The 55938-nt window shown below is 74.5% G+C and carries 30 protein-coding genes and 1 pseudogene; 6 read left to right on the plus strand and 25 right to left on the minus strand.

What is annotated here, in order from left to right; genetic code table 11:
• The coding region (locus ACZ6KF_RS23710) for a shikimate kinase (protein ID WP_469239934.1) at positions 1-408 on the plus strand (408 nt) is incomplete at its 5' end.
• A gap of 49 nt (positions 409-457) precedes the next feature.
• On the opposite strand, the gene ACZ6KF_RS23715 is transcribed toward ACZ6KF_RS23710, so the two are convergent.
• The 6 genes from ACZ6KF_RS23715 to ACZ6KF_RS23740 form a co-directional block, all read right to left on the minus strand.
• Positions 458-700, minus strand: a complete 243-nt coding sequence (locus tag ACZ6KF_RS23715; protein WP_356631217.1) for a DUF5302 domain-containing protein — start codon at positions 698-700, stop codon at positions 458-460.
• 125 nt (positions 701-825) lie between these two features.
• Positions 826-2280, minus strand: coding sequence for a DEAD/DEAH box helicase (locus ACZ6KF_RS23720; RefSeq protein ID WP_469179502.1), 1455 nt, complete (start codon positions 2278-2280; stop codon positions 826-828).
• A 468-nt stretch (positions 2281-2748) separates the two neighbouring features.
• Positions 2749-3480: an isocitrate lyase/PEP mutase family protein gene (locus ACZ6KF_RS23725; RefSeq protein WP_356631214.1), complete on the minus strand. Its 732-nt coding sequence runs from the start codon at positions 3478-3480 to the stop codon at positions 2749-2751.
• 3 nt (positions 3481-3483) lie between these two features.
• A complete protein-coding gene (locus ACZ6KF_RS23730) occupies positions 3484-4659 on the minus strand; it encodes a 3-deoxy-7-phosphoheptulonate synthase class II (protein ID WP_356631230.1) in 1176 nt (391 codons plus the stop codon).
• Between the two features lie 149 nt (positions 4660-4808).
• Positions 4809-6218, minus strand: a complete 1410-nt coding sequence (locus tag ACZ6KF_RS23735) for a nitrosuccinate lyase (protein WP_469239936.1) — start codon at positions 6216-6218, stop codon at positions 4809-4811.
• On the minus strand, positions 6215-8206 hold the full coding sequence (locus tag ACZ6KF_RS23740) for an FAD/NAD(P)-binding protein (RefSeq protein ID WP_469159731.1): 1992 nt from the start codon (positions 8204-8206) through the stop codon (positions 6215-6217). Before ACZ6KF_RS23740 ends, ACZ6KF_RS23735 begins: the two co-directional genes overlap by 4 nt.
• A gap of 1179 nt (positions 8207-9385) precedes the next feature.
• Here ACZ6KF_RS23740 and ACZ6KF_RS23745 point away from each other — a divergent pair.
• Both ACZ6KF_RS23745 and ACZ6KF_RS23750 read left to right on the plus strand, forming a co-directional pair.
• Positions 9386-10222 carry a LuxR family transcriptional regulator gene (locus ACZ6KF_RS23745; RefSeq protein WP_356631208.1) on the plus strand — a complete coding sequence of 279 codons (837 nt, stop codon included), beginning with the start codon at positions 9386-9388 and terminating at the stop codon, positions 10220-10222.
• A 252-nt stretch (positions 10223-10474) separates the two neighbouring features.
• On the plus strand, positions 10475-11518 hold the full coding sequence (locus ACZ6KF_RS23750) for a histidinol-phosphate transaminase (protein WP_469239937.1): 1044 nt from the start codon (positions 10475-10477) through the stop codon (positions 11516-11518).
• Between the two features lie 75 nt (positions 11519-11593).
• Here ACZ6KF_RS23750 and epsC read toward each other — a convergent pair whose 3' ends face one another.
• The 9 genes from epsC to ACZ6KF_RS23795 form a co-directional block, all read right to left on the minus strand.
• Positions 11594-12211 (minus strand): serine O-acetyltransferase EpsC, encoded by a 618-nt coding sequence (gene epsC, locus ACZ6KF_RS23755; RefSeq protein ID WP_356631204.1) that lies wholly within the window; start codon positions 12209-12211, stop codon positions 11594-11596.
• A gap of 9 nt (positions 12212-12220) precedes the next feature.
• On the minus strand, positions 12221-13477 hold the full coding sequence (locus ACZ6KF_RS23760) for an ATP-grasp domain-containing protein (protein ID WP_469159641.1): 1257 nt from the start codon (positions 13475-13477) through the stop codon (positions 12221-12223).
• Complete coding sequence (locus tag ACZ6KF_RS23765; protein ID WP_356631200.1) at positions 13474-14736, minus strand: MFS transporter; 1263 nt, start codon at positions 14734-14736, stop codon at positions 13474-13476. Before ACZ6KF_RS23765 ends, ACZ6KF_RS23760 begins: the two co-directional genes overlap by 4 nt.
• Positions 14733-17336: an ATP-grasp domain-containing protein gene (locus tag ACZ6KF_RS23770; protein ID WP_469239939.1), complete on the minus strand. Its 2604-nt coding sequence runs from the start codon at positions 17334-17336 to the stop codon at positions 14733-14735. The genes ACZ6KF_RS23765 and ACZ6KF_RS23770 overlap by 4 nt, the downstream gene beginning before the upstream one ends.
• Before the next feature lie 169 nt (positions 17337-17505).
• Positions 17506-18129 carry a mycothiol-dependent nitroreductase Rv2466c family protein gene (locus ACZ6KF_RS23775; RefSeq protein WP_356631196.1) on the minus strand — a complete coding sequence of 208 codons (624 nt, stop codon included), beginning with the start codon at positions 18127-18129 and terminating at the stop codon, positions 17506-17508.
• On the minus strand, positions 18126-19796 hold the full coding sequence (locus ACZ6KF_RS23780) for a class I adenylate-forming enzyme family protein (RefSeq protein ID WP_356631194.1): 1671 nt from the start codon (positions 19794-19796) through the stop codon (positions 18126-18128). The genes ACZ6KF_RS23775 and ACZ6KF_RS23780 overlap by 4 nt, the downstream gene beginning before the upstream one ends.
• Before the next feature lie 43 nt (positions 19797-19839).
• Positions 19840-20715, minus strand: coding sequence for a prephenate dehydrogenase/arogenate dehydrogenase family protein (locus ACZ6KF_RS23785; protein WP_356631192.1), 876 nt, complete (start codon positions 20713-20715; stop codon positions 19840-19842).
• Positions 20712-22853 (minus strand): aminodeoxychorismate synthase component I, encoded by a 2142-nt coding sequence (gene pabB / locus ACZ6KF_RS23790; protein WP_469239941.1) that lies wholly within the window; start codon positions 22851-22853, stop codon positions 20712-20714. The genes ACZ6KF_RS23785 and pabB overlap by 4 nt, the downstream gene beginning before the upstream one ends.
• Complete coding sequence (locus ACZ6KF_RS23795; RefSeq protein ID WP_356631188.1) at positions 22850-23152, minus strand: chorismate mutase family protein; 303 nt, start codon at positions 23150-23152, stop codon at positions 22850-22852. The genes pabB and ACZ6KF_RS23795 overlap by 4 nt, the downstream gene beginning before the upstream one ends.
• Positions 23153-23517: 365 nt before the next feature.
• On the opposite strand from ACZ6KF_RS23795, the gene ACZ6KF_RS23800 reads away from it, so the two are divergent.
• From ACZ6KF_RS23800 to ACZ6KF_RS23810, 3 genes are all read left to right on the plus strand, one after another.
• The gene (locus ACZ6KF_RS23800) at positions 23518-27384 is read left to right on the plus strand and encodes a non-ribosomal peptide synthetase family protein (protein WP_469239943.1); all 3867 of its coding nucleotides are present in this window, start codon (positions 23518-23520) and stop codon (positions 27382-27384) included.
• 162 nt (positions 27385-27546) lie between these two features.
• Entirely contained in the window at positions 27547-28404 is an 858-nt protein-coding gene (locus ACZ6KF_RS23805; RefSeq protein WP_469159645.1) for a helix-turn-helix domain-containing protein, read from the plus strand.
• On the plus strand, positions 28401-28601 hold the full coding sequence (locus ACZ6KF_RS23810) for a DUF397 domain-containing protein (protein ID WP_356631184.1): 201 nt from the start codon (positions 28401-28403) through the stop codon (positions 28599-28601). Before ACZ6KF_RS23805 ends, ACZ6KF_RS23810 begins: the two co-directional genes overlap by 4 nt.
• 13 nt (positions 28602-28614) lie before the next feature.
• Here ACZ6KF_RS23810 and ACZ6KF_RS23815 read toward each other — a convergent pair whose 3' ends face one another.
• The 10 genes and pseudogenes from ACZ6KF_RS23815 to ACZ6KF_RS23860 all read right to left on the minus strand — a co-directional run.
• Positions 28615-29688, minus strand: a complete 1074-nt coding sequence (locus tag ACZ6KF_RS23815; protein WP_469239945.1) for a glycoside hydrolase family 43 protein — start codon at positions 29686-29688, stop codon at positions 28615-28617.
• Positions 29689-29725: 37 nt separating this feature from the next.
• The gene (locus ACZ6KF_RS23820; protein ID WP_469239947.1) at positions 29726-32086 is read right to left on the minus strand and encodes an AbfB domain-containing protein; all 2361 of its coding nucleotides are present in this window, start codon (positions 32084-32086) and stop codon (positions 29726-29728) included.
• A gap of 237 nt (positions 32087-32323) precedes the next feature.
• Complete coding sequence (locus ACZ6KF_RS23825) at positions 32324-33442, minus strand: mannose-binding protein (RefSeq protein WP_469239949.1); 1119 nt, start codon at positions 33440-33442, stop codon at positions 32324-32326.
• Positions 33443-33479: 37 nt separating this feature from the next.
• Positions 33480-34754, minus strand: a complete 1275-nt coding sequence (locus ACZ6KF_RS23830) for a ricin-type beta-trefoil lectin domain protein (protein ID WP_469239951.1) — start codon at positions 34752-34754, stop codon at positions 33480-33482.
• A gap of 64 nt (positions 34755-34818) precedes the next feature.
• The gene (locus ACZ6KF_RS23835) at positions 34819-36072 is read right to left on the minus strand and encodes an RICIN domain-containing protein (RefSeq protein ID WP_469239953.1); all 1254 of its coding nucleotides are present in this window, start codon (positions 36070-36072) and stop codon (positions 34819-34821) included.
• 33 nt (positions 36073-36105) lie between these two features.
• Positions 36106-39435 carry a hypothetical protein gene (locus tag ACZ6KF_RS23840; protein WP_469239955.1) on the minus strand — a complete coding sequence of 1110 codons (3330 nt, stop codon included), beginning with the start codon at positions 39433-39435 and terminating at the stop codon, positions 36106-36108.
• Positions 39436-39586: 151 nt separating this feature from the next.
• Positions 39587-53149 carry a hypothetical protein gene (locus tag ACZ6KF_RS23845; protein ID WP_469239957.1) on the minus strand — a complete coding sequence of 4521 codons (13563 nt, stop codon included), beginning with the start codon at positions 53147-53149 and terminating at the stop codon, positions 39587-39589.
• Positions 53150-53233: 84 nt separating this feature from the next.
• A complete protein-coding gene (locus tag ACZ6KF_RS23850; protein WP_356631168.1) occupies positions 53234-53596 on the minus strand; it encodes a hypothetical protein in 363 nt (120 codons plus the stop codon).
• A complete protein-coding gene (locus ACZ6KF_RS23855; RefSeq protein ID WP_356631166.1) occupies positions 53593-54069 on the minus strand; it encodes a YbaB/EbfC family nucleoid-associated protein in 477 nt (158 codons plus the stop codon). Before ACZ6KF_RS23855 ends, ACZ6KF_RS23850 begins: the two co-directional genes overlap by 4 nt.
• Before the next feature lie 28 nt (positions 54070-54097).
• A pseudogene (locus ACZ6KF_RS23860) lies at positions 54098-55938 on the minus strand (AAWKG family protein); the annotation flags it as partial.

The following is a 55938-nucleotide window of genomic DNA, read 5'->3' on the forward strand; positions in this document are numbered from 1 at the left end:
GCCGCGCAGGGGCGTACCGTCGCCGACATCTTCGTGGAGGACGGCGAGGCGCATTTCCGTGCTCTGGAGAAGCGGGCGGTGGCCGCCGCGCTCGCCGGGCACGACGGGGTGCTCTCGCTGGGCGGCGGCGCGGTCCTCGACGCCGGCACCCGCGCGCTGCTCGCCGGGCGGCGGGTGGTGTACCTGTCGATGGACGTCGAGGAAGCCGTCCGCCGCACGGGTCTGAACGCGGCCCGGCCGCTGCTGGCCGTCAACCCGCGCAAGCAGTGGAGGGAGTTGATGGAGGCCCGGCGCCACCTGTACGAGGAAGTGGCCAGCGCGGTCGTATCCACCGACGGCCGCACCCCCGAAGAGGTCGTCCGACTCGTCCGGGCCGTCCTGCGCGTGCCGGCGACGGAGCGGGGATGAGGAGGCGCCGCGCCTCCGGGGCGGCGGCGGCGCCGGTCCCCCGGGGCTGTCAGCCGCCGCTCTTGCGCCGGAACGACCGCTGGCTCGCCGCCGGGCCGTGCGCCGCACGCACCTTCGACGCGTCGGGGTTGGCGGAGACGTCGGCGGCGTCCGCCTGCGCACCGCGCTTGCGCGCCAGGGCCTCGCGGAACTTGCGCTTGAGGTCGTAGTTGCCGTCGCCGTCCGGCTCCAGAGGGGACGCCTCGGGGGCAGCCGGCTCCGAACCGTCCGTGGACTGGGGCTCTGCGGTCATGGTGACTCCTGGGTTCGGGGGTGGGCAGGCACAGCTTGTCATGCCGGGCGGGGGCGGGGCGCCGGCGGCGTCGTCCGGCTCCGCCTCGGCGGGCGTCCCGGCCGCCGCGCGGGAGGCTCGCCCGGTCAGCCGCCGCGGCGCACGAGGGCGGCCCTGCGGGCCTCGGCGAGTCTGCGGGCCTCGCCGGCCTTCCGGGACTTGCCGCCGGCGCCGCGGGAGGCGTCCTTGCTGGTGCCGAGGCCGCGGAAGGGAAGGTTGGTGTTCTTGGGCCGGGAGGCGGCGGGCCCGCCGTCGAGCGGGGTCCCTGCGGGAGTCCTTGCGCCGGTGATCCGGCTCAGCTCCGCCTCGCCCGAGCGCACTTTGGTGACGGTCGCCTCGATGCCGGCCGCGGCCATCATGCGGCTCGTCTCCCGGCGCTCGCCCGCCTCCACGAGCGTGACCACGCTGCCGGACGCGCCGGCGCGGGCGGTGCGGCCCGCCCGGTGCACGTAGTCCTTGGCGTCGGTGGGCGGGTCGACGTTGACCACGAGGTCGAGGTCGTCGACGTGAATGCCTCGGGCGGCGACATCGGTGGCCACCAGGACGGTGATCCGGCCGTCCTTGAACTCGGCCAGGGTCCGTGTGCGCTGCGGCTGGGACCTGCCGCTGTGCAGGGCCCCGGCGTGCACCCCGACGGCCCGCAGGTGCCGGGTGAGCCGGTCGACGGCGTGCTTGGTGTCGAGGAACATCAGCACCCGGCCGTCGCGGGCGGCGATCTCCGTGGTGACGGCGTACCGGTCGGGACCGTGGACGACCAGGACGTGGTGCCGCATCGCCGCCACCGCGCCCGCGGACGCGTCGACCGAGTGGACCACGGGGTCGTGGAGGAAGCGGCCGACCAACTGCTCGACGTCGCGGTCCAAAGTGGCCGAGAACAGCATCCGCTGACCGTCGGGCCGCACCTGGTCGAGCACCTCGACGATCTGCGGCAGGAATCCCAGGTCGCACATCTGGTCCGCCTCGTCCAGCACGGTGATCCGCACCCGTCCCAGGCGGCAGGCGTTGCGCTCGACCAGGTCGTGCAGGCGTCCGGGGGTGGCGACGACCACCTCGGCTCCCTCGCGCAGCGCGGCGGCCTGCCGGCCGATCGACACACCGCCGACGACGGTGGCCGTCCGCAGCCGCAGCGCCTCGGCGTACGGCGCCAGCGCCTGGGCGATCTGCTGGGCCAGCTCACGGGTGGGCGCGAGGATCAGGGCGAGCGGCTGCTTGGGTTCGGCGCGCCGCCCGGCCGTACGCGTCAGCAGCGGCAGGCCGAAGGCGAGGGTCTTGCCCGATCCGGTGCGTCCGCGTCCCATGACGTCGCGTCCCCGGAGGGCGTCGGGCAGGGTGGCGGCCTGGATCGGGAAGGGTGCGCGCACCCCGAGGCCGCTCAGGGTCCGCAGCACCTCGACCGGCAGGTCCAGTCCCTCGAAGGAGTCCGCCGAGGACGGGACGTCATTCCCGGTCCCGCAAGCCGCGGTCCCGGGTGCGGTGGAGCGGGTGGGAGCGATGCCGGAGTCAGCCCGGTCACCGGAGTCATGGGGGTGTTCGTGCTTCATGAACAGCCTTCCGCAGGGGAACGTACCGAGGAAGGCCCGGCAGGTGGGGAGGAGCCGCGACGACCACGCAAACGCGTCACCCTAGCACAGGGCAGGGGTGGCCCGGGCAGGGCCGACGGGCACGCGGTGATCCGGATCGGCGGGCCGGTCGGGGGAAGTCATGGCGAGAAGGGCCGATCGCCGGAGTTTCCGGAGGGTTGCGCCCGATCGCCCGGCGTGATGCGGCCTTTCCCCTGCGATGCATGCGCGATGCGGGTGTGATGCATGGTGGCTGAATCCATACAGTTCGGGAAATGCGTCGAGCGGGTGTTTCCGGCGCGTGCGGGACTTCCCCCCGAATTCCGTGTGGCCGGAAGACGACGGCCGTAGCCGGGTCGGCGCCGCCGGAATGCGGCCGGTGAAGCGGAACCTCCGGAGGCGGCGACGGGGGTCGGGCGGCTCCGGAGGCGGGGATCGCTTTCCGCGGTGTCAGGTGAGGTCGCTGACGATGTCCAGCAGGGCGCTGGTGGCGCGGCCGTGCAGGGAATGTCCGAAGGTCACGCGGGTCACGCCGAGCGCGCCGAGTTCGGCGGGGGTCGGCCCGTCCGGGAGGCACAGCGCGTTCACCGGGCGGTCCACGCACGCCACGATGTCCGGGAGCTGCTCGGTCGGAGCGAGGATCGGGAACACCACGTCGGCGCCCGCCTCGGCGTAGAGACGGGCGCGTTTGACGGCGGATTCCACCGACCCGTCGCCGAAGACGAACGTGTCGATGCGGGCGTTGACCACGAGCCGGTCGCCCGCCTCCACACTGACCTCGGCGAGCCAGTCGGCGTGCCGGTCGGCGTCCTTGACCTCGCCGGTGGCGGGGTCGGAGTCCTCCAGGTTGCAGCCGACGGCTCCGGCCTCCAGAAGCCGTTCGACGATCTCGCGCGGCGGCAGCCCGTAGCCGTGCTCGATGTCCGCGGTCACGGGCACGTCCACGGCGCGGGTGATGCGCCTGATCGCGGCGAACATCTCGTCGGGCGGGGTGTGCCCGCCGTCCTCGTAGCCGAGGACGGCCGCGATGGCCGCGCTGGACGTGGCGAGCGCGCCGTGGCCGGCCCCGGCGAAGACGCGGGCGCTGACCGCGTCCCACACGTTGGGCAGGACCAGCGGCGACTGCGCGGCCTCCCGCTCGTGCATACGTCGGAACGATTCTGCGGGGATGAGAGTCCGCATCGGTTACCTCCTGCTGAGCTGGTACTCGGCGTACAGGTCGGCCAGCTCCCAGGCCAGGTCCAGCGACTGGCTGCGGTTCAGCCTGGGGTCGCAGGCGGTTTCGTAGCGGGTCGGCAGGTCGGCGGGAGTGACCTCATAGGTGCCCCCCAGGCATTCGGTGACATGATCACCTGTCAGTTCCGTGTGGACGCCGCCGGGGTGGGTGCCCAGCGCGCGGTGCACCTCGAAGAAGCCGCGGAGTTCGTCCACGACGGCGTCGAGGCGGCGGGTCTTGAGGCCGCCGTCGGCGACGAAGGTGTTGCCGTGCATGGGGTCGCACACCCAGATCGCGGGCGAGCCGGCTGCAGTCACCTTGGCCACCAGCTCGGGCAGGACGTCGCGCACGGCGTCGGCGCCCATGCGGGCGGTGAAGGTGAGGCGGCCGGGCACCCGGTCGGGGTCGAGCCGCTCCACGAGGGCGAGGGCGTCGTCGGGGGTCGTGGTGGGGCCCACCTTCACGGCGACCGGGTTGCGCAGGCGGGCGGCGTAGTCGATGTGGGCGCCGTCGAGTTGGCGGGTGCGTTCGCCCACCCACACGGTGTGGGCGGAGAGGTTGTAGGGGCCGGCCGGGGTGGCGCGCGTGAGGGCGTGCTCGTACTCCAGGACGAGGGCCTCGTGACCGGTCCAGAACTCGGTGCGGCTGCGGGCCGCGAGGGCCCGCAGCAGGTTGAGGGTGGTCGCCGACACGCGGTGGGCCCGGCCGAGGCGGCCGGGCTGCGGGGTGCGGGACTCGGGGGTGAAGTCGCGGCCGTTGACGAGGTCGCCGCGGTAGACGGGCAGGGTGACGCCGTCCCGGGTCTCGTGCGGGCTGGAGCGGGGCTTGGCGTACTGGCCGGCCATGCGGCCGATGGTGACGACGGGGGCGACGGCGGCCTCGGAGATGACGGCGGCCATCTGGTTCAGGGTGCGGAACTTGGCGCGGATCTGGTCCTCGCCGACGCCGTCGAAGGTCTCGGCGCAGTCGCCGCCCTGGAGGATGACGGCCTCGCCGCGGGCCACGGCGGCGAGACGGTCGCGCAGCGCGTCGCACTCCTCGGGCAGCACCAGGGAGGGCGCCCGGCGCAGGGCGTCCGCGGCTTCGGCGAGGGCCTGCGGGTCGGGCCACTGCGGCTGCTGGGCTGCGGGCAGGTCCGACGGCAGGAACGGGTGCGCCGCGGGTGTGTGGTGCGGGCTCTCGGGCCCGCGGCCGTCCGGTGCGGCCGCCGCACCGGGGGCGCGGTGGGCGGCCTCCTCCGGGCGGCCGCCCGGATGGCTGGTGTCGATGGGGTGCTCGGTGAGGCGGCTGACGGTCACAGCGGTGGTGTCCCTCTCTTCAGGGCGCGGTCGACCAGGGGGCCTGCCGCTCCCGTGTACTGGGTGGGGTCGAGCAGTGCGGCGAGTTCGTCCGGCCCGAACACGCCCTGCAGTTCGGGCAGTTCGACGAGGACGGAGCCGAGGGTGCGGCCCTCCTCACCGGCCTGCGCCGAGGCGCGCGTCAGCAACCGGCGGGCGTCCGCCTTGCCGATGCGCGGGGCGAGGACGGCGGCGATCCGTTCGGAGACGAGCGCGCCGCCGGTGAGCGCGAGGTTGTCGCGCATGCGGCGAGGGTGGACGGTGAGTCCCTCGGCCAGTTCCACGGCGGTGTGCGCGGCGCCGCCGGCCAGGCGCAGGCACTCGCGCAGCAGCAGCCACTCCGCGTGCCAGGCGCCGGCGGACCGCTCGTCCTCGGTGGTCAGGCACTGGGTGAGGCCGGTGGCGAGCAGCGGCACCTGGTGGGCGGCGGAGCGGATGAGGGTGGCGAGGACCGGGTTGCGCTTGTGCGGCATCGCGGAGGACGCGCCGCGGCCGGCGGGGCCCGGTTCGTGGGCCTCGCCGATCTCGGTGCGGGACATCACCTGCACATCGGCGGCGATCTTGCCGAGGGACGCCGCCGTGTGCGCGAGGGCGGCCCCGAGGTCGGCGAGGGGGGTGCGCAGGGCGTGCCAGGGCAGCTCGGGTCGGGCCAGCCCGGTCTCGGCGGCGTACGCCTCGATCAGCCGCTCGGTGTAGCCCGCGGGGTCGAACGGACCGTCAAAACTGTCCAGTTCGGCGTACTGGAGGTAGCCCGCGAGGGTGCCGGCGGCGCCTCCGAGGGAGACGGGCAGGCCGTCGCGGCGCACGCGGGCCAGCCGGTCGGCGGAGTCGAGGACGAGGCGGCGCCAGCCGGCCGCCTTCAGGCCGAAGGTGGTGGGCACGGCGTGCAGGGCGAGCGTACGGCCGGCCTGCGGGGTGTCCCGGTGGGCGGCGGCGAGCGCGGCGAGGGCGTCGGCGGTGCGGCGCAGGTCGCCGAGGACGATGTCGAGGGCGCGGGCGGCGACCAGCATCGCGCCGGTGTCGAGGATGTCCTGGCTGGTGGAGCCGCGGTGGACGTACTCGGCGGCGGCCGGGTCGTCGGCGGCCACGACGGCGGTGAAGGCGGCGACGAGCCCGACGACGGGGTTGGCGGTCTCGCGTGCGGCCCGGGCGAGGGCGCGCACGTCGAGCCGGTCGGCGCGGGCCGCCGCGGTGATGGCCGCGGCGGCGTCGGCGGGCAGGGTGCCGAGCGAGGCCTGGGCGCGGGCGAGGGCGGCTTCGGCGTCCAGCATGGCCTGGAGCCAGGCCTCGTCGGTGGTGGCCGCCTCGACGGGGGTGCCGGCGCGGACCGGCGACAGCAGGCCCGCGTCGGCGCCGGCGGCGCTCATGCGGCCGCTCCGGCGCAGATCGCGTCGGGGCACACGGGCGACACCTCGCGGACCGCGTGCGCGATGGCGTCGGAGTCCTCCAGGGTGACGGAGCCGACGCCGGGCCGGATGCCCGCGGCCGTGACCCAGTGCACGGACTCGGTGGGCACGCCGTAGGCGAAGCGGCGCGGGTGGGCGCGGCCGGCCGCGTCGACGAGGCGGTAGGGGCGCTCGGTGACGCCGAGGCCGCCCGTCTCGTAGACGTGGCCGCAGGCGCCGGGGATGCGGTACGTCGTGCACTGGCCGGTGACGAGCAGGTGCCGCAGCAGCGGGTCGGCGGTGCGGCGCAGGTCGGGCTCGGGCAGCCGGGCCTCGATCAGCACGCGGGCCCGGTACCGCACGGCGGGCAGGGCGGTGGAGGTGGCGGCGAAGGCGGCGCCCTCCTCGCCACCGGAGTCCGCGAGGTTCGGGACGTCCGGGATGCGCTCGACCCTCATCCCGGGGGCGAGGACCTCCACGACGCCCGCCTCGATCAGGGCGATGAGCTCCTCGATGCGGGAGGCGGGCGGGCCGATGGAGAGGAAGGCGTTGAGCGGGGTGTACCAGCCCTCCAGGTCGTCGCGGTGCGAGTTGCCCTCCAGTCCGCCGTGGTCGACGGCCAGGCGGATCTCGTTGCGCAGGTCCCGCAGGACGTCGAGGGCGGCCTTGAGGGGGCCGCTGACGTTTCCGGCGCGGGCGTGGACGACGTCGGCGCGCAGGTGGTCCAGCAGCCAGGCGCGGTGGTCGTCGGGGCCGGTGAAGACGCGGTCGCCGTAGGGGCGGGCGATGCGTTCCCAGTCCCAGCGGTCCTCCGCGGCGATGCCGGCGGCGTCGAGGAGGGCCTCGCGCTCGGCGGCGGAGCCGGCGGCGGCGTAGCGCTCGGCGAGGTCGTCGCCGTCGCCGCCGCGGGTGGCCAGCAGGGCGCCGTAATAGACGCTCTCCACCTCGGCGCGGATCAGCGGCCACAGGTCGGTGCCGAAGTGCACGCGGTCGCCGTCGGCGGCGCGCGCGCGGAACTCCGCGGCCCTTTCGGCGGTCAGGATCCGGGGGACGTGGCGGCCGTGGGCGCCCTTCTCGTTCTCGCCGCGCGCGTGGTACGGCACTCCGCGCCGGGAGCCGGCGACCAGGCGCGGTTCGCGGCCGGAGGGCCGGTAGACGAGCCGGCCGTCGCGGTCGCGGGCGAAGGAACCGCCGCGGCCGGCGGTCAACAGGGCCATGTAGTCGAAGAAGTTGAGGCCCATGCCGCGCAGCAGGACGGTCTCGCCGGGGGCGATGGCGTCCAGGTCGGTGTCCGCCGGGTTGGCGGGCGGCAGATAGCGCAGCCCGTGGGTGTCGGCGAACGCGGCGAGTTCGCTCTCGGCCCGCGTCGGGCGGGCGGGGACGTGGCCGAGGGTGAGGACCACGGCGTCGAGGCCGTCGAGGACGGTGCCGTCGGCGAGCCGGAGCCGCTGTGCGGGGCCGTCGGCGCGGGGAGTCCGGGCCCGCTCGTCGGGTCGTTCGTCGTCCAGGGAGACGGCCTCGCTGCGGTGCACGCGGATGTCGAGGTGCGCGGGCGCGGTGTCGATCAGGCGCCGGAACACCCAGGTGAGGTAGGCGCCGTAGAAGGCCCGGGTCGGGTAGGAGTCGGGGCCGAGGTCGCGGGCCTCGGCGAGCACGGCGTCGGCCAGGACGTCGCCGTGCGGTTCGGGTTCGCCGTGGAGCCGGTCCTGCGCCCACTCGTACAGACTGGGCCCCTCCTCGACGGGTCCTTCGAGCGCGACGCTGGCGTCGGTGAAGACGCTGACCTGGGAGGCCACCGTGTTCATCAGCAGGTGCCGGGACTGGGCGGTGCGCCAGACGCGGCCCGGTCCCGGCGGGGCGGGGTCGACGACGTGGACCGTGAGAACGTCGCACGAGGGGGACTTGCGCTCCTGGGCGCACAGACGTTCCAGGACGGACAGCCCTCTGGGGCCCGCTCCGACGATGGCCATCTCTGTGTGTCGGGTGTTCACGTCTCGCTCTCCGCTGTGGGGGTTGGACGGTGGACTGCGGTGGCGTTGCTGATGCGCGGCTCACACGCGGTTCGTGCGGCGGCTCGTACGTGGTTCTCGGTGCGACGGCTCGTACGTGGTTCGTGCGGTGGCTCGTGCCTGGTTCGTGCGGTGGCTCGTACGGGCGCGGTGGGCCGGGCCGGCGTCGCCGCCGGGGGCCGGCCCACCGCGCCGCAGCGGGCGGGGGGAAGCGGTCAGGGGCGACGCCCCGGAGGGCTCAGTTCCACCCCACGTCCCGGGTGGCCGCGCCCTGGCCGGAACTGTTCCGTCCGACGGCCGCGACGGGCACGACGGCGACCGCGCGGTTCCATCCCACGTCCGCCTGAACGGCTTTGGCCGCACGGTTCCAGCCAACGTCCCCGGCCCGTGCGGAAGCGTGCGCTCCGCCATCGGACCGGCGGTCACGGTCACCGGTCCCACCCCGGTGACCTGCGACGTCGGCCGTGCCGTCACCGGTCGCGCCGCTCCGGGCGCCACCGGGAGCGGCGGACGCCGAGACCCCGGACGCGATGTGCCGGTTCCAGCCGACATCGCCCGTCCGCGCGGCGCCGTCGACGACGGCCACCCCCAGCGCTCCCATCAGGGCCAGCGCACCGGCGGCCCCCCGGCCGCCGGTCCGCCAGGACCTCGACGTCATGACCATCCCCCCGAACATGGTGTCCCCTTCTTCGATTTTGCTTCGGTGATCCCTGAGTTGACATGTGGCACATGCAGGTGATCGGGCCCGTGAACTCCGCTCCGCCGAAGACCGCGACAATGCGGCCCACACGATCATTCGGTTGAATGCCGAACCATGCGGAACGATGCAGTGCGGTGCGGACCGGAATCTGGCCGAATGTTTTCAGCCGATCGACAAGGCGTCGGCGATATCTCGGCCCATTAGCAAGAATGCGTCTTTGACGGCGGGCCCCCCTCCCGCTCGAAAAGGTGCCAGCCCTGGGGCCGGCGCAAAAGATCATGGATACTTCGGGTCAGCGCAGTGCCGCGAAACGAGGGATGCAAATGTATGCACAGTTGCCAGAAAGAGATCTGGCAGACATATCAGACACAGTCCGGGGGGAGCCGGCGAACAGGGACCCGGCCCTGACGCTGCGTCACGCGGCGGCGGCCCTGCGCGAGTTGTCCCGGTCGCTCGAGACGCAGGCCCAACTGCTCCCCCCGCCGGCGGTCGACCGCCGACCCGCAGACGGTACCGGAACGTCCACCGCCGGATTCCGGTACGTCCACGGCCTCCAGCAGATCGCCGAGGCCATCCAGCGCGAACTCGACACCGCCACCTCGGAGATCCTGACCGCGCAGCCGGACGGGCCGCGCCCGGGCGCGGTGCTGGCCCACGCGCTCGAAGCGGTCCGCGACCGCATCGCCTCCGGGGTGTCCATGCGGACCCTCTACCAGCACAGCACACGCTTCGACGAGCCGACGAAGGAATACGTCCGCACGGTCACCGGCTACGGCGCCCAGATCCGCACGCTCGCCGAGTTCTTCGACCGGCTCATCATCATCGACCGCAGCACGGCGTTCGTTCCCGCCAACGCAGAGCGCACCACCGCCGTCGTCGTCACCGAGCCGGCGATCGTGAAGTTCCTGACCGACATCTTCGAACGGGCCTGGGACCGGGCGGAACCGTATCCCTTCATTCCGGTACGCGCCGCCGACGCCGCGGCCGAGATCATTCCGCCGATTCGCGACGCCATCTGCAAACTCCTGGTCGAGGGAAGGTCCGACCGGGAGATCGCCCGCCGCCTGGGATTCAGCCTGCGGTCCCTCCAGTCGCACGTCGCCCGTCTCAAGGACGACTACGGCGCCCAGCACCGGCTCCAGCTCGGCTACCTCATGGGCGTGAAGGACGCCCTGGAGGGCAGCATCACCCAGATCCGCCCCGAGTACCTGGTCACCGCTCCGGACGACCCCAGGGGCGCGGAGCAGGGCCTTGCGGGGCCCGGGCACAGCTCGTAGGCTCGCGGCGCGACCGAACGGGGCGACTCGCCCCGGAACCCGGGGGCTCGACGCCCGCCGGGTCCCTCGCCATCGCGCCTCCACCGTCGTCGGACGCCCGCCCACCGGCCCGTCCGTGCGCCGGTGCCCGCCCCGCGCCCGCCCCGGTCCCGCCCGGTCCCGCCCGGAACCCTCCGGCGGCCCGGCGGCCGCCGGGCGCGCCCGCGTCACTCCGCCGACCGCCGCGGCCCCGCGTTTTCCGAAAGGTGACCCATGTCGTCCACCCCGTACGGCCTCTCCGCCAACGAGAACCCCTACCCGCCGCTGCCCTCGGTGCGGGAGCTGCTGGCCGCCGAGTCGGCCCGGATCAACCGCTACCCGGACCGCTTCGCCACCGCGCTCACCGAGGCCGTCGCGCGGCGCCACGCCGTGCCGGCCGGCCATGTCGCCGTCGGCGCGGGGTCGGTGGGCGTCACGCTGCACCTGCTGCACTCGCTGCTCGTCGGCGAGGGCGCGGCGGACGGCGGGGCGGACGGCGTGCCGGGCGCCCGCGAAGTGGCGTACGCCTGGCCGTCGTTCGAGGCCTACCCGCATCTGACGGCGCTGTGCGGCGGACGGTCCGTCCAGGTGCCGCTGACCGGGCACCGGCACGACCTGGAGGCGCTCGCCGACGCGGTCACGGCCGAGACCCGGGCCGTCATCGTCTGCAACCCGAACAACCCGACCGGCACGGTCGTGCGCCGCGGGGAGCTGGAGCGCTTCCTCGACCGGGTGCCCGAGCACGTGCTCGTGGTCCTCGACGAGGCGTACCGGGAGTTCGTGCGGGACGAGGACGTGCCGGACGGCGTCGAACTGTACCGGGAGCGGCCCCGGTTGGCGGTGCTGCGGACCTTCTCCAAGGCGTACGGGCTCGCCGGGCTGCGCGTGGGCTACGCCATCGCCCACGAGCCGGTAGCGGCGGCGATCCGCAAGGCGGTCGTGCCGTTCGGCGTGAACGCCCTGGCGCAGGCGGCGGCCGTCGCCTCGCTCGGGGCCGAACGCGAGCTGATGGAGCGGGTGGAGGCGCTGGTCAAGGAGCGGCACCGGGTCCGTGAGGGGCTGCTGGCCGCGGGCGTCACCGTGCCGCCGTCGGAGGCCAACTTCCTGTGGCTGCCGCTCGGCGGGCGCACCTCCGCCTTCGCCGAGGCCTGCGCGGCCGAGGGCGTCACCGTGCGGGCGTTCCCCGGCGAGGGGGCGCGGGTGACGGTCGGGGAGACGGAGGCCAACGACATCGTGCTGCGGGTGGCCGCGCGCTTCGCGGACGACGCGGCGCGGTAACCGCCCGGCGCACGCGACGGCCGCCGTCCCCCGGTCAGGATCGGGGGACGGCGGCCCTCGTGCGCGTCGGTGCGGTCAGCCGCGCGTCTTCTCCCCCGCGGTCTCGGCCGCGGGGGCGGGCAGCGGCGGCGGGCCGGGGACGCGCGCGGGCGCCGCCCGCACCCGCGCGCCGGCCGGAACGTCCGAGGTCACCAGGGCCATGGCGCCGATCAGCGCGTTGTCCCCGACGGTGATCGGACCGAGCAGGGTCGCGCCGGTGCCGACGGTGACGCCGTCGCCGAGGCACGGGTGACGGCGCGCGGACCGGCCGCCGTCACCCGGGCCGTCGTGCCACCAGCCGGTGGAGCCGAGCGTGACCTGGTGGAAGAGGGAGACGTCGTCGCCGATCACCGCGGTCTCCCCGATGACGACGCCGCTGCCGTGGTCGATGAAGAACCGCCGGCCGATCCGGGCGCCGGGGTGGATCTCGATGCCGCCCGTGAGGACCTTCACCAGTGTGGAGACCAGCCGGGCGGTGCGGTAGCGACGGCGCCGGTAGAGGCGGTGGCCGACGCGGTGGCCGAGCACCGCGATGACGGTCGGGTGCAGCAGGGCCTCGCCGCGCGTGCGCACGGACGGGTCCCGGTCCATGATCACGTCGATGGTGCGGGCCGCCCTGCGGCGCAGCGTCCGCGCTCCCGTGGTGCGAGGCACGGCGCCGGGTCAGTTCGGCTCGACGACGACGCGCAGGGTCTCCCGTACGAACGCCAGCGCGTCCTCCCGTTCCTCGGGCGTGGCGGCGTCGACCAGGACGTGGCCCATGCGCTGCGAGGACGAGGTGAGGGGCCGTACGGCGTCCCCGGGACCCTTGCGCAGCCGTACCCGGACGACGGCGGGGTGGGCCTCGACCTCGGCCACGCCGCGGATCTCGCGGATGACGCCGGGGGCGGCGGTGGGGAAGACGGTGGCGGCGTGGGAGACGGGCGCCTTGGGCAGGTCGGGCAGCGGCATGCCGAGCGCGAGCCGGACCACGGCCTCGTACAGGTCGAAGCCGTAGGTGCGGCCGATCGCGTCGGGCAGGTAGTCGCCCGGGGTGCGCACGGCGATCTCCATCAGGGCCGGGCCCCGGTCGCCGACCTTGAACTCCAGGTGGACCAGGCCGGTGCGCATGCCGATCGCGGAGAGCACGCCGCGGGTGAGGGCGTGCACCTGCGCGTCGAGGGCGGGCTCGAACTCGTGGCCGCAGCGGTGGGCGAGTTCGACGAAGTAGGGCGGCGGGGTGGTCTCCTTGGCGGTGACGTTCTCGAAGAGCACCTCTCCGTCGCGGACCAGCGCCTCCCAGCTGTACTCGGGGCCCTGCACCGCCTCCTCGACGAGCACCGGCCCCTCCCCCGCCCGGCGGGCGACGACCTCGTCGACGCCGGCGGCGTCCCGGACGAGTTCGACGCCCTCGCTGCCGGCGAGGGTGAGCGGCTTGACGACGACGGGCAGCCGCAGCCGCATCCAGTCGGCGCCCTCGGCGACGCCCTGCACGTGCAGGTGTTCCGGCTGGGAGACGCCGTACGCGGCGAAGGTGGCGCGCTGCAGCGCCTTGTTGCGGGAGATGACGGCGGCGTGCAGGGACGGGCCGGGCAGGCCGAGACGTTCCTGGGTGAGCGCTCCGGCGAGGACGTGGGGTTCGGCGAAGGCGATCAGGCCGTCCGGGGCGCGGTCGGCGGCGACCCGGGCCACGGCGCCGACCCACGGTTCGTCGCCGCGGCCTTCCACGCGGTGGAAGGACTCGGCGAGGTGGGTGGGCCGGTTGTCCCAGGCGGCGGCCGACTCGACCGCGCGTACGCGCACGCCGAGGCGGGCGGCGGCGTCGAGGTAGGGGCGGCCCATGGTGCCCACGCCGACGAGGAGCAGGTCCGGCGGGCCGCCGGCCGGGCGGTGCGGGTCGGGTGCCGCGGCCGGCGGGTGCGGGGCGTGCGCGTCGGTCATCGGGCGGTTCCTTCGGCGGTCTCGGCGGATACGACGGGGGCGGGGGCGGCTTTCTCCAGGGCGCGGGTGACGGGGGTGACGAGCAGGGCGGCGACCCCGAACACGGCGGCCAGCCCGAGCCATCCGGCTGGCCCGACGACCATCACCACGGAGGTGATCAGGGCGGGGCCCGCGATGCGCTGGGCGGTGCCGCCGAGGCTGAACACGGACAGGTAGACGCCCTTGCCGTCCTCGGGCGCGAAGTCGTAGCTCAGCTCCCAGCCGCCGGTGGCCTGCCACATCTCGCCGAACGTCAGCAGCACGCAGGCGACGACGAGTACGCCGGCGGCGGCCCAGGCGGACTCGGGCCCGGCCGCGGCGGCGAGGGCCACGCAGCACAGGACCATGGCGAGGCCGCCCAGGCGCAGGGCGCGCACGGCGCCGCCGTCGCGTTCGGCGGCCTTGGCGACGGGGACCTGGAGCGCGATGGACATCAGGGTGTTGATGAGCACCAGGCCGGGCAGCAGCCCGGCGGGCATCTCGGTGGCCTCCAGCGCCCACAGCGGGATGCCCACGGACAGGATGGTGACGTGCAGGTTGAGCACGCCGTTGAGGAGGGTCAGCAGTCCGTAGCGCCAGTCGCGGAACCGGCGCACGGCGGTGAACGGGCCGACCTTGCGCTGCGGCGCGGCCCCGGCGATGCGCAGTCGGGTGAGCATGAGCGCCGAGCTGACGAAGGCGGCGGCGGTGCCGAGGACGATGCCGCGGTACGCCCACACGCTGTCGGCGGCGACGAGCGGCGCGGCGAGCAGCGCGCCGAGCGAGAAGCCGACGTTGCGGACGGTGCGGATGATGGCCATGGTGCGGGTGCGGTCGCTGCCGGCGACGGTCGCGGAGGCCACGGCCTGGGTCATCGGCTGGGTGGCCGCCTCGGCGGCGGCCAGGCAGCAGGAGACCACGGTGAACACGAGCAGGCCCTCGGCGAAGCAGAGCGCGACGAAGCCGCCGGCCCGCCACAACTGGAGGGCGATCAGGGTGCGTTGGGCGCCGAACCGGTCGCCTGCCGCGCCGATCGGCACGGTGGTGAGGAAGCCGGCGACGCCCGACACGGCCAGCGCGAAACCCACCTCGGCCGCGGTGAGGCCCACCGAGCGGACGAAGAACACCGCGGACGCGGCCAGGTACAGGCCGGTGCCGATGGCGTTGACGAGGGAGATGACCGCGAAGGTGCGGCCTTCCCGGGTCGCCGGTACGTAGTCCCGCCAGCCGATGGATCTCACGCCCGCTCCTCGGTCGTGGTGCGGATGTCGATGAGGGACACGGCGTGCTCGGCGTGGCGGGCGGCGTCGGGGCCGTCCGTGCCGGTGGCGATGACGAAGCCGGCGCGCTCCCAGGAGCTGGTGGTGGCGCGGACGGTGGCGCCGGGCTCGACGGACAGATGCAGGGCGTGGACGCCCTGGGCGGCGCGCGCCTGGTCGGCGCCGGCGACGGACTCGACCCGGCCGGGGGCGGCGGTCAGGAACCGCACGGCGGCGCCGCGCAGCGCCGGCAGGGGCTCGACGGGGCCGCGGTCCTCCAGTACGTGCAGCAGGTTGCGGAGGATGTCGGTGTCGTGGGCGAGGTCGATCAGCACGGTGATGCCGCCGCCGGGGAGCCGGCCGGCGCACTCCACCAGGTGCGGGCGCCGTTCGGGGCCCACGAGGATCCACTCGGAGTGCAGGACGCCGGAGCCGAAGCCGACGGCGGCGGCGAGGCGGGTGAGCGCGTCGCGCAGGGCGGCGGCCGTGGTGGGCGGCAGCGGGGCGGGCACGACGTGGCCGGTCTCCACCGGGTGGCGGGAGTCGAGCACGCTCTTGGCGGTGATGTTGGTGAAGCCGACGACGCCGTCGTGGACGACGGCCTCGACGCTCACCTCGGGCCCGTGCAGGCGCTGTTCGACCAGGTAGCGGGCGGTGCCGGGGTACTGGGCGCGCAGGGTGGGCTCGTCGGCGGTGGTGGTGTGGAGCCAGGCCTCGGTGACGTCGTCGCCGGGGCCGAGGAGCTGGACGCCGAGGCTGGCCTGCCGGTTGGCGGGCTTGAGGACGGCCTCGCCGCCGTGCGCGTCGCGGAACGCGGCGACCTCCTCGGAGCTCTGGGCGACGGCCCAGGCGGGCTGGTCGACGCCGCTGCCGGCGAGGGCCTCGCGCAGCAGGCCCTTGTCGCGCAGGACGCGGGCGGCCTTGGGGCCGGCGCCGGGCAGGCCCCACTCCTCGGCGAGGGCGGCGGCGACGACGACGCCGTACTCGACGACCGGCACCACGGCGCGGACGCGGGGCGGCCGGGGCACCGCGGAAACGATCCGCTCCGGGTGGTGCTCGTCCTGCGACGGGGCCGGCAGCAGGGCCGCGACGCAGGGGTGGTCGTCGGCGAGCCCGGCGATGCCGCGGGCCTCGATGACGGCGGGCTCCTCCAGCACCAGCACCGACCCGGCGGGCAGCTGGGTGTCCAGCTTGCCGAGCATGACGGGGCTGTAGCCGACCAGGACGTGGGTGACGGTGTCGGGCACGGGCGCCGCGACGGGCGTGACCGTGACGGTGAGCGCCTCGCGCACCCGGGCCTCCAGGGCGTCGAGTTCGGCGACGGTGGGCGCGTCGATGAAGAAGGACACGGCCCGGTCCTCGGAGCTGCGCAGCTCGCCGAGGACGGCCCCGCGGTCCTTGTGGACGAGTACGGCGCGCAGCGTCGGGGCGTCGTCGGGCGCGCCCGGTGCGATACGGGGCCACAGGCCGCCCTCGCCGACCCAGGCGGGCGCGACGTCGAAGCCGTCGACGGTGACGTCCTGCAGCACGCCGGGCCGGTGCTCCAGGTAGACCTGGCGGGCGACGCGGGTGGGCGCCGGGTAGGAGGCGGGCTCGCCGAGGGCGATGCGCATGATCTCGGGTTCGAGGGGGACGCCGGTGGCGAGTTCGTACAGCACGCACAGGCCGTCGCCGGGGGTGCGGGCGGCGACCTCCATCAGGACGGGGCGGCCGTCGGCGTCGACGCGCCACTCGGCGTGCGCGATGCCGTCGCGGAAGGCGAGGCCCTCCAGCATGCGGGCGTTGGCGTCGAGGAGGGTGGCGTCGTGCTCGGGCCGGTCGCTGGGGACGGTGTGGGACAGCTCCACGAAGGTGCGGGCGTGGCTGTCGGTGGTGTCCTTGCGGGTGGCGGAGGCGAACAGGACGCGGCCGCCCTGCACCAGGGACTCCACGGAGTACTCCTGGCCGGTGACCTTCTCCTCCACGAGGACGGTCTCGTGCGGCGGGTAGGCGCCGAGGCGGGCGCGGAGTTCCTCGGGGGTGTCGACGGTCTCGACGCCGGAGCTGGAGTGCCGACCGGCGGGCTTGACGACGGCCGGGTAGCGCACGGCGGCGGTGTCGACGGCGTCGCGTTCGCCGCCGGGCACGGTGAGGCTGAGCGGGCTGAACTCGGGCAGGTACCAGCGCTGGAGGTACTTGCTGCGGCAGGCGCGGGTGGCGCGCAGGCCCGGGGTGGGCAGGCCGAGCGCGTCGGCGAGGATGCCGGTGGGCTCGACCTGGGTCTCGCCGACGGCGTAGGCGCCGACGACGTTGTACGTCTCGCGCCAGCGGCGGGCGGCGGAGACGACGCCGGGCAGGTAGGAGTTCTCGACGGCCACGTCGCCGTCGACGAAGGCGATGTCGTCGATGGCGCTGGCGGGGTGGTCCGGGTCCCGCATGGCTTCGAGGGCCTCCTCGCGCCAGGCGGACGGCGTGACGAGCAGGACCTTCAGGCCGCGGCGGGCGAGCTCCGAGAGGTAGAGGGGCGCCCGGCACACGACCAGGAAGGATCCGGTGAGCACAAAGGCGTCCGGGCGCGCTTCGGCGGGCTGCAACGTGTCCATGGTCCGGCTTTCCTCGGTCGGTCGTACGGGCATGCGGTCGGTTCCCGGGGCACGGCGATTCGGCGCAACGGCGCGGCGTCACCGGGCCGTTGGCGTCTCCGGGGTGGCGCGGGGCGGCGCGCGCCGGGCCGCTCGCCCGTGGGGGGGGAGCGGCCCGGCGGCGGGTGGGTCAGTCGAACTTCAGCTTGCCGGTCCGGGTCCGCTTCAGCTCGAAGAAGTCCGGGTAGTTGGCGAGGGCACGCGCCCCGTCGAAGATGCGCGCGGCCTCCTCGCCCCGGGGGATCGAGTTGAGGACGGGGCCGAAGAAGGCGACGCCGTCGATGTGGATGGTGGGCGTGCCCACGTCCTCGCCGACCGGGTCCAGGCCCTCGTGGTGGCTCTTGCGCAGCGCCTCGTCGTACTCGTCGGTGTGCGCGGCCTCCAGGAACGACGCGGGCAGGCCGACCTCCTCCAGCGCCTCGGCGGCGACGGCGAGGTAGTCCTTGTTGCCGTCGTTGTGGATGCGCCGGGCCATGGCCGCGTACAGGTCGGGCAGCGCCTCCTCGCCGTGCTTCTGGGCGACCGCGGTGCAGATCCGGGTCAGGGAGAGCGAGTTGTCCACGAGGGTGCGGTACCAGTCGGGCAGTTCCCGGCCCTCGTTGAGGAAGAACAGGCTCATCACCCGGAAGCGCAGGTCCATCCGGCGGCGCTCGGCGACCTCGAGGATCCAGCGGGAGGTGATCCAGGCGAAGGGGCAGGCCGGGTCGAAGTAGAAGTCGACCTTGGCGGGGGTGTTCTCGGTCGCGGTGGTCATGCGGCGGCCTCCGTGGTGGCGAACGTCTTGCCCTCGGCGTCCTTGACGTACGCGGCCAGGTCGGCGTACTTCTCACGCAGTCGGCGCTTGAGGACCTTTCCGGTGACGCCGACCGGGAAGTCGGCCTCGTCGTGCACGATCTCCAGGAAACCCAGCTTCGGGTGTCCGGCGGCCTCGAGGGCCTCGTTGGCAAGGGTGAGCAACTTGTCGGCCTCCGGTGCGGCGTTGGCGGTGACAACGGCGACGGGCACGGTCCTGCCGTTGTTCCGGCCGGCGATCACGGCGACGTCGCCCACGTCGGGCACGTCGTTGAGGATGACCTCCTCCATGAACACAGAGTATCCGGTGCCGTTTTCGGTGTGGATGGCGTCGACGGCGCGGTCCACGAGGAAGAAGTCGCCGTCGGCGTCGCGGTAGGCCATGTCGCCGGGCAGCCAGTAGCCGGACAGCTTGTAGCGGTAGGTGGTGTCGGAGTCCGCCCAGTAACCGGGGGTGATGGCGGGGCCCTTGGCGGCCAGGAAGCCGACCTCGCCGTCGTCGGCGTGGCTGCCGTCCTTGCGCAGGATGGTGACCTCGGCGACGCCGACCGGCTTGCCGGCGCAGCGGTCGTGGCGCTCGGAGTCGAGCGTGCGGGCCTTGAGCAGGACGCCCCAGCCGAGTTCGGTGGTGCCGAGCCGGTCGAGGAACGCGGCCGGCTTGCGGTCCTTGCTGCGCAGGGAGAGCACCTTGGTGATGTGCGACTGGTGGACGGCGTCGCCGATGGACACCCAGGAGTCGACCGAGTCGAGGGCGCCGGGCTCCACGTCGGCGTTGGCCAGCTCGGCGTAGCCGTGGGCGAAGGACATCACCGAGGTGGGCTGGTACTTCTGGACGGCCGCGGCCAGTTCGGAGCCGCGGCGGTCGCTGAGCGCGACGATCGGGGTGCCGCCGAGGACCGCGTACACGGTGTAGGCGACGCAGCCGAGGTGGGACTGCGGCAGCGCGGTCATCATCAGGGCGCCGGGCTGCTCGGTGTGGTCCACGAGGCGGAACTTGGGGCCCGACACGATGGACTTGTGGGTGTGGATGGTCGGCTTGGGCCGGCCCGTGGTGCCGGAGGAGTGCAGGATCGCGACCGGGTCGTCGTCGTGGTGCTTCCAGTACTGGCCCTCGGCGAGGGTCGCGGCGGGCGGGGCCGGCAGTTCCTCGGCCTCCTGCACCCAGGCGAGGCCCAGGCCGGAGGTGTCGCCGAGCAGTTCCAGGCGGGCGTGGTCGGCGTACAGGCCGACGGGCGTGGTCTGCTCGATCAGCGAGGTGGCGATCGCCTGCGAGGCGTTGGAGTTGATGAGCAGGGCGACCGCGCCGATCTGGGCGAGGGCGTAGAAGTGCAGCGAGTAGCTGATGGAGTCCTCGAACCAGACGGCGACGCGGTCGCGGGTCTCCACGCCGCGCTCCAGGTACCAGGCCGACCAGCTCTGCGCGAGGGCGTCGAACTCGGCGAGGCTGAAGTCCTGCTTGGCCTGGCCGTCGGGGGTGCCGATCGGGCGGGTGGAGTGGATGAAGGGCACCTCGGGCGCCGGGTTCACGGCGAGCGCCGAGCGCAGCAGGTTGCCGCCTCCGACGGAGGCGTCGGCGGCGACGGCCGCGCGCTGCTCGGGAGACAGGACGGTGGCAGCGAATGTGCTCATGGAACACCTTCCGGAATGTGGTTCAGAAGTGGGCGGGACGGGCTCAGATCCGTGCGAAGAGCGCGGCGCAGGTGTCCCGGTGGTGGGCGAGGTCGTCGCCGAGGTGCGTGCGGAGTTCGCCGAGGAGGTCCGCGAAGTCGGCCTCGGTGCCGTGCTCGACGGTGTCGGCGAGCCGGCGGACGGCGTCGGCGAGGGCCTTGCGGGCCGGGGCCGCCTCCGGGTTGCCGTGCTGGACGTCCCAGTACACCTCGGGCGTGCCGGAGGCGATGCGGGCGAGCAGCGCGAGCAGGGTGTTGGCGGGCGGCGGCGCGGCGGCCCGCAGGTCCTCGCCGGGTACGTCCATCCCGGCGAGGGCGATGCCGAAGGAGAGCACCGCCGCGTGCACCAGTGCCTGGGAGGCGGCGGCGAGCCGGTCGTGCCGCTGCTCGTCGACGCGGACGATCCTGGCGCCCCAGCTCTCCACGAGGGCGAGCAGTTCCTCGGTGCGGGAGCCGGCGTTGATCACGACGGCGGCCACGGGGCGGCCCTCGAAGCCGAGGGACGGGGCGAACATCGGGTTGAGGCCGACGGCCTGGACCCCGGGGGCCTCGGCGCGCACGGCACGGGCGACCGAGCCCTTCACGGACAGGGTGTCCACGAGGAGGGCGTCGGGCCGCATCTCCGCGGCGACGCCGTGGATCGCCTTCAGCGCGACCGGTTCGGGCACGGCGAGCACGACCAGGTCGGCGTGGCCCAGTTCGGCGGCGAGCCGGAAGTCGACGGCGGTGACGTCGCCGCGCAGCCGTGCGGCGCGCCCGTCGCCCGGTTCCGGTTCGGCGGTGTCGACGACCGTGACGCGGGCGCCGGAGTCCAGGAGCCGTTCGGTGAAGAGCCGGCCGACCGCCCCGGCCCCGCCGACGACCACGGCGCGCTTGATCACGCGGTGCCTCCGTGCCCGGCGCCTGCCGTCGCGTGCTCCCCGACGCCGGGGCCGGCGTCCGCGTCCGCCTCGGTGTGCTGGGCGGTGGCGAGGACCGCGGTGACCATGGCCCTGGACTTGACCACCGTCTCCTCGAACTCCTCGTCCGGGTCGGAGAGGGCCACGATGGCGCCGCCGACGCCGAAGCTGACCCGGTCCGCGGTGGCGACCAGCGTGCGGATGACGATGTTGAGGTCGGCCGCGCCGCTGAGCGAGAACCAGCCGAGCGAGCCGGAGTACACGCCGCGCGGGCCCTGTTCGAGCCGGTCGATGATCTCCATGGTGCGCAGCTTCGGGGCGCCGGTCATGGAGCCGCCGGGGAACGCGGCGCGCACGCAGGTCACGGCCGTCTCCTCCGGGCGCAGCGTGCCGCGGATGGTGGACACCAGCTGGTGCACGGGCGCGTACGTCTCGACGTGGAACAGCTTCGGCACGTGCACCGATCCGACCTCGGAGACCATGTTGAGGTCGTTGCGGATCAGGTCCACGATCATCAGGTTCTCGGAGCGGTCCTTCTCCCGGCCGAGGAGGTCGAGCCGCAGCGCCTCGTCCTCCTGCGGGGTGCGTCCGCGCGGCCGGGTGCCCTTGATCGGCTTCGACTCGGCGACCCGGTCCGTGCCGACGGTGAGGAACCGTTCCGGCGACGCGCTGAGCACGGCCACGCCGGGGTAGTCGAGCAGCGCGCCGTAGGGCACGGGGCTGATGCGGCGCAGGTGCGCGTACGTGGTGAGCGGGTCGATGGCCGCCTGCATGGTGACCGTGTTGGTCAGGCACACCTCGTACGTCTCGCCCTGGCGTATCTCCTCCATGCTCCGGGCGATCCGGTCGAGGTAGGCCTCGCGGTCGTGACGGAGCCGGGTGACGCCGGCGGCCTCCGGATCGGTCATGCCGGTGCCGGAGAAGCGGACGGGCTCGGGGTCCGCCGCGGGGGCGGGCAGGGCGCGCAGGCGCTGCTCGGTGGCGTCCAGCCAGCCCACGGCGTCCGTGTCGTCGCCCTCGTGGGAGAGCGCCAGCAGGTAGCAGACGCCCTCGACGTGGTCGACGGCGAGCATCCGGTCGGCGAACAGCAGGGCGGCGTCCGGGGTTTCGGCCTTGTGCACGGCCTCCGCCCCGGCCTCGGCCTTGAGTTCGTAGCCGAGGTAGCCGACGTAGCCCAGGTTGAAGTCGAAGGGCAGGCCCTCCGGCGTGGGCACGGAGCGCTGCCGCAGCTGGGCGTCGAGGTAGTCGAAGAAGCCCTGCGCGACGATCTCGCCGTCCCGGCCGGGCCGGCCCGGCGTCTGGACGGTGACGAAGCCGTCGGTGACGCGGTAGGTGACGTACTCGGCCAGCGGGCCTTCGCCGTTGCCGAGGAAGGAGAAGCGGGACAGGCCGTCGATGACGTTGCTGCTGTCGAGCCAGAAGCCGTGGCTGCCGCCGGCGAACAGGGTGCGGTAGGCGGCCTCCGTGTCGGGCAGCGTCTCGACCCGGCGCACGTGCACCGCGTACGGGACGGCGGTCCCGGTGGCCCCGGGGACGGCGCGCCGGCCGCGGGCGAGTGCGAGGTCGCGGAAGTTGGCGAGCAGTTCGCGGCCGTACTCGCTGCTGATGGACTCGGGGTGGAACTGCACGCCCCACACCGGCAGGGTGCGGTGGCGCACGCCCATGACCACCCCGTCGTCCGTCCATGCGACGGCTTCCAGCTCGTCGGGGAGGCGGTGGGCGGCGAGGGAGTGGTAGCGGACCACGTCGAAGGGGCTGGGCAGTCCCTTGAAGACGTCGACGCCCGTGTGCCGTACGGCGGAGACCCTGCCGTGCATGGGCTCCGGCGCGAGCCCCACATCACCGCCGAAGAGGTGGGTGATGCCCTGGTGGCCGAGACACACCCCGAGGACCGGCAGCCCGCTGTCGAGGATGGCGCGGGCGCTGATGCCGAAGTCGCGCTCCCGGTCGGGCCGGCCGGGCCCCGGGGAGACGACGACGGCGTCGAACTCGTCGAGCCGCAGCGTGTCCCAGTCGGCGCCGTTGCGGACGACGACCGGCGGGCGGCCGTTCACCTCGCCGAGGAGCTGATAGAGGTTGTAGGTAAAGGAGTCGTAGTTGTCGATGAGCAGTGTTCTCATGCGGAGTCCCCGATCACCTGGTTCTCCACCCGGCACGTCTCTTCGATGACCAGGTCGTAGAGCCTGCGGAGAAACTCCGGGCTGATGCCGTGCAGGTCGCCGTAGCGTGCGGCGCGTTCCTGCACCACGCCGATTCTGTGCGGCTGCATCATCGGAATGCTGTGCTCTCGCTTGAAGTGCCCGATGTCGACGCACTTCTGGATTCGCTCGCGTATCACGTCGAGGAACCGCGCGTCTATCTCATCGAGTTCGGTCCGCAGGTCTTCGAGGGTGACCGCGGATTCCTGGCTTGTCTGCATGGATAGCCCCTCCCACCTATTCCACGCCCCGAACTCTGCCCAAGGCCCGGGACGCCCCGCCACACACTCGATGGGTCGGGTCCCCGCACTGCACAGAATCGCAGGGGTGCACAGGGGGGTGAAACGGGACACAACACCCGGCCGACCCCGTCCCGGAGGCCGGCCAGGGGCCCCTCCGGGCCGCTCGGGGCCGGACCCCAATGGCCGGATAGGTCACGACACCACCCGAGCACATGCCCGCAAACCGCCAGGAACTCTCCCTCTTGCCGGGCATTACCTGGCCGAAGCTTGCCAACCGGGCCGCTCCCCTCTCATAGTTTCCAGCGATCCAGGGGGACGAAAACGCATCGGAATCAGGGGGACCAATGCGCACACCGGACCGCGGGGAAATCGCGGAGACCGGCATTACCGAGCTGCTCGCGACGCAGGCGGCCACCCGTCCGGACCATGTCGCCGTGGTCCACGAGGACGACACGCTGACCTACCTCGAACTGCACGACGCCGCCACCGATCTGGGCCGCTGCCTGCGCGGACTCGGTGTGCGGGGCGACCGGGCGGTCGGGGTGTTCGTGGAGCCGTCGCTCGCCGTGATGACCGGCGTCTGGGGCGTCCTGTACGCGGGAGGCGCTTATCTGCCGCTGTCCCCCGATTATCCGGACGAACGCCTGCGCTTCATGCTCGAACAGTCCCGGGTGCGCGTCGTCTACACCCAGGAGGAGCTTCGCGGACGCCTCGCGGAAATCGCCCCGGCCAACGTGCGGATCGTCACGTCGGACGATGTCGCGGAATTCCGCAAGAACCACGGAGACGACGACGGCGAGGCCCTCCTGCCACGGCCGCGTCCGGGCGATCTCGCCTATGTCGTCTACACCTCCGGAAGCACCGGAAAACCCAAGGGCGTCATGATCGAGCACCGGTCGGTCGCCCATCAGATGCGCTGGCTGGCAGGCGTCTACGGACTCGACGCGGACGCCGTCGTCCTCCAGAAGACGCCGATGAGTTTCGACGCCGCGCAATGGGAGATCCTGGCCGTCGCGCACGGAGCGCGGGTCGTCGTCGGAACACCCGGAATCCACCGCGATCCGGCCCGTGTCGTGGAACTCGTGGAACAGCGCGGGGTGACCGTTCTGCAGTGCGTTCCCACACTGCTCCAGGCACTCGTCGACACCGACGAACTGCACCGCTGCGTTTCCCTGCGCCGCCTTTTCAGCGGCGGAGAAGCGCTTTCCCGGGCATTGGCGCGGACGTTCCTCGGCATCCTCCCCGGCTGCACCCTGGTGAACCTGTACGGCCCCACCGAGTGCACCATCAACACGTCCTCCTTCACCGTCGACCCGGCCGCCCTCGGCGACAGCGCGCACTCGGTGCCCATCGGCACTCCGGTGGCCGGAACCCGCTACCACATCCTCGGCCCGGACCTGCGCCCCGTGGCGCCCGGCGAGACCGGCGAGCTGTACATCAGCGGCGTCCAGCTCGCCCGCGGGTATCTGCACCGTCCCGACCTCACGGCGGAACGGTTCGTCGACAGCCCGTTCGGCGACCCGGCGCCGCACGACCGCCTCTACCGCACCGGCGACCTGGCCCACGAGAACCCCGACGGCACCGTGCAGTTCACCGGACGCGCCGACAACCAGGTCAAGCTGCGCGGCTTCCGCATCGAACTGGACGAGATACGCCTGGCCGTCGAGGCGCACGACTGGGTCCGGGGCGCCGCCGTCCTCGTCCGCGACGACCCCCGCACCGGCTTCCAGAACCTCGTCGCCTGCATCGAACTGAGCCCGCGCGAGGCCGCGTTGATGGACCAGGGCGACGCCGGCGACCACCACCGCTCCAAGGCGGACAAGCTCCAGGTCAAGGCCCAGCTCTCCGACCCCGGCACCCGCGAGGACGCCGAACTCGCCGGACGGCCGGTCGTCGCGCTGCCCGGCGCCGAGGCCACCGCCGAGCAGCGCCGCCGCGCCTTCGCCCGCAAGACGTACCGCTTCTACGAGGGCGGCGCCGCCACCGCGGAGGACGTCCTGACCGCCCTCGCCCGGCGCCCGCCGGCCGCCGAACCGCGCCGCCCCGAGAACCTCACCCTCGCCGAACTCGGGTGCCTGCTGCGGGACTTCGGCCCGCACCTCAGCGACGAGCGGCTGCTGCCCAAGTACGCCTACGCGTCGCCCGGTTCGCTCTACGCCACCCAGCTCCTGGTCGAGACCGCGGGCGTCGACGGCCTCGACCCGGGCACCTACTACTTCCACCCGAGGCGCCACCAGCTCGTCCGCGTCGGCCCGGCGCCCCTGCCGGAGCCCGGCGTGCGGCTGCACTTCCTGGGCCGCCGCACCGCCATCGAGCCCGTCTACAAACGCAACGTCCAGGAGGTCCTGGAGTTCGAGACCGGTCACATGCTGGGCCTGCTGGACGAGGTCCTGCCCGCGTACGGCCTCGCCGTGCGCGACCTGCCGTACGACCCCGGCACGGCCGCGCTCCTCGACGGCGCCGACGGCGACCACTACCTGGGCTCCTTCGCGCTGGCCCCGTACACCGAACCCCCCGGCCCCGACCCGGTCGACGTCTACCTCCAGGTCCACCCCGGCACCGCCATGGGCCTGCCCACCGGCCAGTACCTCCACGAGGACGGCGGCTGGCGGCGCGTCGGCGACGGGCTGGTCCTCAAACGGCACGTCATCGCCATCAACCAGCAGGTGTACGCGCGCGCCTGCTTCGGCGTCACCCTGGTCAGCCGGGCCGGCCCGCAGTGGCGCCGGTACATCGACCTGGGGCGCGCGCTCCAGCGGCTCCAGCACAACGACTGCGGCCTCGGCTTCATGTCCTCCGGGTACAGCTCCCGCACCGGCCACGATCTGCCCGCCGCCCGCCGGATCGCCGCCCTGCTGGAGGAGAGCGGGCGCCCGGCCGGTCCCAGCTACTTCGCGGTCGGCGGCCGGGTCAGCGAGCGGCAGCGCGCCCACGAGGGCATGCACGAGGACAGCGTGCACATGAAGGGGCCCGCGGAGATGGTCAAGGACGACCTGGTCGGCCTGCTGCCGGAGTTCATGGTGCCGAACCACATCCTGGTGCTGGACCGGCTGCCGCTGACCGCCAACGGCAAGGTCGACACCGCGGCCGTCGCCGCCCGCGTCGACGCCGTCCTCGCCCACGACGACCGCCCGCTCGTGCCGCCCCGCACGCGCACCGAGGCCCGGCTCGCCGAGCTGTGGAAGGCGGCCCTGAAGCGGGACACGGTGTCCGTGCGGGACGACTTCTTCGCCTGCGGCGGCAACTCGATCATCGCCGTGGCCCTGGTGCACCGCGTCAACCGCGAGTTCGGCACCCGACTGCCCTTCCAGGTCGTCTTCGAGGCGCCCACCGTGGAGCGGCTGGCCCAGCGCGTCGACACCGCCGGCGGACAGGGCAGCTCCCGCCTGGTGCCGCTGCACACCCCGGAGGGCGGCCGGCCCGTCTTCTGCTGGCCCGGCCTCGGCGGCTACACCATGAACCTGCGGCTGCTCGCCGCCCGCGCGGCCGGCGACCGCCCCTTCCGCGGCGTCCAGGCCCACGGTCTCAATCCCGGCGAGACCCCGCACGCCTGCCTGGAGGAGATGGCCGCGGCCGACGTGGCGGCCATCCGCGCCGCCCAGCCGTCCGGCCCCTACACCCTGTGGGGCTACTCCTTCGGCGCCCGCGTCGCCTTCGAGGCCGCGTGGCAGCTGGAACAAGCGGGCGAGCAGGTGGACCACCTGCTGCTGATCGCCCCCGGCTCCCCCCGCCTGCGCGAACCGGAACCGGACGAGGCGGGCCCGGCCGAACCGGCCCGGACCGAACCGGCGCCCGAGCCGCCCGTCGCCGACTTCTCCCACCGGGCCTTCCGCACGGTCCTCTTCTCCGTCTTCGCCGGCGCCGTCACCGGCCCCCTGCTGGAGGAGTGCCTGCGCCAGGCCGCCGACGAGGAGTCCTTCGCCGACTTCGTCGCCCGCCGGCTGCGCCGCCTCGACCCCGCCACCGCCCTCCGCGTCATCCGGCTCGTCCGTCACACCTACGGCTGGCTGCCCGCCGAACGCCGCATCAAGGCGCCGGTCACCGTCCTCCCGGCCCGCGGCGACGAGGAGTCCCACCTGGAACGCCTCCTCGCGCGCACCGGCACCCCCACGACGGTCGCCCGCCTGGACGCGGGCCACTACGACGCGTTGCGCGACCCGGGGGTGGACGAGCTGGAGAAGACGATCCGGCGGGTCGTGGGCCGGGGGTGACTCGGCCGGAGGCCGCCTTCCGGCGCCCCGCACGCAGTTGTACGGGCGCTGTACGGGTCCCCGAGCCGTACCCGTGCCCTGCCTCCCGCGTTGGACATGGCGTCCCGGCGGCATGCGGGTGCCGCGGGGAGTCCACGACGTCGGACGGAAGGGCGTGAGCGGGTGACCGCGGTACGGGAGAAGAAGCGGATCGGCCGTGTCGAGAGCGACCGGGAGGAGGCCGAGCGGCCCGGCGTGTGGTCGGCCTACGGCAGCCTCCTGCGGCATCTGCGCAAGCGGGCCGGAATGACGCAGGAGCAGCTCGCCGAGGCCGTCGGGTACTCCCTTGACCTGGTCGCCTCTGTCGAACAAGGGCGGCGGCCCGCCAAGGCGACGTTCACCCTCGCCGCGGAGCGGGCGCTGGAGGCGCGGGGGGTCCTGGACGTACTCCAGGACGAGGTGGACCGGGCCAAACTCCCCCGGTTCTTCCGCAACTTCGCGCTGATCGAGGCGGAGGCGCTGAGCCGGTTCTCCTACGATCCGCTGCTGGTGCCAGGGCTGTTGCAGACGGAGGCGTACGCGCGGTCCCTGTTCGCCGGGCACTGTCCCCCGCTGAGCGAGGAGACGATCGACCAGCACACGGAGGCCCGGCTGGGCCGCCAGAAGCTGCTGACGCGGGAGCCGATGGCGGAGTTGTCGTTCATCATCGGGGAGGATGCGCTGCGCGATCCGGTGGGCGACTCCGAGGTGATGCGCGAGCAATGGCAGCGGCTGCTGGAAGTGGGCGCGTTGCGCAACGTCGAGTTGCAGATCATGCCCGCACGACGCGGGTTCCATCCGGGCAAGAACGGTGCGTTCGTGGTGGTGGAGTCCAAGGAGAATGACCACCTCGGATACTTCGAGTCTCAGGGTGTGGGGTGCATGGTCCAAGATCCTGCCGATGTCAGCGCGTTCGCTCTGCGCTATGGCAAGCTGCGATCGCAGGCCCTCAACGTCGAGGACTCTGCGCTACTCATCGGACAGCTGGTGGGAGAGACATGAGTATGGAGCGGACGACCGGAGACGGCCTGCACTGGTTCAAGAGCAGCTACAGCGGCTCGGACGGCGGCGACTGCGTCGAAGTCGCCGCCGCCCGCGACGCCGTCTACGTACGGGACTCCAAGGCGGTGGGCACGGGGCCCGTGCTGCGGGTCGGCCGGGAGCAGTGGACGGCGTTCGTGGCGCTCACCACGCGGTAGCGCCCCGCGCCGGTCACTCGAAGAACTTCAGCCCCCACCCCGTGTTCGTGTTCGCCCCCGGCACGTTGGCCCGGCTGTAGGTGGTGTCGCCCCACCAGGCGAACGTGCCGGTGTACCAGTGGCGGTTGGCCCACGAGTACGGGGTGCCCTTGGGGACGGCGTGGAACATCAGCGGGAAGCGGGGGCCGGCCGGGGGGCTGGTGTTGATGTCGCCGTTCAGGAGGACGAAGGTGTGGTGGCCGGGGCCGTTGACGTACAGCGTCGGGTCCCAGCCCTGCATCATCGTCGCGCGGTTCGAGCCGAACAGGCAGCCGTTGGACTTGTACCAGTCCCACACGTACGTCGGGTCGCCGCCGGCCCGCAGCCGCAGATCGGCCAGGCAGTACTGGTCGCTCCAACTGCCGTTGGCGGAGTAGACGATGTGGAGTTGCCCGTTGGGGTCCTTGATGGGCTGCGGGGCCTCGTTGATGTAGGGGTTGCCGACGACGCGCTCCCAGCTCTCGCGCGGCTGGGAGATCACGTACCGGGCGCCCGTCGGGGTGGTCGGGCTGCTCATCCGGGCTATGTAGAGGTTCTGTTCGACGTTGGTGTCGCCGGCCCAGCCGGACCACACGAACCAGCGCTGCCCGTTGAAGGTGAACAGGGTGCCGTCGATGGCCCACTTGTCGTCGGGCAGTGCCAGCTTCTGCGCCCGGGTGGGGTAGCCCTCGGCCGGCTGGGTGGAGCTGATGACGTACATGCGGTGGGCGGCGCCGCGGCCGGCGGTGAAGTAGATGTAGTAGCGGCCCGAGTCCAGCACGATCTCGGGGGCCCAGACCTCGCCGAGGTTGTCGGTGTCGGTCCAGACCTGGCGGGCGGGGGCCGAGGCGAGGGCGTCCGGGGACGATGCCTGGCGTACGGCGATGCCGTTGTTGGCCGACTCGACCGACACGTACGTGCCGCCGACGCGCAGCACGCTGGGGTCGGCGTTGCGCAGGGAGGTCTGGCCGGCCTCTGCGGGCTCCGCGGTGGTCAGGGACAGGGCGGCGGCGAGGACGCCGGCGAGCCCGAGGGCCGCGGCGCCGGTGAGCAGGCGGGTGAGCTTCATCGTCCGGCTCCTTGGTCGGGGGTGGTGGGGCGGCGGGTCAGGGGGCCCACGGTGACTCCACTGCCCAGGTGGTGTCCTCGGCGAACAGGGCCGGGGCGTCCCAGGTGTGGGCGCCGCCGGGGGTGGCGAGCCAGAGTTCGGCGTCGTAGTGGCGCAGGTACTGCTCGGGGAAGTTGTACGCCGACAGCCGTATCCCGCCGTTCGCGCCGCGGACCGGGCAGAAGGTGGCGTCGGCGCGGAACAGGTCGCCGCTGCCCGCCTCCTTGTACACGCGGTACTGGCGGTGGCGCAGGTACTCGCCGGGGTAGTTGCGCGACTCGAAGGAGTAGCAGGTGCTGTCGGCGAGGCCGGGGACGATCCGCCAGGTGGCGTCGTTCTTCAGCAGCGCGTCGCTCGCGCTGGTGACGGCCTCGGTGAAGGCCGCGCCGTCCTTGTGCCGCAGATAGCGGTCGGTGTGGCCGGGCGTGGTCACGCGCAGGGAGCGGTACTGGCCGGCGGGCAGGGCGACCGGGGCCGAGGGGGCGCGGGAGGCGTCGATGAGGGCGCGGTTGGCGGCGCGGACCCTGGCCTCGTCGACCTTCACCACCTGACGGTCGTAGGTGAGCAGGCCGTTGGCCTCGTTCTCGACGTCGGTGATCTCGGTGTAGACGGCGGCGGACAGGCCGCGCGGCATGCGGACCTCGCGGATGCCGTCCAGGAGGCCGACGAACCGGTCGTCGAGGTGGGCGAGGCTGGGCTGGTCCTCGTAGCTGAAGCCGCCGCCGGGGTACCACTCGTGGCCGGCGACCTTGAAGCCGAGGCCGCCGAACTCGCCGAGGACGGCGGCGCGGGTCGCGCTCGGCACGGTGGTGCCGGGGCCGACGTAGACGTGGTGGTCGACGACGTCGCCGTTGCCGCCGTCGACCGCGCCGCAGCAGTTGACGCCGCTCATGTTGTTGACGAGGCGGGAGGGGTCGTACGCCTTCACCTCGTCGGCGATGCGGGCCTGGTCGTACTGGCCCCAGCCCTCGTTCTGGTTGACCCACATGACCAGGGACGGGGAGCTGCGGTGCTGGTCGATGATCCGGTCGTACTCGGCCTCCCACTGGGCGCGGGCGGCGGAGTCGGGGGTGCGCAGGTCCATGGACGGCATGTCCTGCCAGACCAGCAGGCCGAGCCGGTCGGCCCAGTGGAACCAGCGCTGCGGCTCGACCTTGATGTGCTTGCGGACCATGTTGAAGCCGAGGTCCTTGTGCTTCTGCAGGTCGTACCGGAGGGCGGCGTCGGTGGGGGCGGTGTAGATGCCGTCGGGCCAGTAGCCCTGATCGAGGGTGCCGGTCTGGAAGACGAACCGCCCGTTGAGGACGGGCCGCAGGAGGCCGTCGACGCGGGCGAGGCCGATGGAGCGCATGCCGGTGTAGCTGCCGACGGAGTCGACGGTGGCGGAACCGGCGAGCAGGTCGGCCCCGACGTCGTAGAGGAAGGGGTCGTCCGGGCTCCACAGGCGCGGGTTGGGGACGGGAACGGTGAACTCGCTGCCGACCGGACCGGTCGCGGTGCCGACCGTGGCGCCGCCCGTCGACACGGTGACGCGCGCCCGGTGGCCGGCGGCCCCCGTGGCGCGGACGGTCACCTTGAGGCGGTTGTTCGCCAGGTCGGGGACCATGTCGAGGCGGGTGATGTGCGCGGCCGGGGTGGGTTCGAGCCACACGGTCTGCCAGATGCCGGAGGCGGCGGTGTAGAAGATGCCGCCGCCGGGGTGCGGGGCGACGTCGTTGATGCGCTGCTTGCCCACGGCCTGCCCGCCGGTCTGGGTGGGGTCCCAGACGGAGACGACGAGGGTGTTGGTGCCGCCGTTGAGGAGGGCGGTGATGTCGTGGGAGAAGGAGTCGTAGCCGCCGTCGTGGACGGCGCCGGCCTGCCGGCCGTTGACCCACACGGTCGTACGCCAGTCGCTGGCGCCGAAGTGGAGCTGCACCCGGCGGCCGTTCCAGCCCGCCGGGACGGTGAAGGTGCGCTTGTACCAGAGCTTGTCGTTCTGGGTGATCCTGCGCTGGATGCCGGAGAGCGCGGACTCGGCGACGAAGGGCACGCGGATCTGCTCGGTGAACGAGGCGGGCTGCCCGGCGTCCGCCGGGGTGACGGCGAAGTCCCAGATGCCGTTGAGGTTGGCCCAGTCGGGGCGGGTGAGTTGAGGGCGCGGGTATTCGGGCAGGGGCTTGTCGGTGGGGACCTGGTTCGTCCATGGGGTGGTCATGGGCGACGGTTTCGGGGTCCAGGCCCGGGGGGCGGCGGTGGCGGTGGCCGCGGTGAGGGCGGCGCCGGCGAAGAGGGCCAGGACGGCGAGGACGACGGTGGTGCGGCGGGCTCCGCGTAACAACCGGGCGAGCGCGGACGGCGGTTCGGGGGTACGACGCATCGTGGCTCCTTCTGCGGTGGGGGGCGGGAGACGAGCGTGTCCGGGTGCCGCAAGGGTTTTACCTCGTTGAATGTACGCGGTCAATGCTTAGTGCACGGCGTGAGCAAAGCATTGACCGCCTGCCGGGACCGCCGCGGCCGAGGGCTCATGACCCCGCGCTCGCGGCGTGTGCGACCGAGGTGGACTCCGGCCGGACCGGCGGGGCCAAGGGTCTCGCCGCCGAACCGGGCCGGCCGGTCAGGTGGACCACAGGACGGTGCCGCCGGCCGTGATGACGACCTTGCCGTCCGTGCGCAGGACGAGCACCGCGCCGGGGTGGCCGTGCGTCCGGGAGGCCCAGATCGGCCGGTCGTCGCCGTTGTGGATCACGAGATTGCCGTCGTCCTGGAAGATCGCCCTGTGGTTCTGGCCGAACGTCATGGCGGCCCAGAGGGCGTTGCCGTTCTCGTTGTAGACGACCAGGTTGCCGTCGTGCTGCATGACCATCTGGATCCGGTTGGTGACCCATGCCTGGCCGGCCTCCAGGACGCTGATCGCCCTGACCGTCTCGCTGCGCCACACCGGCCGCGGGGTCTCCTTCGGCGTCGGCTTCGGCTCGGCGCTCTCCCGTGCGGCCTTGGGCGAGGCCGCGGGCTTGCGGGGCGTGCTGCTCGGCTCGTGCCGCGGCGTCTCGGCGACCTCGACCGGCGCCTTGGCTTCCTTCTTCGGCTTCGTCGGCTGCTTCGACTTCTCCGGGCTCGGCGAGGGGCTGGGCTTCTCGGTGGCGTAGTCCTGGGCGGCGGCGTCCGCGGCGTCCTCGTCCAGGACGGTCGCGGAGTCCCGGTCAGGCCGTGCCTGTGCGGCGTTCTGCCGCGACTCGTCGTCCGCGCCTCCGGCCAGCAGCAGGGGGACGGCCACGAGAACGGCGCCCACGATCGCGGCGGCGGCGAGCACCGGCTTCTTGGGGCGTCCGCCGCCGGCCGCGGAGTCGGCCGATTCGTCGGGCGGCGGCGGGGAGGCGGCGGTCGCCGTGGCGGTGGCGGCGGGGAGGGAGGCGGCGGCGGCCCTGGCGGTCGTCCGCCTCGCGTCGGAGGCGGGGGCGGCTTCGGGCGCGGGCGCCGGGGCGGGGCCGGACTGCGGGGCGTCAGGCGCCACGGCTTCGGCTTCCGGGTCCGCGTCGAGGGCCGTCCTGGAGGCCGCCCCGGGGGCCGTCTCGGGGACGGTGGCCGGAGGCGCCGCGGGTTCGGCCGCCGCCGGGTTCAGGGCGCCGGCGGGCGGTTCGGCGGAGGCGGGCAGCGGTACGGCCACCCGTACGCGGGGCGCGGCGGCAGCGCTCGCGGGGGCGGCCCCGTCGGACGCGGGGGGTCGGGCAGCCATGCGGTCACTTCTCCTCGTACGGTGCGTGCGGCCGGCGTCAGCGCCGGTACCACGTCTGGTTGGCGGTGCCGGTGCAGGGCCAGAGGATGGCCGGGGTGCCGTTGGCCGTCTGGCCGTCACGGATGTCGACGCACTTGTTCGCGATCTTGGCCACCAGGTCGTCGGTGTCGTTCAGGTAGAACTGCTGGGCCGGGTTGCCGCTGCACCAGACGACCTGGATCGCCGTGCCGTTGTCGCCGGACCCCCAGGCCACGTCCATGCACATGCCCTTGGAGCGGATGGTGCCGTCCGACCGGAACTCCCAGCGCTGCTCCGCGGAACCGTTGCAGGTCCACAGCATCAGCTGGGTGCCGTCCGTGGCCGGTCCGGCGCTCAGGCACTTGCCCGAGTCCTTGCTCACCAAGGTGTCGCCGACGACGGTGACGCCGGTCGTGGCCGGCTTCTTGCTCGCGGTGGAGGGGGCCTTCTTCGCCGGGGCCTTGGCGGGCGCCTTCGACGTCGCCGCGGCGGGAGACGGGCTGTCCTTCACCGCCGCTCCCCCGGCGCCGCCCGCGCCCGTCTTCCCGCCCTCGTCCCCCTTGTCTCCCCTGTCCCCCTTCTCCCTGTCCCCGGCCGAGGACTTGGGCGACGGGGAGGACGAACGGGAGGGCGAGGCGCTCTCGACGACGTACTGTCCGGGCCGCCCCGGATCACGGTCGTCCAGGACCGTGCCGTCCGTCGGGTCGACCGCCGCCGCGGTGGAGGCGCGGTCGCGGTCGGGGCCGGAGATCAGGAACGGCACGGAGATGAGGACCGCGCCGGCGATGGCGGCGGCGGCCAGCATCGGCTTCTTCGGACGGCCGGGGGCCGCCTCGGCGTCGCCCACCGTGTCGTCGGGGGGTGGGGCCGCCGCGGACGCCGTGGCCGTCCCGGGCTCCGCCGACGCGGCGGGCTCGGTGGCGGAGGCCGGGGCGGAGGCCGGCTCCGCGACGGCGGCGGAGGCCGCGGCCGGGGCGGCTGCTTCGGGGTCCGGGCGCAGGGCGGTGTCGGAGTCGCCCCGGCCCGAGTCCGTGTCGCGGTCCGTGTCGCGGTTCGCGTCGGCGTCGGCGTCGAGGTCCGGGGCGGTGGCCGGGGCAGGAGGGGTGGCGCGAGCGGCCGTGGCGGGGGGCTCCGGGGCCGTGCGCGGGGGCGTCTTCGGGGCCAGTTCCGTGGTCGGGTCGGCGGCCGGCGCGGGCAGGGCGAAGCCCTGGCGCACCTTGGGCGCGCCGGGTCGCCCGGCGGCGGCCGACGACGCCGCGGCGGCCGGGTCCTCGCCGGTGTTCTGGGGAGACATCTGTCCTGCCTCGCAATCGTCCTGGATGGATCGGATGTTCAACGAGTGGGGATCGTACGGGAGTTCAGGAGAACGACCAGAGGTGGTCGTCCGACGGCGAGCAGTCGAAGATCGTCAGGCGGGCGTCCCTGCCCCCGACGCCGTTGAAGCCGTCGACGTCCAGACAGCGGTTGCCGCTGGCGTGGTTGCGGATCCAGAACTTCCCCGTGGACCTCTTGTCGAGGTACCACAGCTGGTTGTCGGCGGTCGTCCCGTTGCAGTGGAACTCGGAGACCTTGGTGCCGGCGGGCCGGCCCCCGTACTCCCCCAGGTCGAGGCAGTAGCCGTCCTTGCTGTTGCGGATGACGAAGAGGTCCGCGCCGGACGGGCCCGCGCCGTCCTGGGTCACCACCAGGTCCCACAGCTGGTTGTCGCCGGTCCGGTCGCACACGTACTGGTTGACCGGGCCGTCGGGAGCGCCGTTGCCGTGGTCGGGGACGTCCACGCACAGGCCGGTCATGACGTTCCTGATCAGCAGGTTCGTGGTCGTGCGGAGGTCGGGGCCCTGCGGGAGGGACCGGCCGGTGGCCGCCTTGGGCGTGGCGGCCTTCTTGGCGGGGCTCGGGCGCGCGGCGGGCGTGGCCGCCTTCCCGGCGGACGACGCCCGGGGCCGTACGGCCGCCCCGGCGTCCTTCCCCGTGGTCCCCGCCGGAGTGTTCTGCGCCGTCCTCTCCGGTGCGGGCCGGGACCTCCCGGGCGAGGGCGAGGGCGAGGCGGAGGGCGAGGCGGCGGCGTATCCGCCGGCTTCCCCTCCGGCCGCCCCGCCGCCGTCCTGGAGGAGGGTGTCGCCCGCGGGCCGGGCCCGGTCGGCGCGAGCGTGCGGGTCGTCGTCCCTGCCCGGCCCCAGGAAGAGCAGCGGCACGCCGACGAGGACGGTTCCGGCGATGGCGGCTGCCGCGAGCAGCGGCTTGTTGGGGCGGCCGGGCGGGCGCCCGTCGCCGTCCTCGGCGGTGCGGCCGGGGTCCGGGTGCGCGGGAACGGCCGTGGCCGCCGCGGCGGGGGCCTCCTCCGGCTCGGCGGCGGCCGGGGGCGTCTGCGGGACGGCGGCCGGCGTCGCCTGCGCCGGGGCCCCGGTCACCGGCGCGGTGCCGGCCGACGGCTCGGCCGCGGGCTCGGCCGCGGGCGCGCCGCCGGTGGCCGGCGCGGCCGACGGGCCGGCGGCGGGCGTGCCGGACGCCGGGGCGGGCAGGGCGGCGCCCGGTTCGGCGGCCACCGCCGGCAGGACGGACGCCCGGCGCACGGTGGGGCCGGCCGGCGTTCCGCCTTCTTGCTGCGGCATCGGTACTCCGTTCGTTCTCGGTCGTCTCACGTGTCAGTGCTCGGCGGAGCCCAGCGGCCCGGCGCAGCGGTCGGGCCAGTCGAACGCCGCCCCTCCGCCCTGGTGTCGGGCCGGCGCCTCGTCGAGCCGGGCGAGCACGGCGCGGTCCCGGTCGTCCGGTTCGGCGTGGCCGAGCGGGGCTGCGGCCGGGTCGGCCGGCAGCTCACGCAGGAGGACGAGCGGCGAGGGTCCCTCGTTCCGCACGTCGAGCACCCGGAAGGCGGTGCCGGGCGCGAAGACCACCTCGTCGTGCGGCGCGGAGGGGCCGGTCGCGTCGAACAACTGCCGTACCCGGCGGCCGGTCACCGACCAGATCGCGTACCGGGCGCTCGCGAAGGACGGTCCGCGGCCGTCCCCCGGCAGCGCGCTCACCGGGGCCGGGTCCCGCAGGACGGTTCCGGGGGCCGGCGTCGCGGGCGTGCCCGGGCCGGGGCCGCGCAGCACCGCACCCCGGAAGGACGGCAGGCGGCGCAGGGCGGAGGCGACGCAGGCCGCGTAGGGCAGCAGCCGCGGGTCGCCGGCGCGCAGGCACCGGTCGAGTTCCTCGTGGCCGAGCGTGCCGTCCGGGGAGCGCAGATAGAGCAGCAGCGCGATCAGGTCGGCGCGCGCCGCCTCCTGCTCCTGGCCCCGCAGGGCGGGCATGCGGGTGAAGGTGCGGGTGACGGCCGCCGCCTGACGGTCCCAGACGGAATCGGCGAGCGCGCGGAACGCCGCCCGCTCGGCCTGCGTGCTCTGGTGCCCGGGCAGGAAGGGGACGGGAGGCAGCGGGCGGGCGAGGGGAGCCGGGGGCTGCGGGGTCTGCGGTGCCTGCCCGTCGGCCGCGGTGCGGGGTGGCGGTTCCGGCGTGTGCGGTGGCTGCGCAGGGGCCTCGGTCCGGGGCTTCGGTGCCGGGGTCGACGGGGCCTGCGTGGGAGCCGCGGTCCGGGGCGGCGGCGCCGGGGTCGATGCGGCCTGTATGGGGGCCGCGGTCCGGGGCGGCGGTGCCGGGGCGGTGCCCGTGCTGGTGAGGGCCGGGCGGGTCGGAGGGCCGGGCAGGGGCGGGTCGGCGGGCTGGTCGGGCTCGGCGCTCGGACTCGGCCCCTCGGTCGTGGGGGTGGGTGAAGGTGACGGCGTGGTACGGGCGTTGGCCGCGTCCGGTGCCGGGGGCGTCTGCTGGGGGGCGGCCGGGGACAGGGGCGTGGGGGCGGGGGAGGACGCGGGCCCGGTACGGGGGTTGGGCCCGCCCGACGCCGAGGGCGTGCGCTCGGGGTCAGCCGGCGCGGAAGTGGCTGAAGACGCGGGCCCGGTACGCGGATTGGGCCCGCCCGACGCCGGGGGCGTGCGCTCGGGGGCGGCTGGGGTCGCGGGGGCGGGGCGGGGCGGGGTGCGCGCCGGTTCCGTGCGGCCCGCCGGCGTCGGCCGTGCGGCGGAAGCGCCGGGACCGGCCGCCGTAGGGGGCGCACCGGCCGCGGCCTCCTCGGCCCTCAGCTCCGAGAGGACGGCGGCAGCGGCCGTCCGGGACGCCCCGTCCGGAGCGCCTTTGCCGCCCACCTGTGGCTCCGGTCCGGACAGCGCGGAGGCCGCGGGGAGTCGCGGCGCTTTCTCCCCGTGCTCGCGGTGCTCGGAGGGACCGGGCGACTCGGTGCGGGCGGGGGCCTCCGGTGGTACGGCGGGAGAGGCCGCGCCCGCCGGAGCGGACGTGGCCGCCGCGGCAGACGCGCCCGCCGAGGAAGCCGTACGCACCGAAGGAGTCGTGCCCACCGGAGCGGGCCCGCTCGTCGCGGCGGACCCGCTCGAAGAAGCCGGCGAGGCCGTCGCCGTGGACACGGGACGTGGGGCAGGGGCAGGGGCGGATGCCGGGGCAGGACCAGAGCCGGCCGCAGGCGCCCCCTCGCCGTTCGCCGGTCGGCCGAACGTCGCGAACCGCAGGCTGCGCAGCTCGAAGCGGGCCGCGATGCGCCGCAGTTCGCGTCCGCCGTCGACCGCCGTGCCGTGGACGTGCAGCCGGGCCCTGGCCGTCATGCCCGGCGGCAGGGACGCGAGGAGCCGCTCCAGTTCCGGCCAGAGCGAACGGTCCAGGCTCTCCCCGGGCCGGCCCACCTCGATGTCGGGGCCCCGGGTGTCCACGGGCCGGGCGGCGAGGGCGGGCGGCTCGGCGTCCGTGCCGCCGACCCACAGGCCGGCCCGGGTCGCCGCGACCTGCCAGCGGTCGGACAGGCGGATCACTCCGCGCAGGGCGTCGCCGGGGCCGGGCAGCGGAGGGCTCCAGCGCAGCAGCCGGGGCCGGTCCGCGCCGGGCGCGCAGATGACGGAGTCGACGAACGGCTGCCAGGACGGCGTCCCGTCGGCGGCGACGGTCATCGAGCGGACGGTGTCGCGCTCCCGTGTGCCCGACTCGGCGAGCAGCGGCAGCCCGCTGTAGACGACGACCTCGGCGTCGACCAGGTCGGCGGCGCCCTGGCCGACGCGCAGGACGTCCCGGCGTCCGCCCGGCGCGAACCGCAGGGCGGTGCGGGCGGCGGCCGGCAGGGCCGCCACCACGTCCGCGACGTCGTCGGTGACGATGTCCTCGCCGTCCGGCACGCCGAGGACGACGAGGGGGCCTCGGCGGTCGACGGGCACGGCGTAGCAGAGGTCGCCGGGGCGGGGGGCGCGGGCGTCGGCGGGCCGGATGAGCACGCCTGCCGGGATCTGTTCCACGACGCAGCCGTTGCGGGTGCGGGCCGGCAGGCCGCCCGGCGGGGGCTGCCACGCCGGGGCGGGCTGACGGGGGCCGAGGGGGGTGGGCGGGACGCCGGGCGCGAAGCGCCACCAGCCGCGCTCCCGGCCGGACGCCGGCGCGCCGAGGGCCGTGGCGGCGGTGGTCGCGGCGGTGGCCGGGGCCGTGGCGGTGGCCGCGTCGTGGACGAAGAGTCCGCCGCCGGGCACGCCGAGGACCGTGCCGTCGGGGGCGATGACGTCGATGTCCCAGGCGTCGGCGATGCGGCCGGCGACGGGGATCCGGCCGGAACGTCTTTCGCCCGCGCCGGACATGGCGAGCCGGACGGTGCCGACGCCGTCACCGCGCAGGGTGTCCAGGAGGGCGCCGAGCCGTGGCCACAGGGCGGCGGCCGAGTCCTCGTCGGCGCCCGCGACGACGGTCACCGTGTCGTCGGTGTCGGCCTCCAGGACGCGGGTGAGGTCGGCGATGTCGGCGGGACCCAGCAGTTCGTCGGAGGACCGCCTGAGCAGCAGGAGGCGGTCGTACTCCTCGACGACGAAGCCGGGCCCGGCGGGCCCGGTGTCCCGCGGCGTCCGGCCGGTGCCGGAAGGGCGGATCGCGGCCCGGCGGCGGCCCCAGCGCATCAGCGGTCGCCTCCTTCGACGACCGGGGACCGGAGACCAGCGTCCGGATTCATGGTGTAGGGCGCGAACATGGCAGGTGTATCCCGGGTGACATGTGCGGATGGAGAACGGAAATCTGGGCGCGCGGGCCGTGCCGTGGGCTGTCGTGGGGTCACCGCGCGATCTCCGGGGCGAAGTACCTCGAGCCGTCGGAGTACAGCCGGACGACGCCGTACGTGCCGCCGCCGAAGGTGTGGGACCGTCCGTCCGGGGTGACGACGGTGATCTCGACGCCGAGAACGTCGGCCGCCCTTGCGACCGTTCGCCTCCAGGCGTCGGCCCGCCCCGTGTCCGCCGACCCCGTGTCGTCCGGCCCCACGCCGGTCGGCCCGGCGTCGGCCCCGTCGCGGCTCAGCAGCCAGCGCAGGTGCTGGGCGGGGGTGAGGCCGAGGTCCCGTACCGTCAGGGCGCCGCCGAGCAGCACCGCCTGGGCGGTCTGGCCGGCGGTGAGGGTGATGCCGAGGCCGGGCAGGTCGTCCACGGGGACCAGGTGGCCGGGGTCGGCCGAGGGCAGCGGGCCGTGCGTGCCGAGCGCCTCCGCCAGAGCGTCCGCGAGCGGCAGTCCGGGCGCCGGCCGCGCGCCTTGCGAGGCCGCGGACGCCGTGCCCGAGGCGGCGGGCGCGGTCCCCCGCGGGGCGGCGTGCACGGTGGCGGCCGCCTCGCGGCGGCGCAGCGGGGCCATGCGTTCGGCGATCGCCGCGTCGATGCGGGCGCGGCGGGCCTCCCGTGCGGCGGCGACGGCGTCCCTGGCCGCCTGTTCGACGGTCGCGGCGTCCACCTCGGCGATGGCGGTGACGAGCCGGGCGAGTTCCTTCTGGTTGCCGTGGCCGATGCCGATGTTGTGGTGGGTGTGCGCCGTGCGCACGTCGGTCACGTCCTGCGGGGAGCGGAAGTTGGCGGCGGCTCCGGTGCGCAGCCGCTCCTGGTGGATCAGCGCGGAGTTGCGCACCCGGTACGCGCCCTCCTGCTGGTTGGGCGTGCCGTACGCCTCGACGAAGCCCCAGTAGGCGTCCCACGGCAGCGTGAACTCCAGCACCTTCTCCTGGTCGGAGGCGGCGTTGGCGTTGCTGAAGACGCTGGTGTGGGAGAGGGAGGTGGTGAAGAACTTGCGGTACTCGTCGCTGCGGTTGTAGGCCATCGCCGCGGTGAACGCCGCTCGCGGGTCGCGGGCGCTCAGGAACTGGGCGGCTTCCTGGTCGGACATCTTGCGGTAGAGGCGCAGGGGCTGTCCGGGTTCGTGGGCGATGGGGGTGGGGGCCGCCCTCTGCTCGTCCCTGATGCGCACCAGGTCGTCGTGGAACTGGCGCATCCGGTCGCGCATCGTGTCGTGCGTGGCGAGGCCGGCGACCACGACGTCCTGGGCGTAGGCGAAGACGTAGTAGCCGCTGGTGAAGTCGGCGGCGGCCTCGTCGGTCTCGAAGAACTCGGCGTAGGCCCGGTAGTACGTCTCCATCACGTCTGCGGTGAGCCGCTTGGCGGGGCCTGGCGCGGCGTGCAGGCCCTCCGCCGGGGCCGGTCCGTCCCCGCCCCGCTCCCGGGGCGGGGCGGGGAGGGAGGGCTCCGGCTCCGGTGCGGTCGCCTCGCCGATGCCGGTCATGAAGTCGAGGAACGCCTCGTACACCGCGTTGTCTGCGGCGGTGGCGGCCACCGGGTTGGCGGCGGCGTCGTGCACGGACTGCGGGTCGGCGCCGTACAACCGCTCCAGCAGGGGCAGCAGTTCGGGCTCGTGGGCGCGCACCCAGTCGGCGCCGTTGTTGCGGGGGCGGCCGGTGTCGGCGTCGGTGCCGTGGTTGGCGCCCAGGTAGGCGTTGCTGAGCTGGGCGAAGAACTCGTAGGCGTCCGTGGACGCGTAGTTGTCCGCCTCCCGGCCCGTCAGGTCGCGGCGTATTCCGTCGGGCCACGGGGCGTCGGGGCCGGCGGCGCGTCGGGCCTCGAAGACCCGGTCGATCAGGGCGCGGTCGGCGTCGGTGAGCGCGGCCGTGTGCAGCAGGTGCGCCAGCTCGTGCGTGGCGGAGGAGTAACCCTCGGGCTGGTGCGGGACGGGGCCCACCGGGGTCCGCTCCCCCAGCAGGTTCTCCTCGGGGATCGCCGCGACCAGTCCGCTCTGCGCGCCCCGGAGTTCGTCGAGGCCGCGGCCGGGGACGCCGTGCAGTCCGGCGAAGGAGCCGACCGAGCCGAGCGGCACGTCCTGCGGGAGCACCAGCACGGTGGCGCCGGACGCCAGCAGACGTGTCACCGTGTCCGGGTCGCGCAGCATCCGCGCCGCCTGAGCGTACGCCTCCTGGCGCGCCGACGCCGGGCGCGCGGTCTCGCCGGGCACGACCACCAGCAGACGGGCGGCGAACTGGGCGAACTCCCCCGCGGTCAGGCGGGATCGCGCGCCCGCCACGAAGTCCGGGCGACCGGCCAGCCAGCGCCGGTGGGCGGGGCTCAGCAGCGTCACGGCCTCCAGCAGGCCGGCGGCGGGCAGCGCCGACAGGCCCGCCACGAGCGCGGCGGACGCCGGCGGTTCGACCGCGTCCGGGACCGCCACCGTGGTGTTCGGCGCCCGGCCGCCCGGCGCGGCGGCGCCCGGGTCGGACAGGGCGAACGGCTCGCCGTGGCCACCGCGCTGCTGCGCCGCCGCCAGCTTGCGGTCCACCAGGTCGGAGGCGCGCTGACGCAGTTCGGCGCGCAGGTCGTCGGACGCCGCCTGCGCGGCGGCGTCGACCTCGGCCTCCGGTACCAGGCGCCGGGCGGTCACCAGCCGGGCGAACGGGGTCAGGTTGCCGTGCCCGACGCCGATGTTGTGATGGGTGCGGGCCGTGACCACGCCCGTGACCTCTTCGGGGGTGGTGAAGTTGACCGCCGGGCCCTTGCGCAGCCGCTCCTGGTGCACCAGCGCCGAGTTCCGTATCCGGTACGCGCCTTCCTGCTGGTTGGGGGTGCCGTAGCGGGTGACGAAGTCCCAGTAGCCGTTCCACGGCAGGGTGAACTCGACGACGACCTGGTCGTCGGAGGTGGCGTTGGCGTTGTCGAAGACCTTGGTGTGGGACAGCGACGTGGTGAAGTACTTGCGGTATTCGTCGCTGCGGTTGTAGCTCATGGCGGCGTTGAGGCCGGCCGTGGGCGTTCCGGCGAGGATCTGGTCGGCCTCGGCGCGGGACATCTTCCGGTACAGGCGCATCGGCTCGCCGCCGGGGTGCGCCATGGGAGTGGCCTCCTCCTCGCGTGCCTCGCGCAGGGCGGTCAGCTCGTCGTGGAAGCGCTCCATCTGGAGGGGCAGGCGGGGGTCGTCGACCACCTTCTGGGTGACGATGTCCTGGTCGTGGATGAAGGAGTAGTAGACGGTGTCGAAGTCGGTCGCCTCCTGTCCCGGCGCGAACAGGTGGTTGGCGTACGCCCGGTAGAGCGCCGCGGTGACTTGCGGCGTCAGCCGGCCCGACGGGGCGGCGTGCACGGTGCCGGTGCCGGAGCCGGAACGGGAACCGGTGCCGGAGCCGGAACCGGATGCTGCCGGCGGCCGGACGGGGTCGGCGAGCTGGTAGTGGCGGTCGTCGAGGCTGAGGACGATGCGCCGCCGCTCCTCGCGGCCCTCGCCGCCGCCGTCGCCGACGAGGCCGCCCAGCGCGCCGGACCCCGGGCGGTCGCCGGGGGTGAAGTCCAGGAAGGCGCCGTCTCCGAGGACGACGGTCACGTCGATGCCGAAGGTGCGGGCGGCGAGCAGGGGGAGCAGGTCGGCGGCCCCGTGGTTCCAGCCGGCCTCGTCGGCGGCGTCGCCGGCCCGCGTGAGCTGCGCGACGGCCAGTCGGGCGCGCGCCCGGTCGCTCAGGTCGGCGGCGTGCGGCACCACGCCGAGGGCGTCGAACTCGCGGCGGCCCGGGGTGTCCGGGGCGAGGTCCGGGACGGGCCCGGTGCCGTCGATCTCCTCGGCGGTGAACCGGTCGGTGTCGTCGGGGGCGACCAGGGCGAGCAGATCGGCGTCGGCCGGGTCGGACAGGCGGGCGGCGAGGAGTTCGCGCAGGGCGGCCGGGAGCGCGGCGTCGGCGGGGTCGAGGCCGCGCTCGGCGAGGATGTGGGGTGCGGTCCGGGCGAGCCCTTCGCCGAGTGCGCGGAAGAATGCCTCGCCGTCGCGGGCCACGTTGTGCAGGGTGTACGCCGTCCCGTCGGGTCCGACGAGGCGGGCGCCGCCCGCGTCGCGGGTGTAGCGCGGGGCGGGCGCGGGGAGCCGGGGGGCGGGCGGCTTGGGCGGGGGCGTGTGGGTGACGAGCGGCGGCTCGGCGAGGTCGCCGAGGACGGCGCGTCCCCCGGGGGTGGCGGCGAGCTGGTGCCAGCGGGTGAGCCGGTCGGCGCCGGCGCGGACGCGGTGGAACTCGGAGGCGGCGTTCTCGGCGGTGGCGCGCAGGGCGTCCAGCTGAGCGCGGCGGGCGTCGAAGGCCGCCTGGGCGGCGTCGAAGCGGCGGGTGGCGGCGTCGAGGGCGGCGCGGGCGACGGCGTCGGCGCGGGCCGGGCCGGTGAGCCGGCGGGCGGCGGTCTCCTGCCGGGTCCGGGCCTCCGCGAGACGCCGGTCGGCCTCGGCCGCCAGGTCGGCGGCCGACCGCCGGGCGCGCACCGGGTCGGGGGCCGGGGCGGGTGCTGAGGTCGGGGCGGTGGCCGGGGCGGGGGCGGCGGCCGGCGGCGGGGCGGCGTCGGTCTCGGCCGTGGTCAGTGCGTCCGCCGCCGTGTCCTGGGCGGTCCGTGCCGAGGCCACGCGCCGGTCGGCGGCGTCGCGCAGGGCGGCGGCCCGGTCGCGGGCGGCCGTCAGGTCGTTCCCGGCGCGGGTGAGCGCGTCGGGGTCGAGGCCGGAGTCGGGCAGTTCGGCCCAGCCCTGAAGGTCCGTCAGACGGTCGGTGGCGGTGTCGACGAGGGCCCGGGCGCGGGCCCGGTCCCGCTCGGCGTCGCGCAGGGCCTGGTCGAGGTCGGCGCGGGCCAGGTCGTAGGCGTCGGCGGCGCCGGTGAGGGCGTCCGCCGCGGCGTGGTCGCGGACGGCGTCGTCCTGGGCCTCCTGGAGGGCGGCGTCGGCGTCGTCGGCGGCGTCCAGCAGGGGGGCCAGCCGGACGGCGGCGGCGTCGGCGGCGCCGCGGGCGTCGGCCAGTGCGGTGCGGGCGGCGTCGAGGTCCTCGCGCAGGGCGAGGGCCGTGCGGCGCGCCTTCCAGTAGGCCTTGTCGGCGTCCGTCCAGGCCTTGCTCGCCTTCCCGGTCTCGTCCCAGGCCCGGGCGACCCGCGCGGGGAAGTTGGCGTCGCTGATCAGGCCGAGGCCGCGGGCGACGTCCTCGCGGATCCACGCGAGCGCGTACGTGCGCGAGCCGACCGCCTTGGGTCCCGGCCGCCGGATGCCGAACGTGCCGGCGAGGAACCGGCCGATGCGGGCGTCCTTGATGCCGCGGTGCACCTCGGCGACGCTCAGCCAGTCGGTGGGGACGGCGAACAGGAAGCTGCGGCCCGTGGCGGGTTTGACGTTGACGGACGACAGGTGGTCCTCGCCGACCGGTGTGCCGTCGGAGTCGTTCGCGAAGGGGCCGGTGCCCGTCGCGCCGATCTGGTTCACGCCCGTCGGCTCGGTGCGGATCATCACGCCGCCGCCGAGCGCGGAGTCCTGCGTGTTCTCCTGCCCGGCCGAGGTGCTCACGCCCTCCGCTGTCTCGCGCAGCACCTCCAGCTTCTTGCCGTCGGCGACGCTCAGCAGGACGGCGCCGCTGAAGTCGGGCCTGGAGTGCAGCGCCAGGGAGGCGGTGTCGGTGCCGACCGGGTTGCGGTGGGTCAGGCCCGGCACCTGGTAGCCGGCGGGGGTGAGGGCCCGGTCGTAGAAGGTGGACAGGGCGGTGTTGCCGGTGCCGTCCTCCAGGGCCTGGGCGGGGGCACTGCCGGGGCGGGTGAGGGCGGTGGTGCGGGCGCGGTGCAGGAGCCTGTCGCGGGTGTCGTCGGAGGCGTCGTCGGCGTCGAGGCGGGTGAGGTCGATGCCGTAGGCCTCGGCGAGGGCGCGTTCGTTGGCCTCGCGGAGGTGGTCGAGGCCGACGATGCGACGGACGTGGAAGCCGTTCTCGGGGAAGGTGAACGGCCGCAGCGTGCCGTCGCCGAAGCGGACGTCGGGGCCGAGCAGTTCGGGGCGGTGTCCGGAGCGGGGCCGGGCGGTGACGGTGAGGTCGGGCGGGGCGAGCCGCGGGTCCGGGGCGGGCAGGCCCGGCGCGGGGTCGGGGCGCATGAGGCTGAGCGGGACGTGTTCGAGGAGGGTGCCGATGTCGCCGGTCTCGCTGACGCGCTGCTTGCCGGTGAACCGCCGCAGGGCGTCGCGCACCGGCCGGTCCGTGCCCTCGGCGTCGTCGGCGGGGGCGTCGTCGAACTCCAGGGTGAGGCGCAGCCGGTACGGCGTGGCGACCTCGGCGTGCGGTTCGGTGGACGCGGCCCGGTAGGTGGTGCTGGTGGAGACGGCGTGGCCGGCGGAGACGGAGCGGCGCGAGGAGCCCGTCTCGGCGTAGGTGGGCCCGGAGGCGACGGCGGTGGGGTCCCCGGTGCCGACCTGTTCGCCGACCAGGATGCCGATGTCGCTGCCGGAGGAGAACTCGGCGCTCTGCTGGACGGTTTCGACGGCGCGCCGGTTCTCCTCCATCTCCGTGCCGTGGTCGAGCATCTCGAACGACGGTGCGCCCGGGAGGAGTTCGACGCGGACGCGGGCGCGGCGGCTGCCGATGCGGACGCTGCCCCAGCCCCAGCCGCCGGAGCGGGCGAGGGCGGTGGCGCCGTTGCCGGTCAGCTCCCGGTTGAGGGCGCGCAGGACGCGGGAGGTGACCAGCAGCCGGATCCGTTCGCGCTCCTGGTCGTCGAGGCCGAGCCGGGCGACCTTCCGCTGGAAGGCGGCGAGGACGTCGGTGGGGTCGAGGGAGTTGACCGGGTAGGCGCCGAAGGAATTGCCGTTCAGCCAGGGTTGGGGCGACCAGCTGTCGCGGGTGTAGCGGGGGACGTCGCCCATGCCGTCGTCGATCAGGCCGAGCCGGTGGGCGCTCTTCTCGGGGACGTGGGCCTGCCAGCCGCCGGGCACCTGGACGACGGTTCCCGCAGCGCCGGCGAAGTAGCCGGGGACCAGGCTGCTGCCCCCGGCGGACGTGCCGAGCACGCTGGAGGTCATCGCCGCCCAGTGCTCGACGGTGCCGGTGATCAGGACCTGGTGGCCGAAGCCCTTGAGGTTGAGGTCGGCGACGACGCTGCGGTTGACGGACAGGTTCTGCTGGGCGCTCTCCGACCACGGGTTGACGACGATGCCGTAGAGGCCGACCGGGCCGGGGCCCGCGCCGTGCGGGCGGGTGTAGGTGAGCTGGCCGCCGAAGGAGTGGACGACGCTCTTGCCGACCTTCCCGGAGGCCTGGCTGCCGCTGCCGAGGATCATCTCCGTGTCCATGAGGACGGCGCCGGTCAGGGCGTGCACGTCGGTGACGCGGGTGTAGTGCCGGAAGGTCGCCCACAGGGTGCCGTACGGCGGCTTGGCCATGATGCCGGCGATGCCGAGGCCGAGCGCGCCGGAGCTCTGGTCGAAGTTGGCGGTGGCGAACTGCGGCTGGAACGCCCGCATGACGGCCTCGCGGGCGGGCGCGCCCTCCTCGGTGAGCTGCCAGGCGCCGCCGGAGGCGCCCCGCACGACGGCGGCGACGGCGTCGACCAGGCCCGGCGGCACGACGACGCCGATGGTGAGGAAGGGGTGGTTCTGCAGCTCGTGGAAGAGCCGGCCGCCCCGGCCGGTCACCCGACCCTCGTCCCGGGACAGGTCGCCGGAGGCGAGGGCGAAGGCGCGCGCCCTGCTCATGGGCGCGGTGTCGAGGGGTCCGCGCAGCAGCGCGTAGGGGTTGGCGGCGCCCTGCCGGTGCGGGTCGACGGCGGGGGTGTGCTGGTCGGGGACGCTGATGAGGACCTGGCCGGTGCGCGGGCCGCCGCGGACGAGCGCGCCCCGGGCCGTGGCGCCGATGAGGATGTCCTGCGGGCGGCTGAAGACGAACGGCTGGGTGCCGAGCAGGCCGAGGGTGGCCACGCCCCGCAGCAGTCCGCGCAAGCGCCAGTAGCCGCCGTGGGTGACGGTGAGCGCCAGGTCGTAGCGGTAGAGGTGGGACGGCCCGGTGCTCACCGACATCGGCTCGTTGGTGGCGCTGAAGCCGAAGCCGGACTCGTCCTCGTACTGTGCGCCGGAACGCCAGCCGAGGCTGAGCACACCGGAGTTGTCGGGGACGCCGACGGCCTGGTTGGTGAGGCTGTCCGGGTCGCGGAAGCCGAGCTGGAGGTCGGCGCCGCCGGCGAGGGCGCGCTTGCGGCTCTCCTGGCCGTCGAGGCGCTGTCCGCCGGGTGCGCTGTGCCGCAGTCTGAGGTCGTCCTGGCGGCCTTCGTAGCGGCGGTTGGTGAGGTCGCCGTGCACCCAGATGTAGCGGTGGCCCTGGCCGAAGGTGCCGGGTTCGGTGAGCCGGATCCGGATGCCGGTGCTGATCAGGGCCTCCAGGCTGCCGGAGAGGCTCTGGTGGGAGAGGGCGGTGAGGATCTCCAGGCTGTTGCTGACGGCCGTCTGGTAGGCGTCGGCGTCCTTCCAGCGGTGTCCGGCGGGGCGGGCGAAGGGGCCGGCCGACGTCAGCCGGGAGCGGGTCCGGGCGACGATGCCGCGCGTGTCGGGCGGGGTCAGCTGGTCCAGCGGGGCGACCAGGCCGGGGTAGGCGTCGGCGACGGCGGCGAGGACGTCGTCGGCGAACGCGTCGGGCAGGGTGCGGCCCGGGGTGCCGGTGGCGCCGTCGCCGTCGGTGCGGCGGCCGTCGGTGTGCGCGAACTCCTCGACCCGGTGCATGCCGAGGGTCGTCGGGTGGTCGGCGGTGAGCTGGGCGGGTGCGAACGGCGCGGGCAGTCCGTGGCGTCGGGGGGTGGTGGTGCCGTCGTCCCAGCCGGCGAGGCGGCGGGCCTCGGTGCGGGTCATCCGGTCCACGCTCCAGGTGTGGAAGCGGCGCGGCGGGTCGCCGCTGCCGCCCCGGCGGACGTAGACCGTCTTCTTCACCAGGTAGAGACCGGTCGGGTCGCCCTTGACCTGACCGGACGTCTTCAGGCCGCCGAAGCCGCCGAGGGCCGCCGACCGGGACACCGCGAACAGGTAGCGGAACGCCGGGCCGAACTGGAGCCGCAGGTTGAGGTTGCCGCCGCCGAGGTCGAAGAAGTTGAACGAAGGGCCGACGACGACGTCCCCGCCGAAGTGGACGCCCTTGCTCAGCCCGCGGTCGTTGCGGACCACCGAGGTGTTGATGTCGCGCAGTTCCGCCTGCGACGTCTCGTCGATGAGCCGGGCCTGGACCGGCACGACCCGCTCCACGACGAAGAAGCCGAGCGGGGTGCGCCCACGGTCGTCCGCGAACAGCGGCGCGGTCGCGAGCCGTCCCTGTGCCAGGAGTCGGGCGTGCCGCTGGAAGGACTCGCCGGAGAAGAAGGCGTCGAGCTCCTGGTAGGCGGTGCTGCCGGGCTTGACGCCGATCTCTGCGGCCGCCCAGTCGCGGATCGCGGCGACCGGTCCGAAGCCCTCGGTGCGCACCAGGCGGTACTGGGAGTCGTGGTCGAGGGAGATGGTGCGCGGGATGCGGCCGGGCCCGTACGGCTCGACCGCGCTGTCGGGCAGCCGCAGCATCAGGCCGTCGCGCACGGCGAACGACCTCGTCACCGGTCGCGGGCCGGGCGCGGGGACGGTCCGTCCGGTGGCGGGGGCTGCCTGACCGGTGGCGGGGACGGTCCGTCCGGTGGCGGGGGCGGGCGTGCCGACGTCGTTGCCGTCGGCGTCGGTCACCCTGAACTCCAGGTACACGTCGTCCAGATAGACCTTCGACCCGTCGAGGGTGCGGGTCTCCATCTGGCTGACGGTCTGGTCCGTCTGCCCGTAGCCGACCTTCGTGCTGACGCCGCCGCGCAGCGCCAGACGCCCGAGCCCGCCGAACGCCGCGATCGACGCGGGGCCCAGCAGGGGCCCGCCCAGGCCGAGTTGGGTGACGGACTGCACGCCCTTGCTCTGGCCGGCCTGGAGGGTGGCCCGGTCCATGGTGTCGATCTTGCTGGGGTTGCCGTAGTCGTCGGCGAAGCGGGACCAGTTGCCGTAGTGCCGGGCCGTGATGTGCAGCACGCGCGTCTGCCCGGCGGCGTTCGTGTACGGGAACTGCCGGCCCCCCGTCAGGGTGCGGGGGCGCCGGGCCAGCGTCATCCGGACGTCGGCCATCAGCCCCGCGCCGGGCGGGGCGTTGCGGCCCGGGTCGCCGGGGCGCACGGACGCGTCGCTCGCGAGCAGGGCGCCGATCTGGGCCAGCACCTCGGGGATGCCGCGCAGCGCCACGTCGCTCTGCCCGAACGTCACCGGGTCCGCGAGCATCTCCGCCAGCAGGTCGGCGGGCACGCCGGGCAGGAGGGAGGGGAGGTCGTCGACGTAGGCCGGCATCGAGGTGCCGTCCTCGAACCGGGCCGGCTGCCGGAACCCGGCGGGGGCGGGGGCGGCGTGGTCGAGCCACGGGGGCCGGGTGCGGTCGAGGTGGTGGTTGATCCAGAGGCGTTCGCGGGGGGCGGGCGGGGTGGGAGCGGGGGTGGGGACGGAGGAGGTCGTGGGGAGGGGGGCGGGGGTGGCGATCTCGACGACCGGGTCGCCGTGGGGGATGACCTCGATCTCGTCGTCGGCGTCGGTCTCGTCGTGGGGGGTGGGGGTCCGGGCGGGGCCGGAGGTCTCGGCGGCCTCGACGATGTCCTCCGCCCCGGTGACGGGGGCGGTTTCGGTGACGTCGGCGGCGGTCTCGGCGACAGGTCCGGTTCCGAGGTCGGGGGCGGCGGTTCCGGCCGCCGGATCGGAGACGGTGGGCACGGACGGCACGGGAGGGCGAGGGGCGTGGGGTTCCGCGCCCAGGCGGACGTCGGCCGTCGTCGTCGCGGGGCGGCGGGCGGGCGGCACGGTGGCGCCGCTCTCCGGGGGCACCGTGGTCAGGTCGCCGACGAGGGCGCCGAGCAGCGCCAGATGCCGGCCGCGCAGGCCGCCCTGCACGAGCCCGCCCGAGACCGGGCGGGTGTAGTCGCCGAGCAGGCTGCCCGGGATGTCGGGCCGCTGCGGGGCCGCCGGGTCGCCGGCGCGCGCCTCGTCGCGCAGGCCGAGCTGGTGGGCGATCTCGTGCGCGTAGTCGACGGGGTCGGCGTCCGCCCACCAGGCGGTGCGGGTCATCTGCTGGTCGCGGCCGACGAGGCGGACGTCGAGTGCGTTGGGGTGGTCGTCGGCCTGCGCCTGTTCGACGGTGACGTGCAGCAGGTCGCCGTCGGGGAGGCGGTGGCCGTGGGTGTTGAAGTAGGCCTCGACGCCGGAGCGCACCTTGTCCCAGACGTCGGCGGGCAGGCCGTACGGCGCGGCGACGATCCGCACCGTGAGGTCGGTGATCCACTGCCCGTCCCACTCGACGCGCCGCGCCTCGAACTTCGACCGCACGGTGTACTGCGTCGTCTCGCCCGGACGCGCCGGGTCGGACGGCGTGGACACGGGGTCGACCCAGGTGTGCGCCCGCGTCACCGGGGCGGCGGCGGCACGGGCGGCCTCGAACGCGGGGTTCCCCGTCAGGGAGGCGGGCGCGGGGGCGTGGGCGGGTACCGGCTCGGCGGACGGCAGGTCCGCCGTCCCCGTGCTCCCGTCCTGGTCGGGGTCGGAGGTGCGACCGTCCGCTCCGGGAGTCCTGGCCGTGCCGTCGGCGTTCTGGCCGACGGGGACGTTCCCGCCCGTCGCCGTCGTCGGGACGGGAACGGCGGGCACCGCGTCCGGCCGCTCCCCCTCCGCCGCCGCGTCCTGCTCGGCCACCGGAACCGTACGGCCGTCGTCCCCGCCCTGCGTCCGCGGCGGCGCGCCCGTGCCGCGAGGGGTGCCGGCCGTTCCGTCGGCGTCCTGCCCGACGGGGGCGTTCCCGCCGGTCGCCGTGGGAACGGGGACGGCAGGCGTCACGTCGGGCCGGTCCTCCGCCGCCCCGTCCTGTTCGGGGACGAACGTCCGGCCCTCCTCCCCGCCCTGCGCCCGCGGCGGCGCGCCGGCCCCGCGCGGGACCGTCGTGCCGTTCCCGTCCGTGCCCGCCGGGGTCGCGGTGCTCGCGCGATCCCGGGCGCCCTCGACGTCCTCGGCGCCCTCCACGTCCTCGGCGTCCCGGCCGAAGGGGACGTCCGTGCCGTGCCCGGACTCCCCGGTCCCCTGCGTGAGTCCCTGCCCCGGCCTGACCCGCCCCTGCACGTCGGGCGCGCTGCCGGTCGGCCCGGTCGGCAGGGCGTCCGGCGACGACAGGGCGGCGTCGTCGGCGCTCCAGAGGCTCTCGGTGTCGAAGGCGGCGCGCGGCGGCGCGTTGGTGAACCCCTTCCCGGCGAGCGGCGGCGTGGAGACGGGCGAGGACGTCGTCGGCGTCGGGCTGGGCGTCGAGTCGTACGTCGTGTCCGAGGCCAGGGACGTGGTGTCCGGGTCGAACAGCGGGTCGTCGTACCGGGACGACGACCCGGCCGACGAGACGGTGTCGTCGTAGCCGCCGTACGTCACCGGCGTGTTGGTGGTCGCCGGCGCCGGGATCGGCGTCGGCGGGGTGTCCGTGGACCGCGTCGGCAGCGGTCCCGGCGCCGGGGTGGGCGTGGGAGGCGCCGGCGTGGGGGCCGGGCCGCTCGTGCCGGCCGTGCCGCCGTCCTTGTCGAGGAACGTCGTCGAGTCGTTGACGTCGCCGAAGTCGGTCGTGGTGGTGAACTTGTCGTGCAGCCACAGGGCGCCCGCCAGCGCCGCGCCGCCCGCCACCACGTCGAACATCGAGCTGGTGCCGGAGCCGACGAACGTCTCCCACTTGAAGTCCCACGTCCCCTCGAAGGCGCCCTGGACGAGGTACTCGCCGACCGACTCGCTCACCGCGCCGACGACGAACGCACCGCCCAGCTCCCCGGCGCCGTTCAGGGTGATGTTCCACTTGGGGTGGTTCTTGGCGAAGGTGTCGAAGTTGTCGAAGGAGTTCTTGAACCAGTTCTTCAGGAAGTTGCCGCCGGCCTCCAGGATCGACCCGAACAGGCCGACCACCGCGCCGAACGCCGCCGCCTTGCCGACCTCCTTCCAGTCGATCCCGTCCGGCTTGCGCCCCCCGGGGTTCAGCGCGATCTGCGCCAGCCGCACCGCGAGCGTCTGCAGCGCCTCCTCGAACGCCTCGGTGAGCGTCGGGGCGAGATGCGTCATCCGCAGCAGCCGGTCCACGATCAGCAGCACCGCCAGTCTGCTGCGGGCCCGGGCGAGCGCCATCTGGGACAGCGAGGTGCCGCCGGTGATCGCGGCCAGCGCCGCGAGCAGCGCCAGCTCGATGAGGAGCATGACGATCTCGGCGATGATCTCCCACTTCGCCGCCTGGATCTTGATCGAGTGGTCGACCTGCCCGCGGGCGATGTCCTCCAGGTCGTCGATCATCGAGTTCAGGTGGTTGACGCCGCCGTCGTTGGTCAGCAGCGACAGCCCCCGGACGTACTGGTCCCCGACGTCCTTGGGCAGCGAGGTGGACGCGTCGACGATGGAGCGCTGGATCTCGTCGCTCAGCTCGCGGATGCCGCGGCCGAAGTCGAGGTAGAGGTCCTTGCTGGCGTAGGCGAGGTTCTCCCTGGCCTGCAACGGCATTTCGCCGATGAGGATCCAGAGCATCTTCCTGACGTCCTCAGGAAAGTTGATCTCCTGCACCCGAAACTCCCACTCGCCAACTCGTCCACCGTGCGCCGCGGTCCGGCGTCAGTGCCGCCCGCCGTGATCGCCGCCGACGGCGTCCTCGGTCCGGCGCTGGTGCTCGCGGATGCGGTCCGTGGAGTCGGTGCGGGTCTTCTCGATGTTCTCCAGGTTCGCGATCGTCGCGGAGACCAGGCCGTACAGGGCGTCGTACAGCGTGGTGCTGGTGCCCAGGCAGTACTGGTTGTTGCGCTCGTAGACGGGGCGGACCTGGTGGGCGTAGTCGTCGGTCCAGCCGGGCCACTCCGTGTACGCCCGCTCCTGGTTGGTGAACTGCTCGCCCAGCTTGCGCGCCAGCTCCGGCAGCCGCTTCATCCGCTCGATGCTCGACCGGAGCGCCTCCGGGTTCGCCTCGTAGACGCCGCTCATGACCGGCCCCTTCCTCGTGTCCGTGCGTCGTCGGTGTCCTCGTGGATCTCGTCGCGCAGCCGGCTTCCGCCGCGCCGCCCGTGGCCGCCGCCGGCCTCCGCGTCCAGCGCCGGTCCGAAGATGCGCTCCCAGTCGACGTCGACGCCGCGCAGCTCCGGGACACCGGCGCTGGGCTCGGTCAGCGGGCGGAAGACGTCCATCACCTCGCGCGCCATCTGCGCCCGGCCCCGGCCGACCGCCTCCATCACCGAGGCGGCGAGCTGGGCGGCGTTCATCGAACGGTACTTGTTGTCCAGAAACTTCAGTCCGGTCAGCTCGCCGCCCGCGCCGACGGTGACCTCCACGGCCCGGTCGCGGGAGCGCACGGTCGCGGAGGCGGCGGCGAGTTGCTGCTCGGCGCGCGCCACCGCGGCCTGCACGGACTCCAGTTCGGCCATCGCCTTGGCGATGCGCTGCTCGATCGGTTCTGTCACGGGGTGGTCCTCCGCCGGTCCGTGGGGTTCATCGGCCGATGACGGCGGGCGCGCCGCCCTCGTCGGTGCCCCACACGTCGTCGTCGTCCTGCGCCCAGGCCTCCCGGGTGCGGTCGCCGCTCTGCGTCTGCGGCTGCCCGCCGGGGGCTCCCGCGCCGCCCATCGGCAGGAAGGGGCCGGAGCCGGTGGTGGCGGTGGCACGGGGGGTGGAGACCCGTACGTCGTTCTCGTCCGGTACGGCTCCCCGCGGGAGGGAACCGGCGCCGTACCTGCCGCCGCTGCCGCGAGTGTGCAGGGACTGGCCGTCGTCGATGACGTTGCGGACGCGCTCGTTCTGGTTCTGGCCGCCCGCTCCCATGCCCCCCATTCCGCCCATCGGCATTCCTCCCATCGGCATCCCTCCCATGGGCATGCCGCCCATGCCGACGCCGCCGGGCAGCGAACCGGTGTTCAGCGGCGTGCCGATGTCCGCGGCCGACGGGGCCGCGGAGGCGGCGGCCGGGGTGGCGTACGGCGACTCGTACGGGGAGTCGGCGTCGTACAGCTCCTCCTCGTACGAACCGAAGTCGTACGCCGGGGACGAGTAGGAGGGCGACGTGTAGGAAGGGGTGAAGGAGGACGTGCCGGGGGAGCCGGGGCCGGCGCCGAGGCCGGGGAGGGAGGGCAGGTCGCCGGCCGAGCCGCCCAGATGGCCGGTGCTGACGGTGCCGTCCGGGCGGGTGGTCGTGCCGATGCCGGTGTCCGGGTCGACCGTGGTGGTCGTGCCGTCGGGGTACTCGGTGACAATGTTCCCCTCGGAGTCGAGGCGGGTCACGCTGCCGTCCGGGTTCGGGAGCAGGTCGCCGACGTTGAGCGGGCCGGTCTGGACGGTGCCGTCGGGATGGGTGACGGTCGCCGTGCGCAGCTCGGGGTCGATGCGGACGGAGCTGCCGTCGGGGTACTCGGTGACGAGGCGCCCGTTGTCGTCGAGGGTGGTGACGCTGCCGCCGGGGTTGGTCAGCGTGCCGTCGGCGTAGGGGTTGGCGGCGATCTGCTCGGGGGTCGGGGAGCCGAGGTCGCCGGTGTTGAGGTCGCCCGAGCCGAGGGAGAGGTCGCCGCCCGAGCCGAGGGAGAGGTCACCCGTGTCCAGGCCGCCCGAGCCGAGGGACAGATCACCGGTGTTCAGCTCGCCCGAGCCGAGCGAGAGGTCGCCCGAACCGGGCAGGTCGCCGCCGCCCGGGTTGAGCAGCCCGCTCTGCTGGTAGGCGGCCTGGGCCTGCTGCCAGGCCTCCTCCTGCTTGCGCTCGGCCTCCTCCTGCCGCGCCTGCTGCTCGGCCTCCCGCTTCTCCTGCTCGGTCAGCAGCTGTTCCTGGCGCAGTTCCTGCTCGGTCCGGAGCCGGCGCTGCTCCTCCTCCTGGCGCTTCTGCTCCTGCTCGGCCTTCGCCTCCGCCTCGGCCTGCTTGGCCTCCTGCTCCTGGAGCCGCTGTTCGGCCCTGGCCTCGGCCTCCGCCTGCTTCTCCTCGGCCTCCTTCTCCTTGGCCTCCTGCTCGGCCCGGAGTTCGGCCTCCTTCTGCTCGGCCTTGGCCTCGGCCTCCGCCTGCTTGCGCTCCTGCTCCTTGCGGGCGGCCTCCTGGTCGGCGCGGGCCTGGTTGAACTGGCTTATCTGCAACTGCTCCGCGCGGGCCTGGGCCTCCTCCTGCTTGCGCTGCGCCTCCTCCTGCTTCTTCTCCTGTTCGGCCTGCTGCTGTTCGGCCCTGGCCTCGGCCTCGGCCTGTTTCTGCTCGGCCTCCTTCTCCTTGCGGTCCTGCTCCGCCCTCGCCTCGGCCTCCTTCTGCTCGGCCCTGGCCTCGGCCTCCGCCTGCTTCTGCTCGGCCTCCTTCTCCCGGCGCC

It is taken from the genome of Streptomyces sp. NPDC046379, from assembly GCF_055587785.1.

Excerpts from the sequence above, each read along its gene's own strand:
- ACZ6KF_RS23835 (WP_469239953.1), bottom strand. The coding sequence starts at position 36,072 with ATGCCGCAGCAAGAAGGCGGAACGCCGGCCGGCCCCACCGTGCGCCGG.
- ACZ6KF_RS23825 (WP_469239949.1), bottom strand. The coding sequence starts at position 33,442 with ATGGCTGCCCGACCCCCCGCGTCCGACGGGGCCGCCCCCGCGAGCGCT.
- ACZ6KF_RS23750 (WP_469239937.1), top strand. The coding sequence starts at position 10,475 with ATGTCGTCCACCCCGTACGGCCTCTCCGCCAACGAGAACCCCTACCCG.
- ACZ6KF_RS23735 (WP_469239936.1), bottom strand. The coding sequence starts at position 6,218 with ATGAGCGCCGCCGGCGCCGACGCGGGCCTGCTGTCGCCGGTCCGCGCC.
- ACZ6KF_RS23740 (WP_469159731.1), bottom strand. The coding sequence starts at position 8,206 with ATGGCCATCGTCGGAGCGGGCCCCAGAGGGCTGTCCGTCCTGGAACGT.
- ACZ6KF_RS23795 (WP_356631188.1), bottom strand. The coding sequence starts at position 23,152 with ATGCAGACAAGCCAGGAATCCGCGGTCACCCTCGAAGACCTGCGGACC.
- ACZ6KF_RS23810 (WP_356631184.1), top strand. The coding sequence starts at position 28,401 with ATGAGTATGGAGCGGACGACCGGAGACGGCCTGCACTGGTTCAAGAGC.
- ACZ6KF_RS23820 (WP_469239947.1), bottom strand. The coding sequence starts at position 32,086 with ATGCGTCGTACCCCCGAACCGCCGTCCGCGCTCGCCCGGTTGTTACGC.
- ACZ6KF_RS23800 (WP_469239943.1), top strand. The coding sequence starts at position 23,518 with ATGCGCACACCGGACCGCGGGGAAATCGCGGAGACCGGCATTACCGAG.
- ACZ6KF_RS23830 (WP_469239951.1), bottom strand. The coding sequence starts at position 34,754 with ATGTCTCCCCAGAACACCGGCGAGGACCCGGCCGCCGCGGCGTCGTCG.
- ACZ6KF_RS23760 (WP_469159641.1), bottom strand. The coding sequence starts at position 13,477 with ATGACCGACGCGCACGCCCCGCACCCGCCGGCCGCGGCACCCGACCCG.
- ACZ6KF_RS23775 (WP_356631196.1), bottom strand. The coding sequence starts at position 18,129 with ATGACCACCGCGACCGAGAACACCCCCGCCAAGGTCGACTTCTACTTC.
- pabB (WP_469239941.1), bottom strand. The coding sequence starts at position 22,853 with ATGAGAACACTGCTCATCGACAACTACGACTCCTTTACCTACAACCTC.
- ACZ6KF_RS23720 (WP_469179502.1), bottom strand. The coding sequence starts at position 2,280 with ATGAAGCACGAACACCCCCATGACTCCGGTGACCGGGCTGACTCCGGC.
- ACZ6KF_RS23840 (WP_469239955.1), bottom strand. The coding sequence starts at position 39,435 with ATGCGCTGGGGCCGCCGCCGGGCCGCGATCCGCCCTTCCGGCACCGGC.
- ACZ6KF_RS23725 (WP_356631214.1), bottom strand. The coding sequence starts at position 3,480 with ATGCGGACTCTCATCCCCGCAGAATCGTTCCGACGTATGCACGAGCGG.
- ACZ6KF_RS23845 (WP_469239957.1), bottom strand. The coding sequence starts at position 53,149 with ATGCTCTGGATCCTCATCGGCGAAATGCCGTTGCAGGCCAGGGAGAAC.
- ACZ6KF_RS23770 (WP_469239939.1), bottom strand. The coding sequence starts at position 17,336 with ATGGACACGTTGCAGCCCGCCGAAGCGCGCCCGGACGCCTTTGTGCTC.
- ACZ6KF_RS23850 (WP_356631168.1), bottom strand. The coding sequence starts at position 53,596 with ATGAGCGGCGTCTACGAGGCGAACCCGGAGGCGCTCCGGTCGAGCATC.
- ACZ6KF_RS23780 (WP_356631194.1), bottom strand. The coding sequence starts at position 19,796 with ATGAGCACATTCGCTGCCACCGTCCTGTCTCCCGAGCAGCGCGCGGCC.
- ACZ6KF_RS23815 (WP_469239945.1), bottom strand. The coding sequence starts at position 29,688 with ATGAAGCTCACCCGCCTGCTCACCGGCGCCGCGGCCCTCGGGCTCGCC.
- ACZ6KF_RS23715 (WP_356631217.1), bottom strand. The coding sequence starts at position 700 with ATGACCGCAGAGCCCCAGTCCACGGACGGTTCGGAGCCGGCTGCCCCC.